Source organism: Marinobacter changyiensis, from assembly GCF_009193265.1.
In the GTDB taxonomy this organism is placed as follows: domain Bacteria; phylum Pseudomonadota; class Gammaproteobacteria; order Pseudomonadales; family Oleiphilaceae; genus Marinobacter; species Marinobacter changyiensis.
Window position 1 is genome coordinate 517,452 of sequence record NZ_VZZZ01000002.1, and the last position, 57,671, is coordinate 575,122.

Consider the following 57,671-nt stretch of genomic DNA (forward strand, 5'->3'; position numbering starts at 1 on the left):
CACCATCGTGATCTTCCAGACGATGTGGGACACAACATCTTCCTACGTCGGTAATATGGTGGCGCTGAGCAACCCGTTTGGTCGTGAAGATGAGGTCTGGTTCCACGGCTGGACAGTGTTCTACTGGGCCTGGTGGATTTCCTGGTCACCGTTCGTTGGGATGTTCATCGCGCGGGTCTCAAGGGGCCGTACCGTGAGGGAATTCATTACCGCGGTGCTGCTCATTCCAACCCTGATCACGATTGTCTGGATGAGTACTTTTGGTGGCAGTGCCCTTGATCAGATACAGAATGAAGTGGGTCTACTCGCTTCTGAGGGCCTCACTGATGTGTCGCTTGCGATGTTCCAGATGCTCGAGAATATTCCGCTCGCGACCATCAGTTCCTTCCTGGCGATTATTCTGGTGCTGGTGTTCTTTGTAACCTCATCGGATTCTGGCTCGCTGGTGGTTGACAGCATTACCGCCGGGGGCAAGGTGGATGCGCCGACCGCTCAGCGCGTGTTCTGGGTTGTGATGGAAGGTGCGATTGCAGCCGCTCTGATTTTCGGTGGCGGAGGCGACGCACTGGGAGCCTTGCAGGCAGGTGCTGTCAGCGCTGGGTTGCCATTTACCTTCGTGCTGCTCGTTATGTGCTACAGCCTGTACAAGGGGCTGAATCACGAACGACGCCTGCTGATTGCAGAGGGTAAAATGACCTGAAGTGAGGAGGCCAGCGATGGGCTGGCCCTTTCTATGGGCAATAAGCATACTCAGAAATGAAAATGAAAAAGGGGCCTTCTTCCGAGGCCCCTTTTTTTATGGTCAGCAGGGTCTACAAATACCCGAATTCCGCCATCGCATACTCCACTCGCTTTTCCGGTGAATAGTGCGGTTTTCGTAACGCTTCGACTTTCTGTAGCCGCGGCCTCAAGCCTCGACCATTTGCCATCTGGATCGCCAGCCCGGGGCGAGCATTGAGCTCAAGCAGCAGTGGTCCCTGCTGGGCATCTACCACCAGATCCACACCCATGTAGCCCAGGCCGGTAGCTTCATAGCAGCGGGAAGCCATGAGCAGCATGGTCTTCCACGCCTCAATAACAATATGTCCCAGCGCAAGGCCGTTATCCGGATGAAGTAGAACCGGACGGTTGTACTGAACCGCATTCAGACCCCTGCCTGTGGCAATGTCCAGACCGACGCCTACCGCACCCTGATGAAGGTTCGCCTTGCCGTCAGAAGCCTTGGTGGCAAGTCTGAGCATGGCCATAACCGGGTAACCCTGAAAGACGACAATACGGATGTCGGGCACGCCCTGGAAGGAGTATTTGGCTAATGAGGGAGCCGACTGGATGAGGTCCTCGACAATGGCGACATCGGGTGCACCGCCCAACGAATAGAGTCCGGCAAGAATATTCGAGAGATGTCTCTCCAGCGTACCGACCGTGATGGCCGCGCCTGAGGCCTTGATGTAACTGTCACCCTCTCGCCGCAGGATGACCAGGATGCCTTTGCCGCCGGAACCCTTGGCGGGCTTGATGGCGAAACCTTCCAGGGCATCTGCGCGTTCCCGGAAGTGCGAGATCTCATGCTGCTGGGTAATAACCTGCAAGAGTTTGGGCGTTGTAACCTCGTACTCTGTCGCGAGCAGTTTTGTCTTGAGCTTGTTATCCACCAATGGAAACATGCGCCGATCATTGTACTTGCCAATATAACCCACGTTTCGTTGATTCATATTGAGCATGCCGAGTCTGTTCAGCTGTCGCGGAGAGATCCACTTCATCCCTCGTAAACCTTCATCGGGTAAAACCGGCGCAGCTCGGTCAGCTTGTAGCCGGTGTACTGGCCAAGCAGCAGGATAATGCCCAGCAACGTCAGATGGAGTTCGGGAAAGTTGAACGTAATGTGTTTCGCCAACGGTGCGCTCATGGCCAGATAGGCGCAAATGGCAACAAACAGGCTACCGGTACCCTGAATAAAGACTTCATGGGCGCCTTCTTCCTCCCAGAGAATCGACATGCGCTCAATGGTCCAGGCCAGGATGACCATCGGGAAAAAAGTGACAGTCATACCGGCACTAAAGCCCATTTGATAACCGACGATGCTGATACCGGTGGTAATAAAGATGACCAGAATGATCAGAGCCGATATTCGGGACACCAGCAGCAAGTTAAGACTCGACAGATAGCCGCGCATTAATAATCCAAGCGCGACCACCGAGACAAAGGCAATAAGGCCTGGCACGAGTGAAGTCTGCACGAATGCCACAGCGATCAACACCGGCATGAACGTACCGGAGGTTTTAACGCCGATGACTATCCGCATGAGCGCCACTACAAATGCCCCCAGTGGCAGTAGAAGCAGCATGCGGAACATGCTTTGTTCCTCAATCGGCAGTTGGTAAAGGCTGAACAGGCCAAGGCCTTTAGTATTGGATTCCATGCGCGAAAGCTGCAGCGCTGGTACCGTCTGGCGGAGCATGGAGAAACTGATCTGTGAGTTGGTGCCGCCTGCAAGGTCAAGCAGCGAGGTGGCATCCTGACGCCACAAAACGACGTCTTCCGGTAACCCCTGTTCGCCGGTTGTGGGGTTGAATGTAAGCCATTCTTCGCCGTTATAAATCTGCAGGAATGGTTTCAGGGCCTGGCGGCGTCTGGCATCTTCCAGCTTCAGTCCATCGGCCACGCGGGCGGGAATATTGGCATGATTGAGCATGCGGGTGAGCAATTCAATATCGTTGCGGCCCGACATCAGCAGGGTGGTGTTCTGATCCGGGTCGGCCGACTGCATCAGTTTGATCAGTTCCCGGGTGAAGCTTTCCGGTGAGCTGGATCGGGCTGCTGCCTGCTGAAGGATTTCACGAACAGCCGTGGCCTGGGGCTCTTCCCAAAAAATAGCCTCCGGTCGGGGAGGGCGTTTTGGTGAATCAGGTCGCGCACCCTCGTCTGGCACCAGCTGAGCCTTGAAGTAGAGCGTTTGCTGACCGGTTGCATTACGAATCGTCCATTCGCCCCGGCGATTGCCTGATTCTTCTATAATCGAGAAGCCGTAGCCCGGCGATGCCGCTTGCTCGGACAGAAGGCGGAACCCGGGGGGCGCATCGGGTATATTCAGATTGACCATTACCGGCTCGTCCTGAGCTTGAAAATCGATCCGGGCTTCTACCATCCATACAGGCCGCTGTTCACCGGCTAACCAGGGAATGCCCAGTTCTATGTGGCGGAAAATTGCCAGTGCGATTCCGGCGGCCATCAACAGGAAGATGGCGAAGTAAAACGGTAAGCGGGAGCGGGAAGTCAATTGTCTGTATCCCCATCATCCGACAGCGACTTCGGCAATTCGGTGGCGTATTCCTTCCCGACATCGATCAGCATGACATCACGGAGAATATTGCGGCCGATCAGAACCGGGTGGCTAAGGTGGGCCCGGTCGGACAATGAAAACTCCGCCTGCTGATGGTGATCACCAATGGCAAACTGCAATTCCACAATTGGCCGACGCTCGGAATCCTCGTCGTTGGATTGAATAATTCGGGCGTTCCTCGCTATCTCACGTTCCATTGTTTTCAATTCACCGTCGGAACCCGGCACCGGCACATCGAACCGCACCCAGTCCCGGCCGTCCCGCTCAAACCGACGGATATTGCGGGCATCCAAAGATGATGTGGTCGCGCCACTGTCAATGCGAGCCTCATAGGTCAGGCCTGGGTCGACCAGGAAAAATTTCTCACGCTCTCCCACAATAACCTTGCCGTTCAGACGGTCAGTTCCTCTTGTGCCGCCTTGACCTGGGTCCTGGTTGATGAGGCAGGCCTGGGCCTCTGGCACAGAGGGGCAAACAGGCTTTTCAACTTGCTCCCGTATGGCATCAAGAATTTTCCGGGTGTCCGCAGAGCTCTGATCGATCAGGAACTGATGCTGGCCAAGGGTTTGTTGCTTGATAAACGTGATATCCGCCTGTTGCCGGGACAGGGCGGAATTCAGGTCGCCCAGGTCATTCTTGTCGACGAAATAGGAGTTGCCTGCACAGCCCGTCAGCAGGAGGGCGCCGGTGAAGGTAAGAGCGGAGAGGGCAGGCGAGCGAAAATTGCACAGTGGCATTCAATACCTCTTCTTCAGTCGCATTCTGTCGGGCGACACTGTGTTACTTAATGGGTTGACTCTTTGCGGCTACTTTTCCGCATGGGGCGAGGCCGCCAAAGTATACAATAATCTGTCGCTTAGGGGGTGACACCGAACATTAATAAAGTGGAAGGCGTGTGCAACAAAGCGGAGATAAGATTGAGGACCAGGGCCTGATTAATGACTGAATGATGTTGCGGTTTTAATCCAGCACGAGATGGCTCCAGACACTACAATGTCTTAAATTTTATGGGATTGTTTTCATGATCATTATTAATGACAAGACTAGAGGACTGCTGAGTGCTTGAGACAGCGATTGCGGACGTGATTTCAGAGCCTGTTTTGCTGGTTACTTTCACCGCATTAGCAGTGGCTTGCATTGGACTTCTGTTCGCACTGCAGTCTGCCCGGCGTAATAACCGAGAGCAGAGGGGCGAAATTCTGGCCATGGCCTCTGAGGTTGATGAAAATCGGGAAAGCCTGCGGGAGCAAGAGCACCTGATGGCGATGCGGGCTCAGCAGGACCGGCAAAATGAGGAATTGGCCAGACAGCTTAAAGCCGATATCCAGCAGACAAATCAGGACGCCGAGCGCTGGCGACAAACCGCTGCCAATTTTGAAAACCGTTTGGCGGCGCTGGGTTCTGAAGCCGGAGCCCGCGCCCATCGTATCGAACAGCTGGAAACCGAGCGCACAGCGCAGCTGAACAAAACAGATCATCTGGCGCAACAGCTTCATGATGCCAGAATTGCCTTGAGAGAATATGAAGTAACACTGGAAGAAGAGCGCCGGGCGACCGGCGAGAAACTGGCGTTGCTGGAACGTAACCGGGAAGGGCTGAAACAGGAATTCGAAAACCTGGCGAATAAAATATTTGATCAGAAAAGTGAACGCTTCACTCAGCAAACCCGCACCAGCCTGGATACGCTGTTAACACCGTTTCGGGACCAGATCACAGATTTCCGTAAACGCGTGGACGATGTCTACACTATAGAAACCCGCGATCGTCAGGCCTTGCGAAGTGAGATCAAATCACTCCAGGAGCTGAATAAACAGATTACCGAAGAGGCTTCCAATCTGACCCGGGCGCTGAAAGGCGACAAGAAAATCCAGGGTAACTGGGGCGAGTTGATACTGGAGCGCGTGCTGGAACGCTCCGGATTGCGAAAGGGCATCGAGTACGAAACCCAGGGCAGCTATCGCGACGGGAACGGCCAGATGTTGCGACCGGATGTAATCGTAAACCTGCCGGACAGCCGCAATCTGGTGGTGGACTCGAAAGTATCGCTGGTAGCCTATCAGGAATGGGTGAATGAAGAAGACGAGCTGTTAAAGGCCGAGTCGCTCAAGGGGCATGTAGAGGCGGTCAGAAATCACATCAAGACGCTGAGTGAAAAAGACTATAGTCAATTAGGTGGCTTGCATTCACCGGACTTTGTGTTTCTGTTCATGCCTATAGAACCGGCGTTCGTGGCAGCGTTTCAGCAGGATGAGCGTTTATTTTCAGAAGCGTTCGAGCGCAAGATTATTGTCGTCACACCCACGACGCTGTTGGCTACCTTGCGCACGATTGAAAACATCTGGCGCTATGAGCGCCAGAGCCAGAATGCACGCCTGATTGCGGATCGGGCGGGAGCGGTTTACGACAAGCTGCGGGTCTTTGTGGAAGCGATGGAAAAGATGGGCACCCAGTTGCAAACGGTGCAGGTTACCTACGATAACGCCATGAATACGCTGACCCGGGGGCGTGGTAATCTTATTTCCCAGGCAAACCGATTCGTGGAACTGGGTGTCCGTGTTAAAAAAGAATTACCCAAAGCCGTAATGGATCAGGCGGAGGTGGATGCAGAGGATCTTGACGATGCATTGTCGCCGGTTGAGGAACTCAAAGATGAATAAACACATCATCGGTATGACAAAAGGAATCGCTATGTTGACCATGACAATATTGACCATGATCCGGTGGCTTGGCCGCCGTATTTTTCAGGGGCTTGTGTACGGGGGTGCGCTTTATGCGGGCAGTGCTGCCGCACTCGAACCGGAGCATGAAACCCGTCGTCTGATGCTCGCAACCGAGCAGGCGGTGGCCGGTGAAAGCTGGGGCGAGGCAGGCGAATATCTCAACCGTTTGCAGGGGCTGGAGTCTGAAAAGCCGCCGGAATATCTGTTTTACCGGGGCCGGGTCATGCTCGAGGCGGACCACTATAACGAGGCAAAAGCGGCGCTGGAAAATTACGTCGATCAGACGGGTTCGGAAGGTAAAAATTATAAAGAGGCGTTGCAAATGATCACGACCGTGGAGAAGGAGCAGCAGGCTTCTTCGGAGCGCGCGGGCAAGGCAAGCGGTGAAGAGCCGGTGGCGGTGATTGAATCAGCCGGACGGGAACCTCTGGATCGGTTACAGCAGTTGTACCTTACCGATAGCCCGGCCGAGGCTTTGACGTTGCACCTGAACAGTCTGTTGGAACTGAATGGCTGGCGGCAAGACCCACGGATTGTTCGTACCGGTTCGGCACCGGACCTGCTTTATCGGGTCTCGCTGCAGTCGGGGGAAATTAACATCCAGGAATCGCGCCGGACAGATAATGGGGAAGTCAGGCTTTCGGCCCAGTCCCTGTCGGTCTACGGAATCAGCCCCAGTGTGCGTTGGGATTGTGTGGCCGCTACCCAGTCATGCTGGGTTTATGATCCGAGAAATGACGCCCGCCTGTTCCGTCTCGCAGGTGACAAGAAACTGACCGCAGAAGCCGCACAAACCCTGGGCCGCTTGATTAAAACGACGCAGGCTCCGAATTAGAGATTGAACCAGAGATTGAACCAGAGATTGAACTAGAGGATCCGCCCCCGGTCGCCTTCGCGATAGGCGCCGGGGGTAACCCCTGTCCACTTCTTGAAGGCGCGGTGAAAGGTCGACGGCTCGGTAAATCCTACCCGGTGGGCAATCTCGTTGACCGGCAGTTCCGGGCGTCCGAGAAAATAGATAGCCAGATCCCGCCGCAACAGATCCTTGATCTCCTGAAACGAAGTGTTCTCCTGTTTTAACCGCCGCCGTAATGTTTGCGGGCTGGTGTGGAGTTCTGCCGCAATCCATTCAAAATCCGGTAATGGCTTTGCAAAATCACGTCCAATCAGGGTGCGGATGCGTCCGGTAAAGGTATTACTCTCATCCGGCCGGGACAGTAAATCTGCCGGGGAGGTTTTGAGGAACTGGTGCATCTCCGGTTTGTCCCGTATCACCGGCGCAGACAGGAAACGTCGATCGAAGGTCAGGGCGGTATCGGGGGCATCAAAGGTCAGCGGGCAGTGGAAGATATGACGATACTCATCTGCGTGCCCGGGGCGAGGATAGCTGAACGCAGCCTCTGACAGTTCAACGGGCTGGCCGATCAGCCAACTGCCCAACCGGTGCCAGATCACCAGCAGGCTTTCCTGGAGGAAATGCATCGGGTCATCAAATCTGCCCTCAATAACCGTGACCAGCCGGGCGCTATCGCCATCATCCTCCAGGCGCATGCAGGCAGCCGGCTCAAAAAGCGCCGAGAACTGGAACGCCCGATGATAGACAGCTTCCAGCGTCGGACAATCGATGACCAGGGCGCACATAGTCGCGAAGGTACCCGTCTTACACCGCCGGGGTCCAAGTCCCATGAACTCATCCGCCATCTCCGCCCAGATCACCTGCATCAAACGGCTGTACTGGGCACTGTTCACCCGGGCCATATCGATCTTCAGCAAGTCCGGGGAAATGCCCGCCTGCCTCAGCAGACTGTCAGTATCGAACCCTTGTTGCTGGGCGCCGGTCAGTGCCGCTAGTACGAAGTGTCTGGAAACCGTGAGGTTTGCCATCAAACAGACCCTGAAACCTGAAAGGACGTCCATCATAAAACGCCACTGCAACAATGCAACCGCAGAAGCTGTAAATAAGTGGCAGATATAGCCAGTCAGATTGACCAAACCAGCAGTTGGCCCGAAGATAAAAACAATGCAATATCAAACCATCCCGAACATTGAATTAAATGTAGGAGCGACTTCAGTCGCGATCCTGTCCAGCCCAGCCCACCCAACCCAACCCAATGCACCTCAACCCAATGCACCTCAACCCAGCGCACTCCAAGGAGCTCCCATGCCCGGCCCCCTAAGCCACCTGAAAATACTGGATTTCACAACACTGCTACCCGGCCCTTACGCCACCATGTTGCTGGCCGACATGGGCGCGGATGTGCTGCGGTTGGAAGCACCGGGACGGATGGACCTTGTGCGGGTAATGCCGCCCCAGGATAAAGGTGTGAGTACCGCTCATAGCTTCCTGAATCGCGGCAAACGCCCCATGGAGCTGGACCTTAAGAAGGAGGGTGGCGTTGAAACCGTCAAGCAACTGGTCGCGGATTATGACATCGTGATCGAACAGTTCCGCCCCGGCGTGATGGACCGTCTTGGCATCGGTTATGAAACTCTCAAGGCCATTAACCCGGCGCTTATCTACTGTGCTATCACCGGCTATGGCCAGACCGGCCCCTACCGCGACCGGGCCGGGCATGACATCAATTATCTCGCGCTGGCGGGCGTCAGCAGTCACTGTGGTCGCAAAGCCAGCGGACCACCGCCCATGGGTATCCAGATCGCGGACGTCGCCGGTGGCTCGCACCATGCGGTGATGGGGCTCCTTGCGGCAGTCAGCCATCGGCAACACACCGGAGAGGGGCAGTTAGTGGATATCAGCATGACCGACGCATCGTTTGCCCTGAACGGTATGGCGGGGGCTGCCTGCCTGGCTGGAAACATGCCGCAGGAGCCGGAGAGCACATTGCTGAATGGCGGCTCCTTCTATGATTATTATCAAACCGCTGACGACCGTTGGTTATCCGTGGGCAGTCTGGAGCCGCAGTTTATGGCCCGGCTATGCGAGGTGATTGGTCACCCGGAACTGAAAAACCTTGGTTTGAGCCCGAACCCGGAGCAGCAGACCACGTTGAAACAAACTCTGAAGCAGGCGATCGGAGCGAAAACCCTGGCCAACTGGCAGGTCATCTTTGCTGAGCAGGATGCCTGTGTGGAGCCGGTATTAACGATTGCGGAAGCCGCCGAGCACCCGCAACTGAAAGCCCGTGACATGGTGATAGAGGTTTCCTGGGAAGACGGCACCACCCAGCGCCAGATTGGTCATCCGATCAAATTCAGCAAAACGCCGTGTGCCGCTGCGTTTGTGGGCAGGACTCCGGGCGGGGACAAGCCTGAATAGCAATCAGATCGTAGCGCTTGGGGGGCAATCAGCTCGTCGATGTTGACCAGCTCCTGAATGCGCTCCATCGCACCCTTGAGCTCGTCATTGCGTTCCCGCAGGTTGCTCCGAAGACCACTGATAAAGCCTCCTATAATCGCCAGTTGCCCCATCACCAGCACAAATGCAAGGGTTTGAACTATATCCGGCGCGCCGGTCAGAACCTGTGGTCGGTAGACCAGAAGGCTCAGGTAGAGCAGGGCGTAAAGCGCAAAAAATCAGAGGCTGACCCTTAACATCTGCCGTACACTCAGCGCCAGAATGCCATACAATGCTGGCACAATCGGGATCATCAGAAAGGCTGCTCTGGCCTGGCCAGCATCCAGGGAAAACATCACCCACAAAGCAGGCAGCAGCGACAGCACCATCTGGGCTGCGGTCATACTGAAGTCTTAAAACGAAGGCTGAACCCGGTCTGAATTACTAAGTTGATTTGGCTCAAAGAAATGAACGATGTCTCATCTTTATGCGAAGCGTTTCTCATCTGCTAATTTTAGAGTGACGAAACGGAAAATTCGGTGTCCTGGTTACAATCAAGAAGGGATTCAACCCATGAATATTTCAGCAAATCCTCCTGCAGAATCGAGGCCCCGTTTACTCCATCTACCGGTATTGGGCATGGCGCTGGCAGGCAGCTTGCTGCTGACCGGCTGTTTTGAAGGTAATGGCGCTGAACCAGAGCAGGATACTCAGCTTTTTCCGGCTGACGGCAAGTTGAAAGCCACCATTCGCCGGACAACGAACGGCGTTCCCCATGTAAAGGCGGATAACCTCAAGTCCGTGGCATTCGGGGCAGGGTATGCCCAGGCTCAGGACAACGTCTGCCTGCTGGCGGATGCCTTTGTAAAAGCCCGCAGCGAACGGGCTAAATATTTTGGTCCCGGTCCCAAAGACATCAATATCATTAATGATTTCAGCTACAAGGCTCAGGAAATCCGGAGTGGGGCGGCCGCAGAATTCACCAATCTGACGGACGAGAGTCGAGCGCTGATGGAAGGCTTCACCGATGGATATAACAAGTACGTGGCAGAAACTGATCCGGCAGATATGCCGTCGGAATGTCGCGGCCAACCCTGGGTGTTCGAGATATCACCTATCGATCTGTATGCCTACTATCGAATTGTGGGGCAGTACGCCAGCGGTGCCCTGTTCGCCGACGGATTAATCTATGCAGCCGTGCCGCCGCGCGCGCCTGTTGACCCATCGCAATCCGTAGCTGCTAACGGTGCTGATAGCCAATTCGACGGCAGCCGGGTCGCAGGCAATGCGCGGCGGATGGCAGCAGAACGAACGAACTACACCGATATTGGACTTGGCAGTAATGCCTGGGGCCTCGGCAGGGATATGACAGAACAAGGGCGTGGCGCGTTGCTCGCTAACCCGCACTTCCCTTACACCGGTCACCGGCGGCTTTACCAGATGCAGATGACGGTACCTGGCTACCTGAATGTAAACGGTGCTGGTTTACTCGGCACCGCCATCCCGTTTGTCAATTTCAATGAAAACCTGGCCTGGTCGCATACTGTCACGACCAGTCGGCAATTTACCTGGTACGAGCTTGAACTTAAGCCGGGTGACAACCTGACCTATATCAAGGACGGTATTGAAAAGCCGATCACTCAGAAAACCCTCCAGATTGAAGTAGACATGGGCGGCGTAGAACCGGTGGCCATTGAGCGTACTTTCTACTTTTCCGAATATGGCCCAATGCTGGCTGTCAACCTGGCTAACGAGAATTTCCCAAAATGGGGTGACGAGGGGCTGCTCAGCGGAAAACCCGCGGCCTATACCTACCGGGATGCCAATGCCAGTTCTGAACGCTTGCTGGACAGTTGGCTGCAAATGAGCCGGGCAGCCAACCTGGAGGAGTTCAAGGACGTGTTCCGTAACTGTGGCACCACATTCTGGACCAACTCGGTTTACGCTGATGATCAGGGTAACGGCTATTATCTTGACAGCAGCTCGGTGCCCAACCTGTCTGAGAAGTCTATTGCATTGCTGAACTTCACGCGGACATTCAGTCCGGAGTTTGATGAGCTCTTTAATGCAGGTATCACGCTGCTTGACGGCAGCACATCAGTGGATGACTGGGTGGAGGGAGAGTGTAACGGGTTGGTTTCTTTTGATAAAAAGCCCCAGTTAACCCGCGCCGACTGGGTTCAAAACTCCAATGATAGTTACTGGGCTACCAACCCGGAGCAGTTGCTGACTGGTTACTCACCCTTGTTTGGCAACGAGAGAACCCCACTGAATCCAAGAACCCGCCTGGGCATTACCATGCTTCAGAATCCGCTTGATAGCGGACCGGTATCGCCAACTGCAACTGCTCCGGGTGGACAGGATGGTCGGTTCAGTTCGGTTGACCTTATTAACGTTATCTACAACAACCGCGGCTGGTTCGCGGATGAGTTTCTTGCGGAGCTCCGGGATCGTTGCACCGAGATCGGTGTTGCAGAAGTAAATATATCGGACGGTGAGGCCCGAACCGTGCATGAAGGTTGCAGTGTGCTGCAGGATTGGGACGGCGTTTATAATACCGATAGTGTTGGAGCCCATGTGTTCCGCGTGTTTATTGCAAACTATCGTTCCAATTTCGATTCTGATTTGACCGTGGCGTTCAATCCCTCTGCGCCGGTGGCGACACCCTCGACACCCTCTTCAACTAATAGAGGAAGTGCCGATGATCTGATGCTCCAGGCTCTGGCTGTTGGCCTGAACGCCCTCGATACTGGAGGCATCGCCTACACCGCGAAGTTGGGGGATGTTCAGTACTACCAGCCCTCTGGTGGTGTGCCTCCGGGTGGTATGCCCATGGTACAGGCTGATCCGATTCCGTGGCCTGGCGGTGATGGTGGCGTTATTGAGGGAATTGATGGGGGTGCTGACGGGGGTATTGACGGTACGTTCAACTCCATCGGAGTTCTTGCCGACGATGTGGCGGAAGACACCCGACTCCCCAGAATTGCACCCGCAATCATCGAGAACACCGCGGGGCTTTCACAAACTTCCGGTGAGGGCTGGGTAGTGGCTCGCGGTACCAGTTTCCACTTCGGTCTGGAGTTTACCGACAATGGCCCTGTGGCGTTTGGTTTGATGAGTTATTCCCAGTCCACAGATGAAGACTCTCCCTACTTCATCGATCAGAGCCTGCGGTATACAGAGGAGGATTACCGGCAGCTTTGGTTTGCAGAGTCTGATATTGAGGCAAACCTGTTGTCTCAGGGAGAGACTACGATTACTAACTGAGGAACTCGCGGGGGAATACTCGGTGTAAAATCTGATCGTGACTTATCCAATAAAACGTTAACCGTTTTAGTTGAAACCAGCAGCCCAAAACTGCTGGTTTTTTGCTTTAGGGGTACTGAGCTTTTCTATTAGTGTTTTCAAAAAAATGAATGATGTCTCATTTTTAACGAGCTCATGTTTCGTATGCTAATTTTAAGGAGACGAACCGGGAAGTTCGGTTCAACAACAACAAACGAAAACGGATACAAGTCTATGAAATTTTCACTACATCTTCCGGGAGGATCAAGGACCCGGTTATCTAAACTTCCGATGGTGGGTTTGGCGCTGGCAGGCAGCTTGCTGCTCACCGGCTGTTTTGATGGTGACGGCGGTTCTTCGAGTTCAGAACCGGAGCTGAATACACAGCTTTTTCCGGCTAGTGGCACGTTGGAGGCCACCATTCGGAGGACAACTAACGGGGTTCCCCATGTAAAGGCGGAGAACCTCAAATCCGTCGCATTCGGGGCAGGGTACGCCCAGGCACAGGACAACGTCTGCTTGTTGGCAGAGGCATTTGTAAAGGCACGCAGTGAGCGGGCCAAGTATTTTGGGCCTGGGCCGGGTGATATACACATCATCAATGACTTCAGTTACAAAATTCAGGATATCCGCACCGGAGCAGCCGCGGAAATATCCAATCTGACGGATGAGAGTCGCGCGCTGATTGAGGGCTTCACTGACGGCTACAACAAATACGTTGCGGAAACCGATCCAGCAGATCTAGCACTCGAATGTCGCAACCAGCCCTGGGTTTTTGAAATATCGCCGGTAGACCTCTACGCCCATTACCGAATCGTGGGCCAGAACGCCAGCGGCGCGCTGTTCGCCACCGGCGCTGTGTTTGCTGCAGTGCCGCCGGGGGTTTCTCCGACACCGACACCCGTTTTGGCGGCGAACGATAATGTCAACAAGCTGGATCTCGAACGGGTTGTGGCCAATGCGCGCAGCATGGCCTCAGAAAGAGAGGACTACGCCGATACCGGGCTTGCAAGCAACGCCTGGGGCATTGGTAAAGACCTGACGGAGCAGGGACGCGGTGCATTGCTTGCCAATCCGCACTTTCCCTATACCGGCCATCGCCGCCTTTATCAGGTACAGATGACGGTGCCGGGTTACCTTAATATCAACGGTGCCGGTTTGCTGGGTACTGCTATTCCATTGATCAACTTCAATGAGAACCTGGCTTGGTCCCATACCGTTACTACCAGTCGGCGGTTCACCTGGTATGAACTGGAGCTGAAGCCAGGGGACGATCTGGTTTACATCAAAGATGGTGTCGAAAAGCCGATCACACAGAAAAAATTTCAGATTGAAGTCGATCTCGGTGGGGTGGAGCCTGCTGTGCTTGAACGTACTTTCTATTTATCCGAGTATGGACCAATGCTGGCGGCTGACCTGGTCGACAGCTCTTTCCCCTCGTGGGGAGGCAATGGCCTGGTCAACGGCAAGCCTGCCGCTTACACCTACCGGGATGCCAATGCCGGTTCGGTGCGTTTGCTGGATAGCTGGCTGCAGATGAGCCGGGCGTCGAACCTGGAAGAGTTCAAGGACGCATTCCGTAATTGCGGCAGCACACTCTTTACCAACTCGACCTATGCGGACGATCAGGGCAACGCCTATTATATAGACAGCAGTTCGGTACCCAATCTGTCGGACAAGTCGATTGCATTGTTAAATTTCAAACGGTCGTTCAGCCCGGCTTTTAATGAACTCTTTAATGCTGGTATTACGCTGTTGGATGGCAGTAAATCAATTGATGATTGGGTAGAGGGAGAGTGCAATGGACTGGTGCCCTTTGATAAAAAGCCACAACTGACTCGCCAGGACTGGGTCCAGAACTCCAATGACAGCTACTGGGCAACCAACCCCGCTGAGTTGCTGACTGGCTTTTCTCCGCTGTTTGGCTCCGAGAGAACGGCATTGAATCCCAGAACCCGCCTGGGCATCACCATGCTGCAGAACCCGCTGAGTAACGGTCCGGTATCTCCGAATGCGCCTGCCCCGGCTGGCCAGGATGGCAAGTTCAGTGCTGACGACCTTATCAACGTCATTTATAACAACCGTAGCTGGTACGCGGATGAGTTTCTAACTGAACTACGGGAACGCTGCTCAACAATCGGTATTGCGCCTGTAAACCTGCCCGCAGGCGGGGCCCGCACTGTGGACGCGGGCTGCGATGTATTAGCGACTTGGGACGGGGTCTATAACACCGAAAGTGTGGGTGCCCATATTTTCCGAGTGTTTATTGCCAACTATCGCAAGAGCTTTGACTCGGACCTGACGGTAGCATTTACACCGTCTGACCCAACAGCCACGCCCTCTACACCATCGACCGACAACGAGGGCACGGCGGACGATGTGATGCTCCAGGCATTGGCTGTTGGCCTGGACGCGCTGGACTCCGGCGGTATTGCCTATGCTGCAGCATTAGGCACTGTTCAGTACTACCAGCCCTCCGGAAGTGTTCCCCCCGGCGGTATGCCCATGATACAAGCGGATCCGATACCCTGGCACGGCGGTGACGGCGGCATTGATGGTGCATTTAATGCCATCGGCGTTGTCGCCTCGAATGTGGCGGTGGACACTCGCTTCCCCAGAATTTCGCCCGCAACCATTGCCGATACCGCAGGTTTATCGCAAACCCCGGGTGAAGGCTGGTTAATGGCCAGAGGCACCAGCTTCCACTTTGGTCTGGAGTTTACTGACAGCGGTCCGGTGGCAATGGGCTTGACCAGCTACTCGCAAGCTTCAGATGAGAACTCCCCTTACTTCATCGATCAGAGCCTGCGGTATTCGCAGAAGGATTATCGGCAGTTCTGGTTTTCAGAGTCCGATATTGAGGCAAACCTGGTGTCCCAGGGAGAGACTACGATTACCAATTAAGCGCCAACTGAGTAGTACTCAGCTTGAGATATAACGAGTTTGGAAGGGCTTCACCATGGTGAAGCCCTTTTTTATGTGCTGATGATTCTTTTAATCAAGCGCCTTGCCAGCCCCAGTCTTTCTTGCGAGGGAAGGTAATCCTCTGCATCTCACTTCTTGGGATGACATCGTATGTCAGGGCTGGAATGCAGACAAAAAAAAGCCCCGGCATTAGCCGGGGCTTCAGAACTACAAAGTATAGATTACTGATTCTGATCCAGAGCGCTTTCGAGAGTGTCGCTTGTTCCCAGGACTGAAATGTCTGCTGGACCACTTAGTAAGGTGGTTAGCACCGGAGCACCGTTGATCGCCAGAATAGTCTGACGAACCATTTCGGAGAAGGCCGGGATAGTGCTGGTGCCACCCGGGCACTGCAGGTTCTCTGGGTTGGCAGGAGTTGCCGGCCCTACGAAGGTGCCGTGGTTGGCATCCGTGCACGGGTTAGCCCCCGCGAAGAAGGAAGCTGCTGGCAATGCGCCTTCGTTCGCCATAGAACCCGTTTGTACCAGATTCAGTCCAGCGCCATCTGCAAGGATGCCGCCACCCGCTCCAAGATCGATCAATGCCATCAGCGGCTCCGTCGATGCCAGCGGAGCAGAGAATGCATCACCCAGTGGGTTTACGTTAGCTTCGTTTGGCACGGTGCTGTCGCCAATAACTTCACTGATCAGAATGTTGCTCGTTGAGGCACCAAGATCTTTCGCGAAGTTCACCGGGTCTGTCGCGTCTACGACGGACTGGAACACATAGAAGAAGCTCTCGAAGTCTGCAGAGCCCTGGCTTACACCCGCCGCTGACAGCCCACCAAGGATAGGCGTAGAGAATGCTGGTGAGTTTTCGATCAAGCGGGTTACTTGTCCGCCGGTGTTGTGAATGACAACGGTATCCAGGTTAGGGAAGGTAAAGCCGGACAATGGCGCGCCTGCGGATTGGTAAATTCCGTTTACCGTACCATTCAAGGTTGGGTCGTTAACCAGCGAAGCGAAGGTCGTACCGGAAATACCACCAAGGGAATGCCCGACAAAGTGTACTGGTACGCCGGCCAAATTTCCGATACTCGCGAGCCCGTTAACTCCCATTGTCTGGACTGAGGCTGCAACGTTGAGCAGATCAACCACGCCTTGACGCAGATTATCGCGGTTGTTGAGCATGTTAAGCGGGTTGATGAACAGGCTGCCGGATGCCACGTCAGTCAGGTCTGCTTCCACAGGCTGCTGCTGAGCATTGGCTGTGAACGAGAAGTGTCGCTCACCAATATAGTCAGCATTGATTAACGCTGTTAGCTGTGCATCAAGTCCAGGGTTGCCTGTGTTGCCAATAAGTGGAGTCACTTGGGCTGTCAGGTCTGCCTCCGAAAGAGGAGTCAGACCCGGAATACGACCAGCAGTTGCACCTGCAAGACCATGCAATGGCTGATCAATCGCAATCACTGCCTGACAGGCCCGGTTTGCAAGCAGTATGCCCGGCAGCATGGATACGCTGCGGTCAACTGTGATGCCGTGTTGGAAGATAGTGACTCCATTGGGCAACTCGGGATCCACGCACGTAGTTGGACGAGTGCCGCCAGTGGCAGGATGGAAAGCTACAACAGGTACAGTAGTGGTTGCTTTCTGTTCTGGAAACGGGAAGTAACCATTCACGTTGAGCTTACCGTCAATGTCACGCAGGAAACGGAAGGTATCTACTCCTGGTTCCAGTGTTTCACTCAAACCTGCTTCCAGACTGGTACTGCCTTCCCAGCTGCCGGTCGAAATCCCGGTTCCATCGGCTCCGGGAAGTGATTGGTAGTATGGCAGTGCGATAGCACCCTGAGAGACTTGTACCTGACTTGCAGCAAGCACGATCGGATTGGTTGCGTCCTGTGCTGCCAGCCCCTGGATGGTGAGCAGATCGCTGGCGCTGGTTGGAGCGGAGAAATAAGACGGACGTGGCACCGGTAAGTGCAGTGTATCTCCAACCTCTGCTGAAATTGCGGCTCCAATGTTTTCTGCTGTTGTTATAGCTCCAAGCTGGCCAAGACGCGTGATGGCGGCAATTTCAGCGGCTGGAAGGGTAGACGGATCAAGAGTTCCTCCCTGAATTGCCGCTGCTTTAGCGCCCAGGTCCGCAAGTTTCGCCGTCAGCTGGGAAAAGTTCAATGTTGGGAAGTTGTCACGAACAGCCTTGAGCTGTGCGGTGAAACCCACTTTCTGGCCAAGTCCGGATCCAAACACTGAAGGCGCCATCATGGCGCGCAAAACGTCGGTATCGGAGTTTGTGGTAAACGAGTAAGACAAGGCAGATTCTGACCCGGTGTTCATAGCCGTCAGGAACCCATTACCCAACTGATCAAGACTGACCAGTAACGACTTGACGTTACCCAGAGCCGGGTTGCCCAAGTTGCCGTCGGCAAGCGCAACATCCTGAACAGAGCGGGTTATCGGCTGGCCGTCGGCGCCCACTACGTTGTCACTGACGATCACCAGGTATTTCTGGCCGTCCTCCAGTGGCTCCAGAGGCACGATGCGAATCGCGTTATTGGTGCCGCCGTCAAGGCTTTCTACGTCCGCACGAAAATTCGGCTGCACGAGAGCATCATCACCGGTTAGCCCTTGACCAAACGGATCGGCAGCAACAATGCTACTGGGGTTTGTATTAGGCACTGCTAATGGTGCAGTTTCGATTGCGGGCGCCACGTTAAGTGGTACCAGAAAAACAGTAGCATTCGCCATTACGGAGGCCGGATTCAGCGCACCGTCAAATTTGAGGGTGAACGCGCCAGAGGTAGCGAAACCGGAAAGCCGATTTACAGCATCGTCTGCAGGGCTTGTTCCGGTTGACAGGCCAGTAAAATCATAATTGGCACTTTGTGTTGCACCAAGCAACAGGATCAGGTCGGAGTTGATCGGGAAGGCAGCTTCTTCGGCTAGCGGGTTGGGATTATAAATGGGACGAACCAGACTAGTGTCAATGGTTGTGTCTTCAATCTTATATTCCGGATCCGCATTCGATCCCGAGCCACCGTCGCTAAAACAGCCTGTCAGCCCCAATGTGGACGCCACGGCAACGCTTATTAGAGTTTTCTTGAACATGGGTGGAACCCTTTACTGTTGTTGTGTCGTTATTATCAGCTACTGACGGGGCCGGTTGGGACCGGTAAGCCCGTTGTCAGCGGCTGGAGTTGTCTGAAATTCCGGCCAGCGCTCTGAGCCGATTTCTAGTGATCTGACTATAGCGAGAGATCAGCAGCAGGTGATCGCTCGAAAGTGTGATTCTTGTTGGTGGAGGTTCAGAATTTGGCCATCTCTGAAAAATAGATGGCCGCCCAACGTTTGTCGAGTGGGGGAGGGGCCATCTTGTGTGTCAATCTGTAATCGCCCTGGAGTTACGGGACGGGAAGCTACCTGAAGCTGGAGAAGTCCGGTTTGCGCTTTTCGGCGAAGGCCTTGAAAGCTTCTTTAGCCTCCGGTGATTTGAGCCGTTCTGCGAACAACCCACCCTCGGCGATCATGGTGGCCTCCAGGGCTTTCAGGCTGGAGCGGTTCAGCAGATCCTTGGTCGCCCGGATAGCGGCTGGGGGCTGTGCCGACAGTTGATGGCAGAGTGTAAGGGCGGTCCGCTCGGTTTCCAGCGGGTCGCAGATACGGTTTATCAGGCCCATCCGGTAGGCGTCCTCCGCGGTGAAGGTGCCGCCGAGCATTAACAGTTCCGCCGCGCGCACCCGGCCCAGCCAGTGCGGCAGCAGCAGACTGGAGCCACCTTCCGGGCACAGGCCCAGGTTGGCGAACGGCATCTGGAAGCGGGTGTTGCTGCCAGCCAGTACCAGGTCACAGTGCAGCAGCATGGTGGTGCCGATGCCCACGGCAGGGCCGTTAACCGCGGCTACTATGGGTTTGGTGGCGTTGGCGAGGCCAAGCAGGAAGTGTCCGACCGGAGAATCCTTGAAGTCCCCCGGCATGCCAGCGGAAAATTCACTCAGGTCATTGCCCGCGGTAAAGCACTCTTCATTGCCCGTGAACAACATGCAGCGTATGTCGTCATTGGCGTGGGCGACTGTGATGGCGTCTGCCATGGCGGTATACATCTCGTGGGTGAGGGCATTCTTGCGATTGAGCCGGTTGATGCGAACGATCAGTGTCCGGTTCTGGATCTCTGTCAGTATGAGGTCGCTCACGATTGGCTCCTTGATAGTGGTTGGTCAGACCGGATGTAACCCCGGCCGCCCCATTAGTTGCAAAGGCAGGCCCCGGGAACCCGATGCGGTCTGGAAAACCTGTCTATGATAGTGACTCGCTGGTAAACTTTGCGCCCATTTCTGCGACAAATTATTCATAACGCCTAAACGATGAGATTGCCATGACAACGACGATTCGCCAGGACGACCTGATAGAAAGCATAGCGGATGCGCTGCAGTTTATTTCCTACTATCACCCGAAGGATTTTATCCAGGGTGTTTATGAGGCCTATCAAAAGGAAGAGTCCCAGGCGGCGAAGGATGCCATGGCGCAGATTCTGATCAACTCGCGTATGTGCGCTCAGGGCAAGCGGCCATTGTGTCAGGACACCGGCATCGTTACGGTGTTCGTCACGGTCGGCATGGATGTGCAGTGGGATGCCGACATGGCGCTGGACGATATTATCAATGAAGGCGTCCGTCGGGCCTATCTGAACCCGGACAATGTGCTGCGCGCCTCGATTCTGGCTGACCCGGACGGCAAGCGCACCAACACCAAAGACAACACGCCGGCGATGATCCATTACAAGATCGTACCGGGTAATACGGTCGATGTGCATGTGGCAGCCAAGGGCGGCGGCTCCGAGGCCAAGTCCAAGTTTGCCATGCTCAACCCGTCGGATTCTGTGGTGGAGTGGGTGCTGAAGATGGTGCCCCAGATGGGCGCTGGCTGGTGCCCGCCAGGCATGCTGGGCATTGGCATTGGTGGTACCGCCGAGAAAGCCATGCAACTGGCCAAGGAATCCCTTCTGGACCCCATCGACATCCACGATCTGCAGGCCCGCGGGGCGTCCAACCGTGCCGAGGAGCTGCGGCTGGAACTGTTTGAGAAGGTGAACGATCTGGGTATAGGCGCCCAGGGCCTCGGCGGCCTGACCACGGTGCTGGATGTGAAAGTGAAGGATTACCCCACCCACGCTGCCAACAAGCCGGTTGCGATCATCCCCAACTGCGCGGCGACCCGCCACGCGCACTTTGTACTGGATGGTTCCGGCCCGTCATTGCAAACCCCGCCAAACCTGGCTGACTGGCCGGAAATTACCTGGGAAGTGGGCGACAGTGTGCGCCGGGTGAATCTGGATACCGTTACCCCGGAAGACGTAAAAGACTGGCAGCCCGGTGAGACGGTATTGCTGTCCGGCAAGATGCTGACCGGTCGGGATGCCGCCCACAAGAAGATGGTTGACATGATCGAGCGTGGCGAAGAGCTGCCGGTGAGCATGAAAGGCCGCTTCATCTATTACGTCGGCCCGGTAGACCCGGTGCGTGAGGAGGTGGTCGGCCCCGCAGGCCCAACTACCGCCACCCGCATGGATAAGTTCACCCGCACCATGCTGGAAAAAACCGGCCTCACCGGCATGATCGGCAAAGCTGAACGCGGCCAAGTGGCCATTGATGCCATCCGTGAATTCGGTGCTGTTTACCTGATGGCCGTTGGCGGCTCCGCTTACCTGGTGTCAAAAGCCATCAAGAAGGCTGAGGTCGTGGCCTTCGAGGAGCTGGGTATGGAGGCGATCTACGAGTTCGAAGTAGAAGACATGCCCGTCACCGTCGCCGTGGACTCCAAAGGCACATCGGTCCACCAGACCGGCCCAGTGGAATGGCACAACAAGATTATTGCGGCCAAGGCGGTTTAGCCGAGCCGCCTTTCGGCCAGGGATGGCTATAATCTCTGTCGCTAGAGAGTTCGGGTTTTATCAACTCGAACAACTGATACTCAAATGCTTGCCCCAGTCCGGCGGCAGCCTGGCGTAGTCTTCATTCTCCGGCTGTTCATCAAACGGCTTCTCCAACACTTTAAGCAAGCGATGCAAACTGTCGTATTCGCCGGTTTGGGCGTCCTGAATCACTTCCTGGGCCAGGTAGTTCCGCAAGATGTATTTCGGGTTGGCTGCACACATGGCGGCTTCCCGTTCGGCGTCTGGCCGGGTTTCTTTTTCCAGGCGTTCACCGTAGCGCTTCAGCCAGTCGTCAGCCACGGAGCGGTCCACGAACAGGTCCCTGACCGGTGCTTCGCCTTTTGAGGGCAGGGTGGATAAGCCACGGAAAAACAGCGTGTAATCAACGTGGTGCTCATGGAGCATGCTGAACAGGTCCATGATCAGGTTGATGTCCTTGTCCAGTGGTTCGGCGAACCCGAGTTTGCTGCACATGGTGCTCAGGAAGGTGTCGTTGTAGGCCTTCTCGTACTGGCGCAGCGCCCTGAGGATATTGTCCTCCGGCATCAGCGGGGCGAGGGCCCGGGCCAGGTACTGGCAATTGATAAAGCCGATCTCGGGCTGGCGGTTGTAGGCGTAGCGGCCGCCCTGGTCGGTATGGTTGCAGATGTAACCGGCGTCGAAATCGTCCAGGAAGGCGTAGGGGCCATAGTCAAAGGTGTCACCGATAATCGACATGTTGTCACTGTTCATCACCCCATGGCAGAAGCCGACGCCCTGCCACTTGGCGATCATGCGGGCGGTGCGTTCCACCACCTCGGTCAGCCAGCGGGTGTAGCGTTCGTCGTCCGGCAGCTCCGTCAGATGCGGAAAATACAGCTTGATGGTGTGATCGGTCAGCGTTTTGAGAGCCTCTTTACCCTCATGGTGGGAAGCAAACTCGAAATGGCCGAAACGTATATGGCATTGGGCAACCCGCATCAGGGTGGCGGCGCTTTCGATGGATTCCCGGCGCACCGGGTCCTGCGCGCTTACCATAAACAGCGCCCGGGTGGTGGGGATGCCAAGGTGATGCATGGCTTCGCTGCACAGGTATTCGCGAATGGTTGAGCGCAATACCGCTTTGCCGTCGCCAAACCGGGAGTAGGGGGTCTGGCCGGAGCCTTTCAGGTGCCAGTCCCAGCGGCGTTGGTCCGGCCCGATGGTCTCCCATAATAGCAGGCCGCGGCCGTCACCCAGGTCCGGGTTGTACATGCCGAACTGGTGGCCGGTGTATTTCATCGCCACCGGGTCCATCCCTTCCAGCAGGGTCTGGCCAGCACCGATGGCCGCCCACTCTTCCGGGTTGTCGGTATGGAATCCCATGTCCCGGGCCAAGGCCGAGTTAAAACACACCAGCCTGGGGTTTTTCAGGGGCGTGGGCGGCACCCGGCTGTAAAAGGCCGCGGGCAGCTCGAGATACTGGTGTTCAATGCGAAAATCGTTCAGAGCGTTCACCTGTTCCGAAGTGTGTGGTTGTCTTATGATCAGGGTGTTGTTTCAGAATCCGTATTTGGGAAATAGCTATAAAACCATTTTACGGAATTGGTACGGATACTGCACTTACCTCACAGGCAGGGACTGAAAAGGGTTGGAGGCGCAATGGACAAGGTGAAAGGAACTGATGCAGGTAACACCCCCGTAGACAGACTGCACACAATGAATGATCTGACGGCAGAACTGATCAGGGCAGAGGGCCTGCCCGATGATTTTCAGGCTGCTGTAAACACTTACTATGTACCCTTGGCAGAGGAGATCGCCAGGCGACAAAAGCGACTCGGGCGCCCCATGCTGGTGGGCGTAAACGGGGCCCAGGGCACCGGGAAGTCCACTCTCGCGCTGTTTCTGCAAAGCTTGCTGACGTCAGAGCTGGATTGTCCCAGCGTGCGCTTTTCGCTGGATGATCTTTACCGGACCCGTATCGAGCGCGAGTGGCTGGCGCGAAAAATACACCCGCTGCTGGCAACCCGTGGTGTGCCCGGCACCCATGACCTGGTGCTCGGGCAGCAAACCATAGATCAGCTCATCAGCGCCGGGCCAATGGCCGAAACCCGTATTCCGGCCTTTGATAAAGCCATTGATGACCGGCTGCCGCATCCCCGCTGGCCGATATACACCGGCGTGGCCAAAGTCATCCTGATTGAAGGCTGGTGCGTGGGGGCGCAGCCGGAGAAAGATGCTGAAGCCCTGGCAGTGCCGGTCAACTCCCTGGAAGCCGAGGACGATAAGGAAGGTGTCTGGCGGGAGTACGTCAACCTTCAGCTCAAAGGCCCTTACGCCTGCTTTTTTGGTCAGCTCGATATGCTGATCATGCTCAAGGCACCCTCGATGGACTGTGTACTGAAATGGCGCACTCTGCAGGAGCGGAAGCTCACGAATAAACGTGCAGGTGCACCAGAACAGCGCAAAAACGGGTTATTGAATTCTGCTGTTGGCAAGCACGGGGACCAGAACGACCATGTCCGGGGCATCATGTCAGAGGGTGAGCTAAGACGGTTCATCATGCATTACCAGCGTCTCACTCTCGCCATGCTAAATGACATGCCGGCGCGGGCTGATGCGGTGCTCGACATTGCGGAGGATCATCAGATGACCGGTCTTCACTGGCGGGAGGTGACACCATGATCAAGCGACGATTGGTGGTGTTCACCGACCTGGATGGCACGCTTCTTGATCACACCACTTACCAATGGCTACCTGCAAAGCCGGCACTGGATGCCCTTTGGTCGGCTCAGGTGCCGGTCATTCTGAACTCCAGCAAAACCCGATCGGAAATTCAGGCGCTGCGGGAAGACCTCGGCAACACCGACCCGTACATCACGGAAAATGGTGCTGCCGTGGTAATCCCGGAGGGCTATTTTGACAACGAAGAGCAGCAGGTGGTGACCTTTGCCCGTCCCCGGGAAGTAGTGCTGGAAATACTGGCCGCGCTCAGGGAGAAGGGCTTCCCGTTCCGAAGCTTTGAGGAAATGACTGTTGCCGAGCTTGCGTCAGCCACCGGGCTGGATGAGGCGGCGGCGATCAAAGCCAAAGCCCGGGATGCCACCGAGCCGTTGCTATGGAAGGGTAACGACGCCGCATTAGCGGAGTTTCGTCGTGCGCTGGCCATCCATCAATTGCAGTTGGTCGAGGGTGGTCGGTTTTTCCACGCCATGGGCTTTTTCGATAAAGCCGGTGCCATGCTGTATCTGATGGAGCAGTACCGGGAGCGCTCCCCGGGGGTGGATGTGGTGTCAATTGCGCTGGGTGACAGCCCCAATGACGCCCGCATGTTGGAGCAGGCCGACATCCCGGTGGTGATCAAAGGAGTGAACTCCGACAGCCTGGTGTTATCCGGAGGCAGAAAGGCCATGCGATCAGACAAAGCGGGGCCAGCCGGCTGGAACGACTGTGTCCTGCAAATACTGGCGGATTTTAGTGGCTGATCCGTCCTACTGAAGATCCTGGGGTGATTTATGGGTGACTTTTACCAGAACGGCATAGTGACGACCTTGCATAACCTCCGGCAACGGCCGGTTGAAGAGCTGGAAGCAGAACTGATGTCATTCCGAAAAGCGCGGCCCATGACCCTGGTGCTACCGTCGCTGTATTCCGAACTGGAAGGGCCGGCCCTGAAGCATATTGTCAGTGAACTGACGGAAGTGCCGTACCTCGAGCAAATCGTCATCGGTCTTGATTGCGCCGATGAGGCCCAGTACCGCCATGCGCTGGAGTATTTTTCAGGCTTGCCACAGCATGTTCGGGTGCTGTGGAACGATGGCCCCCGACTGCAGGACATTGACCGGAAACTGGCGGAGCAAGGCCTTGCGCCAGCGGAAATGGGCAAGGGCCGCAATGTCTGGTTCTGTTTTGGTTATGTGCTGGCTTCCGGCACAAGCAAATCGGTGGCGTTGCACGATTGCGACATCCTCACCTATACGCGGGGGCTGGTGGCGCGGCTGATTTACCCGGTTGCCAACCCGGCCTTCAATTATATGTTCTGCAAGGGCTATTACGCCCGGGTCGCAGACGGCAAGATGAATGGCCGGGTCAGCCGGTTGCTGGTGACACCGCTGATCCGGGCCCTGAAAAAAGTATGCGGCCCCAACGACTTTCTGGATTACCTCGACAGTTACCGCTACCCGCTCGCGGGCGAGTTCTCATTCCGCACCGATGCTATCTCGGACCTGCGTATCCCCAGCGACTGGGGTCTGGAGGTGGGCGTGTTATCGGAGATGAAGCGCAATTACGCCACCAACCGCCTGTGCCAGGTGGACATTGCCGATACCTACGATCACAAGCATCAGGACCTGTCCCCGGAAGATGCCAGCAAGGGCCTGTCAAAGATGAGCACCGACATCAGCAAGGCGGTGTTCCGGAAACTGGCCACCAACGGTGAAATTTTCTCCAACGAAAAATTCCGCACCATCAAGGCCACGTACTACCGCATCGCGCTGGACTTTATCGAGACCTATCAGAACGATGCCATCATCAACGGGCTGAACTTTGATCGCCACTCGGAAGAGCAGGCGGTGGAGTTGTTTGCCCAGAATGTCATGCTGGCAGGGGCCTACTTCCTGGAAAATCCCATGGATACACCGTTTATTCCGAGCTGGAGCCGCGTGCAAAGCGCCATTCCGGACATCATGGATCAGCTCCAGGCGGCGGTGGATGAGGACAATCGAGAATTTGGCCATCAATAACCCCGCCGCCCGCAGAAGGAACGCACCATGACAACAGAGCTGAGTGGAAAGCTCACTGCCATGCTGGAAACGGTCTATCCGGCGCTGGACAATGGCTTCCTTGCGCAACAGTTGATCGGCGCCATGGGGTTAACGCCGGATGCGGTCGCGCCCCCGGCACACCAGAACAACTGGAGCGAATCCGACGTAGTGCTGATCACCTATGCCGATACCATACGACGTGAGGGTGAGAAGCCGCTTGAGACACTGCATCAGTTTTTGCAGGACTGCCTCCGTGACACCATAACCGGCGTTCACATTCTGCCGTTCTTTCCGTTCAGCTCCGACGATGGTTTTTCAGTGATGGACTACCTGGCGGTGAACGAATCCCACGGCACCTGGGACGATATCCAGCGCATCGCGAAACACTACAAGCTGATGGCGGACCTGGTGATCAACCACATGTCGGCCCGCAGCCGCTGGTTCGAGAATTTCAGGAAGCGGATTGACCCAGGCAAAGATTACTTTTTCGAGGCCAGTCCCGATGATGATCTCAGTGCCGTTGTCAGGCCACGCACCTCGCCGCTGCTGACGCCGGTACAGACAGCGGACGGTGTTCGGTATGTCTGGTGTACCTTCGGTGAGGATCAGGTCGATCTGAACTTTGCCAACCCCCAGGTACTGATGGAATTTGTGCAGATTATCCGCCATTACCTGGATCGGGGCGTGATGATTTTCCGGCTTGATGCGGTGGCTTTTCTCTGGAAGGAGGTGGGCACGCCCTCCATCCATCTGCAGCCCACTCACGAGTTGATCAAGATCCTGCGGTTGCTGATTGAGCACCACACGCCGCGGGCGATCATTATTACGGAAACCAATGTTCCGAATCGTGAGAACCTGACCTATCTGGGCAACGCCAACGAAGCTCACGCCATCTACAATTTCTCGCTGCCGCCCCTGCTGATCAATACCCTGGTATCCGGCAACTGCCGACACCTCAAAACCTGGCTGATGAGCATGCCGCCGGCACAAATGGGCACCACCTATCTCAACTTTATTGCCTCCCATGACGGCGTGGGTCTGCGCCCGACGGATGGCCTGCTGACAGAGGAGGAGAAGCGGAACCTTGTTTCGACCATGGAGCAGTTTGGTGGCAAGGTGTCCTACCGGCGCACACCGGAAGGTGGGGATCAGCCTTATGAAATGAACATCAGCCTGTACGATGCGTTGAAAGGCACCACCACCCACGGGCCGGACCAGTGGCAGCTTCAGCGTTTTGTCTGTGCCCATGCCATCATGCTGGCGCTGGAGGGCATCCCGGCGTTCTATATCCATAGTTTGTTTGGCACCGAGAACGATTATGAAAAGGTGGAGCACACCGGCCGGCTGCGCTCCATTAACCGGAGCCAGTGGGATATTGATACCCTGGAGGCAAAGCTGGTCGACCCGTTAAGCCATCACAGCCAGGTGTTTGCCGAGCTCACCCGGCTGATCGCCCTTCGTAAACGGCAAGCTGCCTTCCACCCCAACGCAACGCAATTTACCCTGCATCTCGGGTTGCAGATTTTCGGGTTCTGGCGCCAGAGTATGCGGCGCGACCAATCGATTTTCTGCATCCATAACATCACCGATGAAATGCATCAGATCGCCCTGAGCGACATCAATCTCATCGGCACTGATCAGTGGACGGATCTGATCTCCGGCCAGACCATTGATGACCTGACTGGCACTCTGACGTTGCAGCCCTATCAGAGTGTGTGGCTCTCCAATAAGGAATGTGTGGCTGCGCTCAGCCACACCGAAAACGTGTAGTGTGATGATGCAGTGCTTTCCTGATACTTGGGGTTTTGCCCCAAATTAGCCCATAGAAAGCTTAGTGCTCTAAGAAATAAATGATTACCCAAGGTTACAAATCCGGTAACACAGCTTGAGAAGGTCGCTTTTGTGCGGATTTTCAACTATATGATAAGAGTAAGAAAAAAATATCAGCCTGGTTTGGGCTTGCCCGGCTCTCCCGCACATGTTGCAGGCCCATAAGTTTAGACCCGACAGGAAGATTGAGCGTTAACGTCAGAGTTAGCAGGGTTCTTGCATGTTTTTGTTGAGCCTTAATGTCGGGTCAGAGGACACACGGCTGCGCCGTTTTGGGGCGGCAATTTGTAACCTAAACACAAGGCGAGGAGCGGATTTTAAGCGGTTACTTGCTTGTCATGTTAGAAATGTTTTGCCATTCTGATATAGGTCTAAAGGAAATAAGGCACGTGGCAGGCAGAACAACCAACCTGGCAAAGCGCTGTCGGAACATCAGTTCAACAGAAACGGTCTGGGTCTGCTTCAGGGCTCATGACGAATGGAGATTAGTCTATGTTCAAGAATAAAACGCTAAAACAGATGGTCGGTGTCTCTATCTTTACACTGGCTGCCTTTGGTGCCACCAGTATTGCCAATGCAGCTAATTGGCGTTATGCCCACGAAGAATACGATGGCGACGTTCAGGACGTTTATGCCTACAAATTCAAGGAATTCATTGAAGAGAATTCAGATCACACGTTGCAGATTTTCCGCTTTGGTGAGCTGGGTGAATCTGATGACATCATGGAACAGACCCAGGCCGGTATCCTGCAGTTTGTGAACCAGTCTCCCGGTTTCACCGGCTCGCTGATTCCCGAGGCACAGATCTTCTTTATTCCTTACCTCATGCCTACCGAGATGGACACGGTTATCGAGTTTTTCCGTGAGAGTAAGGCGATCAACGAGGATTTCCCGAAGTTGTACGCAGAGCAGGGCCTGGAACTCCTGCAGATGTACCCGGAAGGTGAAATGGTTGTTACCGTTGATGAGCCGGTCACATCGCCTGCCGATTTTGACGGCAAGAAAATCCGGACCATGACCAACCCGTTACTGGCCGCCACCTACGAAGCCTTCGGTGCCACGCCTACTCCGCTGCCTTGGGGTGAAGTTTACGGTGCGTTGCAGACCAACATGATTCAGGGCCAGGAGAACCCGATTTTCTGGATTGAGTCAGGTGGCCTTTATGAAGTGTCCCCGAACCTGGTCTTCACCAAGCACGGCTGGTTTACCACAGCGTCCATGGCCAACAAGAAGTTCTATGACGGGCTTTCTGAAGAAGATCAGAAGCTGATTCAGGACGCCGCTGATTTTGCATTTGAGGAAATCATCGGGCACATCGATGGTCTCGCGGAAGAATCGCTGGCCAAGATTGAAGAAGCCAGTGACAACGTGACGGTCACTCGTCTGAACGACGAACAGGTTGAAGCCTTCAAAGAGCGTGCGCCTCAGGTTGAAGAGAAGTTCATCGAGATGACCGGCGAATCCGGACGTGAACTGCTGAACCAGTTCAAGGCTGACCTGGAAGCTGTAACAGGCGAGTAATTGCGTATAGTCGTGCTCTGCGGAGCATTATAAACAAGGGCGCCCTTTGGGTGCCCTTGTTCCCAACGACTGAAGGGAAGGGTGTATATGTCCGAGATTCCAGATAAGCCAGATACCCCCCACGCTCCTGATGAAGCGCCGGAAACATTCGAGTCCGGACTGCCCGGTTTTCTGGGTGTTATTGATGAGGCTATCAGCAAAGTCGAAGCAGTCATGCTGGCTGTGGGGGTTTTGCTGATGGCCGCCAACACTTGTCTTAATGTCATCATGAGGTACATCTTTGGTGAGGGCATGTTCTTCTCGGGTGAGATCAACCGGATTCTGATTATTCTGATCACCTTTGCGGGTATCGGTTATGCCGCCCGTCATGGCCGGCATATTCGCATGTCCGCCATTTACGATGTGTTGCCGGTTCTGGGTCGTAAAATCGTGATGATCATCATCTCCCTGTTTACCAGTCTGGTGATGTTTTTTCTGGTGTACTACTCCGTTGAATATATCTGGGAAGTTTATTCAGCAGGGCGCATTCTGCCGGCCCTGGGGTTCCCTATCTGGTGGATATATATCTGGGTTCCGGTGGGTCTGACAATTACCGGCATTCAGTATTTACTGACCGCCATCAAGAACCTGACATCGGAGGATGTATACCTCTCCACCGGTGTAGTGGACGGTTACGCCGACACAGAATCCGAAGTCTGATCCCGGCAACGCTCTAAAAGGACCGCCTCCATGGCCATGACCTTGATGTTGATAATGATTGGGTTGCTGTTGATGGGCTTCCCGATGATGATTCCGCTGATTACTGCTGCAGTAGTCGGTTTCTACATGATGTTTGATGGTTTCGGCCAGATGGGAACCTTTATCCAGCAGATGATGGGGGGAATACGTCCCGCTTCGCTGATTGCCGTACCCATGTTTATTCTTGCTGCGGATATTATGACCCGGGGGCAATCCGCTGACCGCCTGATCAATATGGTCATGGCTTTTATCGGCCACATAAAAGGCGGGCTGGCGATCAGCACTGCAACCTCCTGTACGCTGTTTGGCGCCGTATCCGGCTCCACTCAGGCCACCGTGGTGGCGGTGGGTTCACCGCTTCGCCCCAAGTTGCTGAAAGCCGGTTACTCCGACCCGTTCACTCTGGCGTTGATCATCAATGCCAGCGACATCGCGTTCCTGATCCCACCCAGCATCGGCATGATTATCTACGGGGTTATTTCCCAGACATCGATCGCCGAGCTGTTTATTGCCGGTATTGGCCCGGGCATCCTCATACTGTTCATGTTCTCCCTCTACTGCCTGTTTTACGCCTACAAGAACAATGTGCCGACGGAAGCAAAGGCCAGCTGGGGTGAGCGGGCAAGGTCCACGCAGCAGGCACTCTGGCCACTGTTTTTCCCGGTCATCATTGTCGGCGGTATTTATGGCGGGATTTTCAGCCCGACCGAGGCTGCAGCCGTTTGCGTGCTCTATGCTTTTTTCCTGGAATTTATCGTCTTCCGGTCACTGAAACTGCCGGATATTTACCGGATCGCCAAATCGACTGGTTTGATTACCGCCGTTGTCTTTATTCTGGTGGCGGTGGGTAACGGGTTTTCCTGGATTATTTCTTTTGCCCAGATACCACAGGCCATTCTTGAGTCGGTCGGGGTCAACGATGCAGGCCCTGTCGGTGTGCTGATAGCGATCTCCATTTCGTTCTTTGTGGCCTGCATGTTTGTTGACCCCATCGTGGTCATTCTGGTGCTGACGCCCATCTTTGCTCCGGCTATCGCCGCAACAGGTCTTGACCCGGTCCATGTGGGCATCCTCATTACCCTGCAGGTGGCAATAGGTTCGGCGACACCGCCGTTCGGCTGCGATATTTTCACGGCGATAGCAATCTTCAAACGGCCCTACTGGGAAGTCATCAGGGGGACGCCACCGTTTATCGCCATCCTGGTGCTGGCGGCAGCTCTGCTGATTATGTTCCCGCAAATCTCGCTGTTCCTGAGGGATCTGGCGTTCCGTTGATCTTCGCCTAAACAGACCACGGGAGTGGGTGATGTTCAAGAAAATTCTGGTAGCCGTTGATGGGTCAAAGATGTCCATCAAGGCCTTGCAAAAGGCCATTGAACTGCAGAAACTTGTTGATTCCGAACTCTATATAATCTGTGTGTTCAAACATCACAGTCTTGGGGAGGCATCTCTTTCCATGGTGAGGATAAGTGACCCCCAGATCCCTGACCAGGCCCTGAACGAACACGCGAAAGAAGTGGTGGCGTTCGCCAAGGATTACGCGAAAGAGCACGGTGCAACCAGGGTGAGAGGTTTTGTCAAAGGCGGGCGGCCGTCAAGAACCATCGTGAAGTTCGCCAAGGACAAAGAGGTTGATCTGATCGTGATGGGGTCCCGGGGCTCGGACAGTGACAAAGATGGCATCCTCCTGGGTAGCGTGTCCCTGAGGGTCGCCAGTACGGCAAAAATTCCGGTGCTTGTTGTATAGACCGGTATAGGGGCAGGTTCAGCTAAGGCGCTTGTTCGTGCACCACGACTTTGTTGCGGCCATTCTTTTTGGCCGCATACAGAGCCTCATCAGCCTGCTGTAACCATTGCATATAGTTTTCAGGGTTGTCGGTGAGGGGAGCGATGCCGATGCTGACGGTGTACCTGATATCCGCCCCCGATGTATTGACAGTGCTGTTCGCGATGGCTTGCCGTATTCGTTCACAAATGGTGAGTGCGCCCGGGGCGTCGGTTTCAGGAAGGATAATGCCAAACTCCTCGCCACCGTAACGCCCGGCATAGTCTGACTGTCTCAGATTCTCCATCAGAACGTTGGCGGTAAATTTGATGACTTCATCTCCCGCCAGGTGGCCATTGGTATCGTTGACGGGTTTGAAGTGATCAATGTCGAACATCACCAAAGTTACGCTGTTGCCATAGCGTCGGTTCCTTTCAAATTCCGCATCAATAAGATTTTCCCAGGTGCCACGGTTCATCAGGCCGGTCAGCCGGTCCGTCATGCTGAGTTTTTCAAGCTGGGCATTGGCTTTTTCCAGTGCCAGCCGGCTGGTCGCAATATCCGTGACGTCGTAAACCATCAGGCAGATTTTCTGCACGCTGCCATCTGAGCCCGCCAGTGGGCTGATGGTCAGATTCTGGAACATGAACGCCTGCGTCCCGGTGATCGGGCGGGTGTTGCGGAACCGGAACAGATACGGCCTTTGCTCCCAGGAGGTGAAGGTGCGGGTGTTTAGCATGGCAACAGCTTCAACCTTGCGGGTGAGCCAGTTTTTCGGGATATCCGGGAAAACGTCAAACAACACTTTGCCATGGATGCTTGAGCCGGTCATGGCACTGTGGCTTTCCATGAAGCCGTTCCACACCTCTACCCGGTAATCCAGATCAAGCACTACCAGGCCGACCTCGACTGACTCCAGCATATCCATCAGCCAGTGAAAGGCATGGGCTTCGTTTTCAGGGGTATCCATGCTTACTCCACCAGACAAAAAAGTTTTTTCTCAAGATTGGGCACCGAATCCGCCGTCAGCAAAATCAGCAGATCGCAGGCGATGGCATGGCCTTCAATTTCATAATTGATTTCGATCGACAGTAACTGCTCGCTCTGGTTGCTGTGATGAGCGAGCAACTCACTGATGTTGCGATGACGCCCCAGCACCGTAGGGTGCCCGAGCCACAGTCTGAGGTCGAGCTGGTCACCGAAACCCTTCAGGAAGGCGCCAAACAGAATGCTGGACATATCCATCAGCACTTCCACTTCAAGTCCATCAGACCGGGTTTCATCGTAGTGCAGCAGCCGAGCCATATCCTCGAAGCTGGAGTCCGAGAACAGTAGCAGCGCTTCCCCAGCCAGCCCGGCGCCGGTGAAGCCCTGGCAGACTGCGGAGCATTGGTCGTGTTGGGAGATGGATGACAGCGCCATGCTGAGCTCGGATCTTGCGATCATCGCGACCCGGGGAACCGGAAGCTTGACGAAGACATCCAGTAATCGAGCCAGCAAATCTGCGGCGCGTCCCATGGCAATATTGGCAATTTCCTGAAGGTAATCGTTCAGGCTGATATTGCTGTCCGGAATGACTAACGAAGGTGGTAGTAAAGCGTCTGCCGGTGACGGTTGCTCTACCGGGCTGTAAAGCCCGTATTCCCGAAGCAGGGTTGCAACCAGCGCGGTATCGGTCGGCTTTATGATGAAATCAATCGCGCCCAGCTTCCGGACCCGCTCCCGGGCCTGGGGTTGGATGTCACCGGAGACCACGATGGTGAAAACCGGCATATCCGCCTGTTTGATAGCGGCCAGCACCGCGTAGCCGTCCAGACCGGGCATGTTGAGATCCAGAAACAGCACTTCACCCTGTCCTGCCGCCAGCTTGTCCAGGGCATCCTGGCCATGCTCTGCAAAGGTAATCTCGACTGGCCAGCCTTCCGGCAGTGCGCGGGCCATTTGCTTGCGCGCCATATTCGAGTCGTCACAGATCAGTACGCGGGTGGTCATTCGCTTGATGGCTCTCTCGATCAGATGCGGTCAGATGCCGTCGGGGTAATTGAGGCGCCATTGTAGCAGCCCCTTCCGGGGATCTCTCCCTCGGGTGATCGGTGACAAACCACGGTGATTGCCCGCAACATGACTCTGGTTCTGATCACTACCTGAACTCTGCTAGACTGCGGCCAACCCTATCTTTCCATCGGTGCAGGAGCCCCAGGCCGTGACTCGCAGCTTTTACTGGCATGATTATGAAACCTTTGGTGTGGACCCTGTTCATGATCGCCCGTCGCAGTTTGCCGGTGTGCGAACCGATGCCGACTTCAATATCATCGAGGATCCGCTGGTCATCTTTTGCCGCCCCACCGATGACTATCTGCCTGCGCCAGAAGCCTGCCTGATAACCGGGATCACGCCCCAGAAAGCCATGGAGGAGGGGCTGCCGGAAGCGGAGTTTATTGCCCGGATCAACGAAGCATTCAGCCAGCCCGGTACCTGTGTCGTCGGTTATAACAGCCTTCGCTTTGATGATGAGGTTACCCGCCATACCCTATACCGCAACCTGCGTGATCCCTACGCCCGGGAATGGCAGAACGGCAATTCCCGCTGGGACATCATTGATATGGTCAGGCTGACGTACGCCCTGCGCCCGGAAGGTATTGAATGGCCCAGAAAAGACGATGGCAGCCCCAGCTTCCGGCTGGAGGAGCTCACCACTGCCAACGGCATCAGCCATGAGAGCGCCCACGATGCCATGTCCGATGTGCAGGCAACCATGGCGGTGGCAAAACTGATTAAAGACAAACACCCCAAACTGTTCGACTTCGTGCTGGCAAACAAGGATAAGCATTCCGCCCGGGCCATGCTGGACACTGCCAACATGAAGCCGGTTTTCCATGTATCGGCCAAGTATCCGGCCAGCCGGGGCTGCTGTGCCCTGGTGGCGCCCGTTGCCGAGCATCCGGAGAACAAGAACCTGGTCATCGTTTACGACCTGCGGGAAGACCCTTCGGAGCTAATCAACGCCAGCGTGGAGCAGATACGGGAGCGGGTGTTCACCTCTCAGACGACGCTGGGGGAGGGTGTGAGCCGGTTTCCACTGAAGGGTGTGCAACTGAACAAATGCCCGGTACTTGCGCCAGCCAACATGCTCAAGACGCTATCCCCAGAGCGGCTTGCCGCGCTTGAGTTGGACGGCGAGACGCTAAGACAGAACCTGGCGCTCCTGCGCAGCGCGCCAGAACTGTCCAGCCGGATCGCACAAGCGTTTGACCACCCCCATGAAAGTAATCTGACCGATCCGGATGAGCAGCTCTACGCCGGTGGCTTTATCAGCAAAAAAGACCGGGAAAAGCTCGACTGGGTACTGAAGCAGCCGGTGGAAACTCTGGGCGAGCAGGAGGTGACCTTCGCCGATGAGCGCTTGCAGGAATTGTTGTTCCGGTACCGGGCCCGCAATTATCCCGACACGCTGATGATGGAAGAACAGGAACGCTGGGAGGTGTTCCGGCAGCAACGCCTGATGAACCCCAAGAAGGGGTGGCGGTCCATGGAAGAGTACTTTAAAACCCTGCAAACCCTGGCCGCTGACCCGGACATAAGCCCGGAGAAAATGCATATCCTGGAGGAGCTGCATCTATACGGAGAGTCGCTGATGCCCTATGTGGAGTAGCGAGCAAGGCCGGGGCCGAAGCCCCGGCTCGACCGGGCTTTAACGCCGGCGAACGAAGTACACCGACAAGGGCTGACCCACCAGGCTTTGCACGCCGTTACCGAGCGCTTCGGCCCGTAGCTGTTTCTGCACCGGATTCAGGGCCAGGATTTGGCCGTCGGTATCCTGGGCCTTCACCAGTTTCCAGTCCACCTCGTTACTCATCAGCGACATCAGTTGTTCAAGCTGGCGGGTGTCCTGGGGTCGGAACCAGCGGTCGCGGCAGCCGCCCAGGCCATAGAAATCCGGCTCTTTCAGTAACGCCTGCCAGAGCTCGTCCTGGGGATTGTTCAGTGCCATCCGGCGCAGCCGTCTCAGGCTGTTCCGGGTGGGCTTGAGGTCATGCTGCGCGATGAGCTCCCGAACCTGCTGGTCACCCCGGGTCTGTTCTGCGACGGCAGTGTGCATATGAACAATGCCGCCACTGGCGGTGGCTGAATTGACCATCGCCGCCAGGGACACCTCGGTCATCTGGGCGGAGGGCAGACGCCCGACTTCCACCCAGTGCACCTTGTGGCCGTCGGCGACAAAACGTTGGGCCACAGACCAGGGCCAGAATACGATGTTTTGCAGCCCGAGATCCTGTGCCCGGTGGGTCGCTTTGGCGATATTGGCCAGGGACTCATCAACCGCGATCACTTCGACATCATCCAGATAATGGGCCAGTTCCAGCGCCCGCTGGCCGGACTCGGCACCGCAAATCATGATGCGCAGGGTTGCCGGAAACTCTTCGGTGGGCAGTTTCAGTGATTTTTGGATAATGGTTTTCAGGCTGCTTTCGGTACGGTACGCCAGTTGCGTCCAGCTCGGCCAGGCCTGTGGCACATCCACTTTATCCAGTGTCAGCTCGGCGGCTTTTTCGTCAAAGTTCTGTTTGATGGCTTCTTCGGTGGCGCGATCATAGTAGCTCGCCGCCATCAGGGGTTGCAGCCCGGCGGGCCAGTCCACCAGGTTCCAACGTCCGAGCTGGACGGCAAAGGACTGGTGAAACATCGCGCCATAAAGCGCACTGACGATCAGGGAGCCGGCGATATCCGTCATCGGCTCCGACATGGTTAACTGGGCGCGGACGCTTTCGTTCAGGGCCTGAACCAGCAATTCCTCGTCTTCCGCACTGACCAGCGCATACCCGGTGCGGTCCACATAACGGGCGATGGCGATGGTCAGGGGCTGAAGCTCGTCACGCAGTTCCGCGAAGGTTGCGACTTCGGTGACGATGGCGCGGCGCAGCAGGGTGATCAGATTTTCCACGGCCGGGTCGGGCATGATGGTTTTCTGCAGCGCCAGGATCAGCAGCTCGTCTTCACAGGCCGCATCCAGGAGTATCTGGGCGCTGGGGTTATCAAGGTCATACTGCTGGCGGATGATGGCCGCCACAAACCCACCGATCTGTTGATGGGGCAGTTCATCCCGCTGCAGCAATCGGATCGCATCCTGAGCCAGTTGCTGATCGGCCTTATCAACGGCCAGGTTTTCGACGCAGGTGAGCATGCCGCTGTATACAGAAGGCCAATGGAATTCTCTTTCCAGCAGCGAGCGATAGTGCAGGTAGGCTACATCAAACAGGCCCTGACGACGTTTGGCGTGGGCAATACCACAAAAAGCGGCGGCGGACTGCCGGTCTAGCGCTAGTGCTTCCTGGAAATAGTGTTCTGCCAAGGCCGGGCGCTCGGACGCCAGTGCCCAGTAGCCCAGGTTGGTGTATTGCTGGGGCTGCTTTGGGTCCTGCTCCAGGCTGGCGTTGAAGTGGCTCTGGGCCAGTTCGAGGTGGTCGTCGTCCATTTCAACCCGTCCCAGCAGGCCCAAAGTGCGGGCATCTGTTGGCGCCAACGCCTGAGCTTCGGCTAACAGGGTGCGGCAGGCAAGTCTTGCTTCAAGGCGCTGCAAATGGCGTTTGTCCGGATTGTTCGATTCTCCGTAAGCGATGTTCGCTTCCACCAGCAGTCGGGCCACTGTTGCTTGGTCAGAGACCTGTTCGTGAGAATGATGCTGTGCGTACATGGAACACCTCGTGTTATCTAGCCGCGGATAGAAGGGCGGCAATGATCTGCAGTTTTTTGGTTTTTCTGCCTTGGTTTGGTGAGGTATTGCGAAAGGTGTGCCAGGAATGGGGTTATTTGCGGGTTACTGAGGATTTGACGGTTGTTTACGAATTTGCTTGGGGGAGGCCACGAAAGCGCGGGTATGCTCCCGGACAAAACACAGGTGTTTTTGATCGTCCGGGAGCATATCCGTGCTTTCGCGGCTCGCTCTTAGGAGCGCTGGCGTTTTTTGGGATTGGCCATACAAATAAAAACGGCCGACAGTAGAGGAGGGAAGGTGTTTGCCGCTTTTTAGCAGCCGGTTATCGAGGAAAGCAGAGTAAGAGTGATCCTGTCTCCTCCGGGACCATCGGTGTGTTCGAATCGCCCTAAATCTGGCGGATAGGTCCCGGATAGCGAGCCACCAGTTCATCCGCTGTGAGAAGTAAAAAGCCTTCCGATTCCGCCTGGGCAATCAGAATCCGATCGAATGGGTCTTTATGAATGTCTGGGAGGTGGCTGACAGCAAGGGTATGTTGAGATGAGATTGACAATTCCAGATAACCATTGTCGACAAGGCCTCGCCTTAACAAATGAGGATTAACCTGGAAATCTTGCCGGCCAAGCCCATTCTTGATGACCACTTCCCAAAGGCTGGCCGCACTGAAATACAGCATATTGGTGCTCTCACTGATCAGCGCTGTTGCCTCGGGTGACAATTTATGTGGCTCTGCCGCTGCCCATAGCAGGATGTGAGTGTCCAGAAGCAAGTTCACATTAGCCCCCGAACATCATGGCTATTTCGTCCTGAGCCATCCGGTCGAAGTCGTCTGGGACTTTAAACTCGCCCGCCATGAAGCCAATTCGCTTTTGCTGGCCTACCTCGGGACTGTCAATGGCAGTAACACGAGCGACCGGTTTTCCGGCTTTGGCAATAATGAATGCTTCACCTTTGGCCGCTCTCGCAATCAATTCTGACAATCGGGTTTTGGCTTCATGCATGTTTACGGATTCCATGTCCGGTCTACCTAGCTTAGTCTGATTAGTTTAGTTTAACTAAAGAGCACGGGTGGATCCATAACAGAACACCAATCTTCGCCTTCCAGGCTCTGTCGCTGTGCTCGTGATTTTTCTTTGAAAAGTGTATTTCTGCCCGGGTTATTCGAATCGCCATAAGCGATGTTCGCTTGCACCAGCTGTCGAGCCACCGTTGCCTCGTCAGAGACCTGTTCGTGAGAATGATGCAGTGCGTACATGAAATACCTCATGTTATCAGGCCGCGAATAGCTGGGCGCCAATGATCTGCAGTTTTTTGATGTTGCTGCTCTGGTTTATGGGTTTTAGCGAAAGTTGTGCCAGGAATTGGGTTATTTGGGGTTTTTGATAGTTGTTGACGGGTGTTTACGATGTTGCTTGGGGGAGGCCGCGAAAGTGCGGGTATGCTCCCGGACAAAACACGTGTGTTTTTGACCGTCCGGGAGCATGCCCGCACTTTCGCGCCTCGCTTGCTGGAGTGATAACGTAGTTTGGGATTGGGCAGTAAAAATAAAAACGGCCGGCGATGGCCGACCGTTTCCTTCTTTCTGTCAAGTTTAGCCCTGCAGCAACTGCAACACCTGCTGCGGCCGCGCATTGGCCTGGGCCAGTACCGACAGGCCAGCCTGCTGCAGCACCTGAGTGCGGGCCAGTTCGGCGGACTCGGCTGCGAAGTCGGCATCGCGGATTCGGCTGTTGGCGGCCGAGAGGTTTTCTGAGGTTGTTGCCAGGTTCGCTATAGTGGACTCAAAGCGATTCTGCACGGCACCCAGCTCCGCTCGGAAGCCGTTGATTTTGTCGATGGCGTAGTCAATAGAAACCATTGCCTCGTCAGCACCGTCTGGCGTTGAAATGTTTGTGTCGTTGAGCGAAACGGTGTTGGCGGCAGCGGTAAAAGTGTCTACCAGGTCAATTTCATTGGTCAGAGGGTCGCCATCAAGGTCAGCTTTAATATCGACATCGATATCCCCGCCAAATTGAGATGAGAAGACGATGTCTTTGTTGGTTCTGTCCAGGTTCGCCTTTACACCGGTGTCGTTCGACTGAGCGTTGATGTTTCCGACCAGGTCGTTCAACGACGTAATGTTGTCAGAAGAGAACGACACTCCGTTGATGTTGAAGTCGACGGTGGTTTTTTGGTTAGTGTCGAAGTAAGCGGCCAAGTCACCACCTGTGGCGCTGAAGCTTTGGGTAAAGTTGGTTGGGGTGCCAGCGCTATCCGTCAGATCAAGAATAACCGAAACCGGTTCGCCTGTGCTGTTCGTGAAGACCAGCGTGTCATCCGCAGTTTCTGACACGGTGATGCCACTGGCGGCGATGGCGGTCTCAAGATCACCAGCGAGGCTCGCTAGGTCGCCTGGAGTGGTGCTGGCACCTGTATAGGCAGTACCGTCTATTGTGACTGAATAGTTGACGTTTCCAGTATAATCGAGCCCCAGTGCGTTAGATTCGGTATTAAAAGGCGCGTCCTGGCCAGCGAATCCGCTGGTCTTCCCCAGAGTCGCTCCCAGCTGGCTCCCCCGAGAATCCAGCCCGCTAATACCAATTGTCTCACCGGCATTAGCACCTACCTGGAATGTCTGCGTACCAAACGTACCATCAAGTACCTTCAAGCCGTTGAAGGAAGTCTGACTGGCAATCCGGTTAATTTCTTCAACCCGTTGTTGTACTTCCTGGTTCAGTGCCTGGCGGTCTGAAATGCTGTTAGTGGCGTTGGCTGACTGCACCGCCAGTTCACGAATGCGCTGCAAGTTATTGGTGATTTCATCCATGGCCCCTTCAGCAGTTTGCGCCAGAGAGATGCCATCGTTAGCATTCCGCTGCGCCATGTTCAGTCCCGTAATTTGGGATTGGAATCTCTCTGAAATCGCCAGACCCGCCGCATCGTCTTTGGCCGAGTTGATGCGCAGACCAGAAGATAGACGCTCAAGAGCTACGTTCGCCTGACCCTGTGAAGCGTTCAGGTTCCGTTGGGCGTTCAGTGACGCAATGTTGGTATTGATGACCTGAGGCATATCTAATCTCCCTACTCAGAGGTGCCGGGTCACGTTGCGCATGTAGATAAAGGCAGCATTCCGGCAAAGAATCGTTAAATGACCGTTTGAGTGAGTGTGAAGCGAAGTATGTGCCAGGTTTTCTTTTTTGATTTTAACTGATTGATTATTTTATGTTTTTATTGTGTATTCTGACGACGCTTCAGAAAGTGTTGCCAGATTATCGGCGGAGTTGGCAGGAAAAACATTGCCGCTTTTTTAGCGGGTGGGATCTACTAAAGCAGAGCCTATGAAAAATCATTTAAAATAAAAATATATAAAAAACAATGCGCTGTAAGATATATCTTGTTGTTTTACATTACTTTACAAAATCCCGCCGCTCTTTTTCTAAAGCACCTGACTGCGCTGCCGTTAAGAGATGTAACAGGGCGGCGCTCCAAACCGAAAAGAGAACGCCAGACCTCTTCCATGAAATAAAGACGAATGTCGAAGGAGAAGTACAATGGCTCTTGGAATCAACACCAACGTAGCGTCGCTTTCTGCTCAGAACCAGCTAAGCAACTCTCAAAAACTCAACGATCAGGCTCTAGAGCGTTTGTCTTCCGGCCTGCGCATCAACTCCGCCAAAGACGATGCCGCCGGCCTGGCCATTTCCACTCGCTTCAGTTCTCAGATCTCTGGCCTGAACGTGGCTCAGCGAAATGCTAACGATGGTATTTCTTACGCCCAGACAGCGGAAGGTGCGCTTGGCGAGATTACCAATGCACTTTCTCGTATTCGTGATCTGGCGGTTCAGTCTGCGAACGATACGAACTCTTCTTCTGATCGCGAGGCTCTGAACCAGGAAGTGGGCGCTTTGATCAGCGAAGTTGAAAGAATCTCTCAGTCAACGCAGTTCAACGGTCAGACAATTTTAAATGGCGATCTTGATAGCCTGACGTTTCAAGTAGGCGCTAACGCAGGCCAGACCATCAGTGTGGATGGTGTCGATACCAGAGCAGACCAGCTTGGTGCTAACGTACAGGAAGCGCTGAGTAGCATTACCAACACAGAACTCAAGGCGTTAGCAGCCGATTCCGCCTTTACTGTAAACGGCATTGGTATTGATGATGGTGCTTTGGTTAGCAACGGTAATGACTTTGTCAACGCCATTAATGCCAAGAGCGTTGAGTCTGGTGTTACAGCGTCGCGTGCTAATGAAACGGTGGTTAGCACTGGAGTTGATGGCGACCTAGCTAGCGCTGCCACGTTGACCTTGAACGATGTGGATATCACGCTCGCTATTAACACTACTAAAGAAGGTGTGGTTGATAAGATCAACCAGTTTGCGACTGAAACTGGCGTGCGAGCTAGCCTGAACGATAGTGACGTAGTTGTGCTGACGGATCAAAACGGTGGTGATATAAAAGCTAAGCTTGGCGCTGCTAACGCGGTTGATTTTTCGACTATCACTGACACTGATCAAACCTTTGAAGCAGGTATTGAGTTATCTACAAGTGTCGGCGGCTCCATTGCTTTGGGCGCCACCGCTCCTGCTAATATTGATACCGTGTTTGGCGGTACTAATGGAACGCTCACTTTAACTTCAGATACCCTGAACAAGGTTAATATCACGAGTAGAGAGGGTGCATCTTCAGCTATTACGACTGTTGACAAGGCGCTGGATAGCGTGAACAGCCTACGTGCAGAGCTAGGTGCAGTGCAAAATCGGTTTGAATCAACGATTTCTAATATTGCATCCACCTCAGAAAACCTCAGTGCTGCCAATAGCCGCATTTTGGACGCTGACTTTGCTTCAGAGACTGCAAAACTGGCCAAGTCCCAGGTTCTGCAGCAGGCCGGTATCTCTGTCCTCGCCCAGGCCAACGCCCGTCCGCAGCAGGTTCTGTCTCTCCTGCAGTAAGGGATTAACGGTAACGGCCGGAACCTTGGGGTTCCGGCTTTAAGCCGTTTAAACATAGTAGTGAGGTGAGCTATGAATGACGTTAACCTGAACAGCCCGGATCTTAAACTGGTGCGCTCTGGCATCCAGGCTCCGGCCAAGGCAATGTCGTCATCTCAGGCCGAAGGCAGAAATGCCTCCGAGCTTGCTTCTTCATCGGCCGGACGCGTAGTGCCGAATCAGTTGGTTTCCCAGGCTCAGGACGTTTCGAAAGCTGAACAGCTGCAGAAGCGGAATGAGGCGCAGCGGAAAGATTTGGATGAGGCAGTTTCGCAGTTGAACAATTATGTTCAGAGCGTCCAGAGGGATCTGCAGTTTGAAGTGGATAATGAAATGGGGCAAACCATCGTTCGGGTGGTAGATCAGCAAACCCAGGAAGTTATTCGCCAGATTCCGGATGAAGTGGCAATGAGGTTGGCAGAGAAATTGCAGCAAGATGAGCCGCTGACGTTGTTTCGCATCAAAGTGTAAACGCTTGCCGCATTTGCACGGATGGAAACGACGGTATTTCAGCACCGCCGCACCTGAGAAGGTTCGGCGGTGTTTTGCGTTTGGGCGGCGGCTCCCCCTCTCCCCTGACCGCTCTCCCACAAGGGGGAGGGGGAATTAAATTAAAAGGGAAGAGGGGAGTTGAGTTACAAGGTGTTACAAATCGGCGGGAGAAAAAGGCAAAGTTTTGCCGCATTTTGCCGATACCTTGAGTATCGAAGAGATTTGCCCCTTTGAGGAGGCATGGTTATGGCAGGTATTTCATCGTTGGGTGTTGGTTCGGGCGTTCTGACGTCTGATCTGGTCGATCAGTTGGTGGCGGCGGAACGGGCGCCGACCGAGAATCGCCTTACCCGGAAAACCGAACAGTCCCAGGCGCTGTTATCCGCCTATGGGAAACTGCGCAGTGCCATTACCGAATTGCGCCTGCCGATGCGCCAACTGAGCGCGCCTGACAATCTTAAGGCTTTCTCTGCGAATTCCTCGAACGAAGACATTGGTGTTTCCGTCGATAGCACAAAAGCCAATCGGGGCACTTACAGCGTTGAAGTCACCAGCCTTGCCGGTGCTCAGGCGCTGGCCTCCCGTGATGTCTTTGCTGACCGTGATGCGACCAGCGTGGGCCAGGGAGCGCTGACGCTTTCTGTCGGTGACAAGACCACAAACATTACCGTGGATAGCAGCAACGACACGCTTCAGGGACTGGCTAACGCGATCAACGATTCGGATGCCGGCGTATCGGCAGGTGTGATCGATACTGGAAACGGCTTTCAGCTGGTGTTGTCTGCAGACGAGACGGGCACGGCCAATTCGGTAAGTATTTCCGTATCGGGGGACACCGGCGGTTCGGATACCGATAATCAGGGGCTTTCCCGTTTTGCTTTCAACAGCGGAATGGATGCGGGTGCTGGTTTCCAAGAGACGATTGCGGCTTCTGATGCCGTGATGAAGATCAATGGCGTGGAAGTTACCCGCTCCACCAATAATTTTGAGAACGTGATTGATGGCCTGACGTTCGATATCGCGGCTACCGGTACTTCGATTGTCAAAGTAGAGCAGGATTTGGGTGCGGTCGCGGATCGTGTGCAGGGCTTCGTTGACAAATTCAACGGTTTTCAGTCCACCGTTAACAGTCTTGCCGGCTTTAATGCCGAGGCGGGCGTAGGCAGTTTGCTAACGGGTGACAGCACTGTTCGGGGGATTCAGAATCAGTTGCGCCAGATTCTGACTCGTGTTGTCCCGGGCTTGGAAAATTCCAGCGTGCGCAGCCTTGCCGACGTCGGCGTTACCACCAACTTTGAGACCGGCGGTCTTGAGTTTGACCGGAAAAAGTTTGAAGAACAGCTGAAGAATAGTCCGGATGATGTGACTGCACTGTTTGCTGAGCAGGGCCGTGCGACTGATAGCCAGGTGGAGTTTGTTCGCAGTGGTATGAACACTCAGCCTGGGAAATACGACCTCAATATCACTCAGGCTGCGACTCAGGGAGCTTTGACCGGTAGTTCCGGGGTTTCCGTTCCGGTCACGATTGATGGCACCAACGATGAGCTGAGCTTTCAGATAAACGGCGAAACATCGGTGAGTCTGCAGCTTACCCAGCAGACGTATAATACTGCCCAGGACTTGGCAGACGAGCTTCAGGCCCAGTTCAACGCCAGTAACGCGTTGAAGGCCTCCGGTTCGTCGGTTCAGGTTGGTGTGGATGGAAGCGGAACGCTGACGTTCACCTCCGCCAAGTATGGTAGCGACTCCAATGTAAGCATTGTATCTGCAGAGGATGGTTCGTCATACGGGCTGGCTGCTGCCACAGGGGCTGCGGGTAACGATGTTGCCGGAACCATTGGTGGACGAGCCGCAGAGGGTGACGGGCAGGTACTTTTCCTTGGCAGCGGCAATGGTGGGGCTTCCGGTCTGCAGGTTCGCATTCTGGGTGACCAGACAGGCAGCCGCGGCTCCATTACCTTTATTGAGGGTGTCGCCGAGCGCACGGTAGATTTGGTGAGCAGCTTTGTTGGTGCGGATGGTGCACTTGAGTCCAGAACCCAGAGCTTGAACCGCGAACTGGAACAAATTCAGGAAAACCAGGTGCGGCTGGATGAGCGCATTGCTGCTTATCGGGAGCGATTGGTGAAACAGTTTTCGGCGGCCGATTCGCTGATTTCCCAGCTTAACAGCACGCAGGATTATGTAAGTCAGCAGCTGGATGCACTGGCTCCCCAGAATTTCAACAAGAAGTAATTCTGGCTAACGCTTTGATAATTCCGGCGTAGCCGGTGAGAAACGAGGTTAATTATGAACGGTTTACAGGCTTACCAACGGGTAAACACTCAGACCAGCATTACTGATGCCGACCCCCACAAGCTGATTCAGCTCCTTTACAGCGGTGCCCTTGAACGCATCAATATGGCCAAGGCCCGAATGCAAGCCAAAGATTACGCGGGCAAGGGTAAGTTGATCACCAAGGCTATCGAGATTGTCGGCGGCCTTCGTAGCTTTCTCGACTTTGATAAAGGTGGAGAACTGGCAGCGCAACTGGAATCGCTCTACGAGTACATGGAGCAGACGCTGTTTGAGGCGAATGCCAAAAACGATGTCGCCAAGCTTGATGAAGTGGCCGATCTGCTTCGTTCGATTAAAAGCGGCTGGGACGGTATTCGCGAAGAAGCTTCTTCGCTGCAACAGCAGGCTGTGTGATTGCGTTCCGTTACCCGATATCCGGTGTTGATTGCCGGATGGTTTCTGGTTGTGCTCTCGGCTTTTCATGTTGCTTCTGCTTTTTCCGCCGAGCGGAATCCATTTGAGGCCGTGACGTTCGCCATTCCCGATGTCTGGCCCTGGGCCTACGAGGTCGACGATGGGCAGTTACACGGTAGTCTGATTGAGGTTGTCCAGCGGCTTTCCGAGATCACCGGTATTTCTGTTATCCCCCGATTACGGCCAGTGCGGCGGGCGATTGTGGAGCTTCGCAGTGGGTCTGTGCACTTCAGCATCCTTTTTCAGAACCCTGAGCTGGATATTGATGCGATCAACGTATCCCAGGTGGTCCGCGTGAATATTCTGCTGGCGACCATGGCAGGCTCGGACTACCCGGTGTTGCTGGGCGACCTGAAAGGAAAGCGGGTGGCGTTTGTTCGCGGCACCTATCTTGGCGAGGAATTTAAACGGGATACAGATGTTGTGAAAGTGCCCGTACACGTGGTCGACCAGGCGGTGGACATGCTTTCCCTGGGGCGGATATCCGCCATACTGGCCAGTGATCACAATCTTTATCGAACGCTCTCCTCAAGGCAGCAGAGCCGCGACACGCTCAGATTCAGCGAGCATGTACCTGGCCTGAATGGCACGCTTTACATGTCCCGGGCCGCAAGCAGGCCTGAAGCGGCACGCAGGTTCAGCGCCGCGATTGAGCAGATGCAAGCGGACGGCGAACTCCACCGCATATTCTATGGCAAGGCCACAAGTGCCAATAAACCGGCTACCCTCCTTTTCGCCCAATAGCCATTCCCCCCGCTGTCCCGTAAACTATGCGCCTTATTTTTGATACATCCATTCTGTTCAGTCTGGAGCAAAGGCATGTCTGATATTAAGAAAGTAGTACTGGCGTATTCCGGTGGTCTGGATACCTCCGTGATCGTGCGCTGGCTGCAGGATACCTATCACTGCGAGGTGGTTACTTTTACTGCGGATCTGGGGCAGGGCGAGGAAGTTGAACCGGCGCGCGCCAAAGCGGAAGCTCTGGGCGTCAAGGAAATCTTCATTGAAGATCTGCGGGAAGAGTTCGTGCGGGATTTCGTGTTCCCCATGTTCCGCGCCAACACCGTTTATGAGGGCGAGTACCTGTTGGGTACCTCCATTGCCCGTCCGCTGATCGCCAAGAAGCTGATCGATATCGCCAACCAGACCGGTGCGGATGCCATTTCCCATGGCGCGACCGGCAAGGGTAACGACCAGGTGCGTTTTGAGCTTGGCGCCTATGCACTCAAGCCCGGTGTTCATGTGATCGCGCCCTGGCGTGAGTGGGACCTGAACTCCCGGGAGAAGCTGCTGGACTACTGTAAAGAGCGGGATATCCCGGTCGAAATGAAGAAGGGCAAATCGCCGTATTCCATGGACGCCAACCTGCTGCATATTTCCTATGAAGGCATGGTGCTGGAAGACCCTTGGGCCGAAGCCGAAGAAGACATGTGGCGCTGGAGTGTGGCTCCGGAGAAAGCCCCGGATACCCCGACCTACATCGAGCTGACCTACGAGAAGGGCGACATTGTTGCGGTCGACGGCCAGGCAATGAAGGCCCACGAGATTCTGGCGCACCTGAACAAGGTCGGTGGTGACAACGGCATCGGCCGTCTGGATATTGTCGAGAACCGTTACGTGGGTATGAAGTCCCGCGGGTGCTACGAAACGCCGGGTGGCACTATCATGCTTCGCGGCCACCGTGCCATCGAGTCCATTACCCTGGACCGGGAAGTCGCCCACCTGAAAGACAGCATCATGCCCCGCTATGCGGAAGTGATCTACAACGGCTACTGGTGGTCACCGGAGCGCGAGGCGCTGCAGGCCCTGATCGACCAGACCCAGCACTACGTCAACGGCGTGGTACGTCTGAAGCTGTACAAAGGCAATGTCGACGTGGTTGGCCGTAAGTCTGATGACTCCCTGTTCGATGAGAAGATCGCCACCTTCGAGGAAGACGAAGGCGCGTACGATCAGAAGGATGCAGAAGGGTTTATCAAGCTGAACGCCCTGCGGCTGCGTATTGCCGCCAGTAAGGGTCGCAAGCTCTGAGAAATGACTGATCGGGCGTCAGGGGCATCCGCCTGACGCTGAATGAAAGGCGCGCAGGACATCCCGTCAGGGACTACTTCGCGCCTTTTTTTTGCCCCGGTATTCCCCCGGCAACATCCCCGCAAAGCGGCAACAGAGGCGGTTCCAAGGTGTGGCATAAGCAATGGCGCCTGGAGAATTGGGCTCGTATTATTATGATGGAAAGTGTGATCGTTCGAAGGGAAATAAACAACGCGGAACATAAAAAGGCCAGCTAAGAAGCTGGCCTGAAACTACAAGGAGAGAACGAAACTGCCTTAAAAATTCGTTTAATCCGGGATTCACCCATTTAACGATGGAGGGACAACTTAACTCCCGAGGGGACTACTTGACTCCCTGAGGGACTGCTTAACTCCTCCACCATGGGCGGATACTGCTTGAATCCACAATTGCAGAATACTGCTGCCAAGCCTCCGGGTCTGTTGAGGAAGTGTGTCGCCCTGTTACCGTTTGTGATTACACACAAGCTCCGACCTCTTCAGACGTTCTCGGACAGATCCGGCACCGTTTCGGTAAAACGCCGTGTTTCGTAGGCGTCTACCAGTCCCTGCACGGCTGCACGTTCCATCTCCGGCACGGAGGGGGTGCCTTTTTGCGCGTCGGCTTTGCAGAGCACAATGTCAGCTTCCACCGATATGTAGCCGGCTTTGGTTTTCAGGGCCTTGTGGTTAATGCCGTCAAATACACGCCGGAACGCTGTCGTGGTGCAATGGTCACTGTGGGAGAAGTGAGCAATGATGGCGAACTGGTTGTCGCCAATCCGGCACAAGGCATCCAAGGGGCGTATCAGATGGCTCAGGCGGCGCCCGATACCGACTGCAAGCTCGCTCATGATGGCTGCGCTGTGCTGACGCCTCAGGTTTTGCCAGTTGCGAATGCCGATCAGAACATAAGCCGAGGCACCGCCACGGGACTCTGCCTGATGCAAGCTTTTACCCAGGCGCTCCCGGGCGTAGCGGTCGTTGCACAATCCCGTTTCCAGGTTGATGATGCTGCTGGCTTCAAGCTCACGGTTGTTCTCCATCAGCAGCGAATTTGCAGTCAATAGGGTGTTCTGCCGGTCAGCCAACCGGTCAGCGGCGAAGACCCGGCAAATCAGCTGTTTGCTGATGTCCGACTTATGGATGAAGTCATCCACACCCCGGTCGAAGGCTTTTGATGGCGCATCCACGCTATCCCGGGCGGTCAGCAGAATAATGTAGGTGTAATGGTTTTCCTGCTCGTCCTGTTGCCGTACCCGGTCGGTGAGTTCGAGGCCATCCATTTCCGGCATCATCCAATCCGCAATCAGCAGGCTGACTGACCGCTCTTCGATCAGAGCCAGGGCCGCAGGCGCATTGTTAGCCACGCGTACGTCACGGTAGCCGACATTACGAAGCGCCCGGCTAACGACCGTGCTGCTGAATTTGGCGTCGTCAACCACGAGAATGGGAAGGTCAAGATTTGGCATTGTTATCTGATACTCACCAGTCCATTGTCAGATGCGGTACCCGCTGTGTCTTGCTATGCTTTGGCACCTTTACGTTCGCGAGCGGTCCATTGTAGCGTTTATCTACCGCTGTGACGTTCATAATTGTTAAACATCCCTCATTTCCGGAGTGTGACTATGCCATCGTTCGATATTGTTTCTGAGATTGATATGCACGAGGTAACCAACGCTGTTGATCAGACCAAACGCGATCTGGGTAACCGCTGGGATTTCAAGAACGTCGATGCTTCTGTGGAGCTTGACGACAAAGGCATAACCCTCAGCGCCGAGCAGGAATTCCAGCTTGAGCAACTGATGGACATGCTGAGAATGGCTTTCGCGAAGCGCAACATTGATGGCCGTGCCATTACTGAGGACGGCGACAGCAAATCCGGCAAGCTGGTCAAGCAACACCTGGTGCTGCGCCAGGGTATCGAGACCGATATGGCGAAAAAGATCGTGAAAATGATCAAGGACGCAAAGCTCAAAGTGCAAGCCGCGATTCAGGGTGACAAAGTCCGGGTGACGGGTAAAAAACGGGATGACCTGCAGGATGTCATGACGATGCTCCGTGAGTCCAATCTTGATCTGCCGCTTCAGTTCAATAACTTCCGCGATTAAACGGAGATTTCCTGATCACTACTCACTCCCGGCCCCAGTCGATACGCGCAGCACTCCATACGTTTACCCGGTGGCAGGTCATTGCCATGCTGTTTCTGGGCTTTTCCGCCGGGCTGCCGTTTTTGCTGGTGTTCTCGACCCTGAACGCGCGGCTGGCCGATATCGGGGTTGAAACTGCCACCATCGGCTTCTTCAGTTGGTTGGGTATCACCTACTCGATTAAGGTGGTTTGGGCGCCGGTGGTCGACCGTCTCAAACTGCCGCTGCTCGACAAGCTGTTGGGCAAGCGTCGCAGCTGGATGATTCTGGCTCAGGCGGGGGTTGCCTTGGGCCTGGTTTTGATGGCAAATGTTGATGCCGTAAACGCGCCCACCATGATGGCGCTCTGCGGTCTGCTGGTTGCCTTTTCTTCGGCTACCCAGGATGTGGCAATTGATGCCTACCGTATCGAGATTGCCGAACCGCGCCTGCAGGCCGCGCTGGTTGCCACCTATATCTTCGGTTACCGGCTGGCACTGCTGGTAGCCGGGGCCGGGGCGTTGTATCTCGCCGAGTTCTGGTCCTGGCAGGTGTCCTATGAGGTCATGGCCGTACTGATGGGGGTGGGTGCCCTGACAGTTCTGGTGATCCGGGAGCCCCGGGTCAATCACCATTCTGCGGCGGAGGATCTGGCCGTTACGGTAGCCCGGGAGACTGCCAGGCGGGCCCACCTTTCTCCGCGTATGGCCCGGCTCGCCGGCTGGTTTTCTGCCGCCATTGCCGGGCCGTTCGTGGACTTCTTCCGGCGCTATCGGGAACTGTCCCTGTTCATTCTGGTGCTGATAGCACTCTACCGCATCAGCGATATTTCCATGGGTGTGATGGCGAATCCGTTCTACCTCACCTTTATGGGTTTCTCGAAAACCGAAGTGGCGGATGTGACCAAGATCTTCGGCTTCTTCATGACCATCGGTGGCTCCCTGCTGGGTGGCCTGCTGGTGGTTCGTTATGGCGTGCGCCCGATACTGGTAGCCGGTGCGGCCCTGACGGCCGCGACCAACCTGCTGTTTGTGGTTGTCGCACAGTTGCCGCCAGACATTGTCCTGCTGGCCGTGGTGGTCAGTGCAGATAACCTGAGTGGCGGCATTGCCAATGTAGCGCTCATTGCCTGGCTTTCAAGTATGACCAGTGCCTCGTTCACGGCAACCCAGTACGCGTTGTTCAGCTCTTTGATGACGCTGCCGGGCAAGTTCATCGGGGGCTTTTCGGGCATGGTGGTGTTCAATTACGGGTATGCCGACTTCTTCTTTATTTCTGCTGTGATGGGCGTGCCCGCGATCCTGTTGTCCTGGTGGCTCATGGGGAAGGGGGATCGTCTGGATGCGCTGTCACCGGCAATTGACCGTTCGGAATATGAGGAGGTTGGCGAGCAGGCGGTCGAGGGTCAGGGCTCCCAGCGGTAACGAGCCATGGAAACCCGGCCGTCAATCACTTCAACGCCCTCCCGTTGCAGGCTGTCGGCCTGTCGTATGAAGGCGTGGCTGCCGGGCTTGAAGGCCAGCTGACCATTACTTTTCAGTACCCGATACCAGGGCACTGCCGAGCCAGCAGGCAGCTTGCCCAGCGCCCGTCCCACATAACGGGCGAGGCCTGGCAGCCCGGCAAGGCGTGCGACCTGACCGTAATTTGCGACTCGGCCTTCAGGGATTGACCAGACTACCTGCCAGATCATCTGATCACGGGTTGGCAGGTCCTCCGTTGAGCGTGAGTCAGATCCGCAGGGCGCCATCAACTTCAATGATCCGTCCGGAAAGGTAGTCGTTCTCGAAGATAAACGCCGCGGTAGAGGCAATTTCCTCAGGCCTGCCCATTCGCTTGAGAGGAATGGCCGCTGTCATTCGCTCCAGGGCTTCCGGCTTCATGGACTGGGTCATTTCGGTCCCGACAAAGCCGGGAGCGATACCCATGACACGAATCCCGTGGCGTGCCAGCTCTTTCGCCCAGACGGGCACCAGCGTTGAAACGCCCGCTTTGGCTGAGGAGTAGTTACTCTGGCCCATGTTGCCGGCGCGGGAAATACTGGCGATATTGATGATGGCGCCCTGGTCGCCGTTCTGGATCATGTGGGTAGCCGCCTCGCGCCCGCACAGGAAAACGCCGGTCAGGTTAACGTCAATGACCGACTGCCACTCACTGAGGCTCATGCGTTTGACGATTTCCCCGTCTTTTGCCTTGACCAGCATGCCGTCCCGAAGAATACCCGCGTTGTTGATGAGGCCGTTGAGTTTGCCGAAATCCCGGTTGATGGCTGCAAAGGTTTCCTCGACCTCGGGTTCCCTGGCGACGTTGCAGATATAAGCCCGGGCATCGCCACCGGCGGCTTTGCAGGCGGTTACGGCTTCATCGAGCTTTTCCGGCATGAGGTCGATCAGTGCCAGTTTCGCGCCCCTGGCGGCGAAGTACTCGGCCATCGCGCGGCCCAGTCCCTGGCCACCGCCGGTAATTGCAATCACGGATTCTTGAAGTTTCATCTTGTGCCCTAATAAACTTGTTAGATAGTCATCGGGTTTTGAAGGGAGGCTGGCTTGGCCGCCTCCCTTTTCTTGCCCGATATGATGCCCGTTCATCCGGAACTTGTCGAAGGGCGGGTTGATTCGGGCCTTGGATGGCAAACCGGGTGGAGAAGGCTCTTCGCCCGGGAAAGCCGTCAAAGACACTGGCAAAAGGCTGCTTTATGGGCATATTTTTACTGATTTTCATTATTGTGCCCATTGTTGAAATGGCGATTCTGATCAAGGTCGGCACGGTTATCGGCGCGCTCAGTACCATTGGGCTGGTATTGCTGACCGCGATTATCGGGGCCGCCTTGTTGCGCCAGCAGGGCCTCGCAACATTACTGAGGGCCAATCAACGTCTGAACAGCGGCGAACTGCCCGCCCGTGAGGTGGCTGAAGGCCTGATTCTGGCCGTCGGTGGAGCGCTGCTGCTCAATCCCGGATTTGTCACCGACACCTTTGGTTTGCTCTGCCTGCTTCCCTTTACCCGTCAGTGGCTTGCGACCCAGGCGCTGAAGCGTATGGTGGTGGCTTCCGGCACGACCCAGAGCTTCCGTTTCACTGCCTGGCGGAGTGGCCCGAGCGGCAGTGGTAATCCTTTTGGTACCGGTCCCGCGGCGGAAGATGACGTTATTGAGGGGGAATACCGTAAAGAAGGTGACAGTGCCGACAAGTCGTCGGATCGGCTCGAAAAAAAGTGAAATTTTTTTGCGGAAGCCGTTGAAAACACCTGCGCTACCTCCATATAGGAACCACAAGTTTGCTGGGGCGGATAAGCGCCCTGAAAACAGGTGCTTATCGGCTCTGGCTTTTACGCAAACGTCATTGCCAAACACAATCTGACTTTGGAGACATCGAGCAATGAAAATTCGTCCGTTACATGACCGTGTTGTCGTGCGTCGTAAGGAAGAAGAAGAGAAAACTGCTGGTGGCATCGTGCTGCCGGGCAATGCCAAAGAGAAGCCTTCCCAGGGCGACGTTATCGCCGTGGGCAATGGCCGTATCCTTGAGAATGGCGAAACCCGTGCGTTAGCAGTCAATGTCGGTGACACCGTAGTGTTCGGCCAGTATGCCGGCAACACCGTGAAAATCGACGGTGAAGATCTGCTCATCATGAGCGAAAGCGACATTTACGGCGTGCTGGAAAAGTAAACCGGCAGGCTGACTCATCGCAACCGGCAGTCCGGTTGTGGATGAAATCGAAATAACGATTGGGTTTAACGAATAGGGAAAATAGTGATATGGCAGCTAAAGATATCAAGTTTGGTGACAGCGCGCGCAAGCGCATGGTTGCAGGCGTTAACATTCTGGCAGATGCCGTCAAGGTAACGCTGGGCCCCAAGGGTCGTAACGTTATAATCGACAAGTCTTTCGGCGCACCGACCGTGACCAAAGACGGTGTATCGGTAGCCAAGGAAATCGAACTGCGCGACAAGTTCGAGAACATGGGCGCCCAGATGGTCAAGGAAGTTGCTTCCCAGACCAACGATACCGCAGGCGATGGCACCACCACCGCAACGGTTCTGGCCCAGTCGATCCTGAACGAAGGCATCAAGGCCGTCACTGCCGGCATGAACCCGATGGATCTGAAGCGCGGCATCGACAAGGCAACCGTGGTTGCCGTCAAGGCCATCCACGCGGCAGCCAAGCCCTGTGACGACAGCCGTAACATTGCCCAGGTTGGCACCATCTCCGCAAACGGCGATGAGACCATCGGCAAGCTTATTGCGGATGCTATGGAGCGCGTAGGCAAAGAAGGCGTCATCACCGTTGAAGAAGGCCGTGGCCTCGACGATGAACTGGACGTGGTAGAAGGCATGCAGTTCGACCGCGGCTACCTGTCTCCATACTTCATCAACAACCAGGACAACATGTCTGCCGAACTGGACGAGCCTTACATCCTGCTGGTCGACAAGAAAATCTCCAACATTCGCGAGTTGCTGCCAGTGCTGGAAAGCGTTGCCAAAGCAGGCAAGCCGTTGATGATCATCGCCGAAGACATTGAAGGCGAAGCGCTGGCGACTCTGGTTGTCAACAACATGCGTGGTATTGTCAAAGTTGCGGCTGTCAAAGCGCCAGGCTTTGGTGACCGTCGCAAGGAAATGCTGCAGGACATCGCCATTCTCTCCGGCGGTACTGTGATCTCCGAAGAAGTCGGTCTGAGCCTGGAAAACACCACGCTGGACGACCTTGGTACTGCCAAGCGGGTCAACATCACCAAGGAAAACACCACCATCATTGATGGCGCCGGTGCCGAGGCTGATATCGAAGCGCGTGTTGATCAGGTCCGCAGGCAGATCGAAGACAGCAGCTCCGACTACGACAAAGAGAAGCTCCAGGAACGTGTTGCCAAGCTGGCCGGCGGTGTTGCCGTCATCAAGGTTGGTGCGGGTTCTGAAATTGAAATGAAAGAGAAAAAAGCCCGCGTAGAAGATGCTCTGCACTCCACCCGCGCTGCGGTTGAAGAAGGCATCGTCGCAGGCGGTGGCGTTACTCTGGTTCGTGCCCTGAACGCTCTGACTGAAGTAGCGGTAGACAACGAAGACCAGAAGGTCGGCGTAAACATCCTGCGTCGCGCAATGGAAGCGCCTCTGCGCCAGATCGTGACCAACGCGGGTGGCGAAGCCTCTGTTGTGATGGACAAGATCCGTCAAAACGAAGGCACCTTCGGCTATAACGCAACGACCGGTGAATTCGGCGACATGCTTGAAATGGGTATTCTGGACCCGGCCAAGGTCACTCGGTCAGCATTGCAGGCAGCCGCCTCCATTGCTGGTCTGATGATCACCACCGAAGCCATGATTACCGACGAGCCAGAAGACGAGAAGTCTGGTGGCATGCCGGATATGGGCGGCATGGGTGGAATGGGCGGTATGGGCGGTATGATGTAAGGCTGCCCCGCCTCCTCAGACCTTTGCGTCTGAACCTGAAAAGCCCCGCAGATACTGCGGGGCTTTTTTTTGCCAACCTGGCCCGCTCTCATTCAAGTTGTCATGAAGTTGCCGGAGAGCTTTGCTAGACTCAGGCTCCGATGTAGCGACAGCGAGTTATTTTCCTCTGTGAACCCCGTATGACCGACTCATCAAAACCTTTCCTGGGACCTGCGAAAGTCATCTGGCTTGCGCTGGCCGGTTTGCTGGTTTACTTCGTTGCGCTGGTGTTCCTGCTCCCTGCTGGCTGGGCCTGGCAATGGCTGTCCCCTCAGGTGAAGTTGCCGCCTCAGGTCACGATCAATCAGGTTTCCGGCCAGTTATGGGAGGGCGCCGCCGGATTCACCTTCGCCGGACGACCGCTGCGTCTGGGCTGGAATATTGAAACGCCCTCTTTATTGGATCTGACCTTTCCACTGTCGTTCTCGCTCACCTCTGCGCAATCAGAGCTGGATGGACGGTTGTCCCTTTCATGGCCGGGTGATGCGACTCTTACCGCCCGCGGACAACTCCGGGTGAGCGAGTTTGAAGACCTGATAAGGCGCAGCGGTGGCGCCATGCTGACGGGCGATGTGGTCATCGAACGTCTTGACCTGGAGTGGATTGACGGGGAGTTCGGCGATGGACAGGGCCTGGCTCGCTGGTCTGGGGGCGAGGTCACGTGGCCCGTGGGTGGTGGCGTTCAGAGCGCCGACTTTCCGCCGATGGAAGCGACACTGAATGCCGCCGCCGGGCGAATGTCGATGGCCATACTGCAACAGGGTGAGAGTGAGCCGGCCGCGAATGCTGACATTTTCCCTGATGGCATGCTCGAAATTCGGGTTTATAAGAGAATGATCGATCTGGCCGGTCAGTCCTGGTCCGGTGCGGCCAGCCCCGGCGATGTCATTTTCAGGGTTCGTCAGCCGTTGCTGGGGATGCTGGGGAGGGGAGGCTGATGAAAACAATGGTTGCCCGGCCCCCAAAGCGCCTGCCCAGGTGGCTTGCCAACGGCTTGTTGACTGGTCTGGTGGTGTATTTCGCCATTGTAATGGCAAACCTGACCTGGATGATCGCGTGGCAGGACCGGGCTGTCCCGGAGCCGGGGCAGGGGCTGAACGCCGGGGCAGGCGACCCGCTGGGTAGTCGTCGCCTGGCGTCTTATGAACTGTTCGGGCGGGTTCCCGGTGGCACTCCGGTCGTTGAGGCCGTGCGCCGGACTGCGCCGGAAACCCGTCTGCGTTTGCGTCTGGAAGGCGTGCTGGTTTCTGAGCAGCCCGAACTGTCCGGTGCTATAGTTGCGCAAACCGGCGGCGTCACGGCACACTACCGCGTCGGAGAAACGCTACCGGGTAATGCCGAACTTGTCGAAGTCGAACCCGGGCGCATTCTCCTCAGGCGGGGTGGCGCGTTTGAAACACTGACCTTTGAGGAAACTGATTCCGATCAGTTGGTGGCCCGGAATGAGGAGTTTCCCGCGTCCGCTCCCGACGACTTTGTCGAACAGGCCAAAGCGCGACTGGAGGCACAAGGCGCTGAAGCGCTGGTTGCATTCGGGCTTAGCCCGGTACAGGATGGCGCCACTCAGGGGTACGTCTATAATGGATCCAATGCCATGCTGAGTGCACTTAACCTGCAGGAAGGGGACGTGATTACCGCCATTAACGGTTATCCTCTTGGGGACATTGAGCAGGATCGGGAGTTGCTGGAGACCTGGCGTTCCGAAGCGCAGCTAGAGATAGAAATAGAGCGGGGCAGTGCAAGCTTTACAATAAGCTATGCGCTACCGCAGTAGTTTTTCAATGAGATCATCGATACAGGACGCGGTCGTTCCATGATTAATCTAAGAGTCCCCTTCCTTAAAGTGGTGATGTTGCTCGTCCTTATGCCTCTTGTGGCCACGGCGCAACAGCAGGAAGGCACCTGGCGCCTTAACCTGAAAGATGCCGATATCCGTGCATTTGTCACTCAGGTTGCTGATATTACTGGTTACAGTTTTGTGGTCGATCCGAGGGTAAAAGGCAAGGTGACGGTGCTCTCAAGCGCACCCATGAACAAGGACGAAATTTACGATCTTTTTCTCGCGGTGTTGC

At 55.3% G+C, this 57,671-nt stretch carries 49 protein-coding genes (2 of these 49 cut by a window edge); 31 read left to right on the forward strand and 18 right to left on the reverse strand.

The window, feature by feature from the left end; all coding sequences use genetic code 11:
• Positions 1-700 carry the end of a BCCT family transporter gene (locus F6Y09_RS08075; protein ID WP_152206393.1) on the forward strand. The gene continues 896 nt to the left of window position 1, outside the view, so only the last 700 of its 1,596 coding nucleotides appear in the window; its start codon lies off the left edge, out of view; its stop codon occupies positions 698-700.
• A 112-nt stretch (positions 701-812) separates the two neighbouring features.
• Here F6Y09_RS08075 and F6Y09_RS08080 read toward each other — a convergent pair whose 3' ends face one another.
• From F6Y09_RS08080 to F6Y09_RS08090, 3 genes are read right to left on the reverse strand one after another with little or no spacing between them, the layout of a single operon-like run.
• Positions 813-1,760: an alpha-L-glutamate ligase-like protein gene (locus tag F6Y09_RS08080; protein ID WP_152206394.1), complete on the reverse strand. Its 948-nt coding sequence runs from the start codon at positions 1,758-1,760 to the stop codon at positions 813-815.
• On the reverse strand, positions 1,757-3,277 hold the full coding sequence (locus F6Y09_RS08085) for an inactive transglutaminase family protein (RefSeq protein ID WP_152206395.1): 1,521 nt from the start codon (positions 3,275-3,277) through the stop codon (positions 1,757-1,759). Before F6Y09_RS08085 ends, F6Y09_RS08080 begins: the two co-directional genes overlap by 4 nt.
• Positions 3,274-4,077 carry an ATP-dependent zinc protease family protein gene (locus tag F6Y09_RS08090; RefSeq protein ID WP_152206396.1) on the reverse strand — a complete coding sequence of 268 codons (804 nt, stop codon included), beginning with the start codon at positions 4,075-4,077 and terminating at the stop codon, positions 3,274-3,276. Before F6Y09_RS08090 ends, F6Y09_RS08085 begins: the two co-directional genes overlap by 4 nt.
• A gap of 321 nt (positions 4,078-4,398) precedes the next feature.
• Between F6Y09_RS08090 and F6Y09_RS08095 the strand changes: the two genes are divergently transcribed.
• Complete coding sequence (locus F6Y09_RS08095) at positions 4,399-5,997, forward strand: DNA recombination protein RmuC (RefSeq protein ID WP_425481821.1); 1,599 nt, start codon at positions 4,399-4,401, stop codon at positions 5,995-5,997.
• Entirely contained in the window at positions 5,990-6,895 is a 906-nt protein-coding gene (locus F6Y09_RS08100) for a hypothetical protein (protein WP_246180403.1), read from the forward strand. The genes F6Y09_RS08095 and F6Y09_RS08100 overlap by 8 nt, the downstream gene beginning before the upstream one ends.
• 32 nt (positions 6,896-6,927) lie before the next feature.
• Here the strand turns inward: F6Y09_RS08100 and F6Y09_RS08105 are convergent, their stop codons facing one another.
• Positions 6,928-7,944, reverse strand: coding sequence for an AraC family transcriptional regulator (locus F6Y09_RS08105; RefSeq protein ID WP_152206397.1), 1,017 nt, complete (start codon positions 7,942-7,944; stop codon positions 6,928-6,930).
• A gap of 277 nt (positions 7,945-8,221) precedes the next feature.
• Here F6Y09_RS08105 and F6Y09_RS08110 point away from each other — a divergent pair, with 277 nt between their 5' ends.
• Together F6Y09_RS08110 and F6Y09_RS08115 are read left to right on the forward strand one after the other, a co-directional pair.
• Positions 8,222-9,337, forward strand: coding sequence for a CaiB/BaiF CoA transferase family protein (locus F6Y09_RS08110; protein WP_152206398.1), 1,116 nt, complete (start codon positions 8,222-8,224; stop codon positions 9,335-9,337).
• Between the two features lie 17 nt (positions 9,338-9,354).
• Entirely contained in the window at positions 9,355-9,612 is a 258-nt protein-coding gene (locus F6Y09_RS08115) for a hypothetical protein (RefSeq protein ID WP_152206399.1), read from the forward strand.
• On the opposite strand, the gene F6Y09_RS20120 is transcribed toward F6Y09_RS08115, so the two are convergent.
• Positions 9,595-9,759, reverse strand: coding sequence for a hypothetical protein (locus F6Y09_RS20120; RefSeq protein WP_179959373.1), 165 nt, complete (start codon positions 9,757-9,759; stop codon positions 9,595-9,597). The two genes, F6Y09_RS08115 and F6Y09_RS20120, sit on opposite strands and share 18 nt — an antisense overlap.
• A 169-nt stretch (positions 9,760-9,928) precedes the next feature.
• On the opposite strand from F6Y09_RS20120, the gene F6Y09_RS08120 reads away from it, so the two are divergent.
• On the forward strand, positions 9,929-12,622 hold the full coding sequence (locus tag F6Y09_RS08120; RefSeq protein WP_152206400.1) for a penicillin acylase family protein: 2,694 nt from the start codon (positions 9,929-9,931) through the stop codon (positions 12,620-12,622).
• A gap of 252 nt (positions 12,623-12,874) precedes the next feature.
• Positions 12,875-15,544 carry a penicillin acylase family protein gene (locus tag F6Y09_RS08125; protein ID WP_246180405.1) on the forward strand — a complete coding sequence of 890 codons (2,670 nt, stop codon included), beginning with the start codon at positions 12,875-12,877 and terminating at the stop codon, positions 15,542-15,544.
• A gap of 242 nt (positions 15,545-15,786) precedes the next feature.
• Here F6Y09_RS08125 and F6Y09_RS08130 read toward each other — a convergent pair whose 3' ends face one another.
• Entirely contained in the window at positions 15,787-18,654 is a 2,868-nt protein-coding gene (locus F6Y09_RS08130) for an MECDP-synthase (protein WP_152206401.1), read from the reverse strand.
• A 308-nt stretch (positions 18,655-18,962) separates the two neighbouring features.
• Positions 18,963-19,736, reverse strand: coding sequence for an enoyl-CoA hydratase (locus F6Y09_RS08135; protein WP_152206402.1), 774 nt, complete (start codon positions 19,734-19,736; stop codon positions 18,963-18,965).
• A 182-nt stretch (positions 19,737-19,918) separates the two neighbouring features.
• Here F6Y09_RS08135 and F6Y09_RS08140 point away from each other — a divergent pair, with 182 nt between their 5' ends.
• Entirely contained in the window at positions 19,919-21,433 is a 1,515-nt protein-coding gene (locus F6Y09_RS08140; protein WP_152206403.1) for a fumarate hydratase, read from the forward strand.
• Positions 21,434-21,493: 60 nt separating this feature from the next.
• On the opposite strand, the gene F6Y09_RS08145 is transcribed toward F6Y09_RS08140, so the two are convergent.
• Positions 21,494-22,942 carry a protein adenylyltransferase SelO gene (locus F6Y09_RS08145; protein WP_152206554.1) on the reverse strand — a complete coding sequence of 483 codons (1,449 nt, stop codon included), beginning with the start codon at positions 22,940-22,942 and terminating at the stop codon, positions 21,494-21,496.
• A gap of 210 nt (positions 22,943-23,152) precedes the next feature.
• Between F6Y09_RS08145 and F6Y09_RS08150 the strand changes: the two genes are divergently transcribed.
• From F6Y09_RS08150 to F6Y09_RS08185, 8 genes are all read left to right on the forward strand, one after another.
• The gene (locus F6Y09_RS08150; protein WP_152206404.1) at positions 23,153-24,118 is read left to right on the forward strand and encodes a hypothetical protein; all 966 of its coding nucleotides are present in this window, start codon (positions 23,153-23,155) and stop codon (positions 24,116-24,118) included.
• Positions 24,115-24,918, forward strand: a complete 804-nt coding sequence (locus tag F6Y09_RS08155; RefSeq protein WP_152206405.1) for an HAD-IIB family hydrolase — start codon at positions 24,115-24,117, stop codon at positions 24,916-24,918. The genes F6Y09_RS08150 and F6Y09_RS08155 overlap by 4 nt, the downstream gene beginning before the upstream one ends.
• 30 nt (positions 24,919-24,948) lie before the next feature.
• Positions 24,949-26,175 carry a glycosyltransferase family protein gene (locus tag F6Y09_RS08160; RefSeq protein WP_152206406.1) on the forward strand — a complete coding sequence of 409 codons (1,227 nt, stop codon included), beginning with the start codon at positions 24,949-24,951 and terminating at the stop codon, positions 26,173-26,175.
• 27 nt (positions 26,176-26,202) lie between these two features.
• On the forward strand, positions 26,203-27,966 hold the full coding sequence (locus F6Y09_RS08165; RefSeq protein ID WP_152206407.1) for an alpha-amylase family glycosyl hydrolase: 1,764 nt from the start codon (positions 26,203-26,205) through the stop codon (positions 27,964-27,966).
• Positions 27,967-28,545: 579 nt separating this feature from the next.
• Entirely contained in the window at positions 28,546-29,547 is a 1,002-nt protein-coding gene (locus F6Y09_RS08170) for a TRAP transporter substrate-binding protein (RefSeq protein WP_425481825.1), read from the forward strand.
• A gap of 87 nt (positions 29,548-29,634) precedes the next feature.
• Positions 29,635-30,246, forward strand: a complete 612-nt coding sequence (locus F6Y09_RS08175) for a TRAP transporter small permease (RefSeq protein ID WP_152206409.1) — start codon at positions 29,635-29,637, stop codon at positions 30,244-30,246.
• A 30-nt stretch (positions 30,247-30,276) separates the two neighbouring features.
• Positions 30,277-31,560 carry a TRAP transporter large permease gene (locus tag F6Y09_RS08180; RefSeq protein WP_152206410.1) on the forward strand — a complete coding sequence of 428 codons (1,284 nt, stop codon included), beginning with the start codon at positions 30,277-30,279 and terminating at the stop codon, positions 31,558-31,560.
• Between the two features lie 31 nt (positions 31,561-31,591).
• Positions 31,592-32,032 (forward strand): universal stress protein, encoded by a 441-nt coding sequence (locus tag F6Y09_RS08185; RefSeq protein WP_152206411.1) that lies wholly within the window; start codon positions 31,592-31,594, stop codon positions 32,030-32,032.
• A 22-nt stretch (positions 32,033-32,054) separates the two neighbouring features.
• On the opposite strand, the gene F6Y09_RS08190 is transcribed toward F6Y09_RS08185, so the two are convergent.
• Both F6Y09_RS08190 and F6Y09_RS08195 read right to left on the reverse strand, forming a co-directional pair.
• Complete coding sequence (locus tag F6Y09_RS08190; RefSeq protein ID WP_152206412.1) at positions 32,055-33,020, reverse strand: sensor domain-containing diguanylate cyclase; 966 nt, start codon at positions 33,018-33,020, stop codon at positions 32,055-32,057.
• A gap of 2 nt (positions 33,021-33,022) precedes the next feature.
• Positions 33,023-34,042: a response regulator gene (locus F6Y09_RS08195; RefSeq protein WP_152206413.1), complete on the reverse strand. Its 1,020-nt coding sequence runs from the start codon at positions 34,040-34,042 to the stop codon at positions 33,023-33,025.
• Between the two features lie 211 nt (positions 34,043-34,253).
• Here F6Y09_RS08195 and sbcB point away from each other — a divergent pair, with 211 nt between their 5' ends.
• Complete coding sequence (gene sbcB, locus F6Y09_RS08200) at positions 34,254-35,702, forward strand: exodeoxyribonuclease I (RefSeq protein ID WP_152206414.1); 1,449 nt, start codon at positions 34,254-34,256, stop codon at positions 35,700-35,702.
• A 39-nt stretch (positions 35,703-35,741) separates the two neighbouring features.
• On the opposite strand, the gene F6Y09_RS08205 is transcribed toward sbcB, so the two are convergent.
• From F6Y09_RS08205 to F6Y09_RS08225, 5 genes are all read right to left on the reverse strand, one after another.
• Complete coding sequence (locus F6Y09_RS08205; protein ID WP_152206415.1) at positions 35,742-37,742, reverse strand: tetratricopeptide repeat protein; 2,001 nt, start codon at positions 37,740-37,742, stop codon at positions 35,742-35,744.
• Between the two features lie 409 nt (positions 37,743-38,151).
• A complete protein-coding gene (locus F6Y09_RS08210; protein WP_152206416.1) occupies positions 38,152-38,538 on the reverse strand; it encodes a type II toxin-antitoxin system VapC family toxin in 387 nt (128 codons plus the stop codon).
• 1 nt (position 38,539) lies between these two features.
• Positions 38,540-38,779: a type II toxin-antitoxin system Phd/YefM family antitoxin gene (locus tag F6Y09_RS08215; RefSeq protein WP_152206417.1), complete on the reverse strand. Its 240-nt coding sequence runs from the start codon at positions 38,777-38,779 to the stop codon at positions 38,540-38,542.
• Positions 38,780-38,814: 35 nt separating this feature from the next.
• On the reverse strand, positions 38,815-39,018 hold the full coding sequence (locus tag F6Y09_RS08220) for a hypothetical protein (RefSeq protein ID WP_152206418.1): 204 nt from the start codon (positions 39,016-39,018) through the stop codon (positions 38,815-38,817).
• 336 nt (positions 39,019-39,354) lie between these two features.
• Positions 39,355-40,812: a flagellin gene (locus tag F6Y09_RS08225; RefSeq protein WP_152206419.1), complete on the reverse strand. Its 1,458-nt coding sequence runs from the start codon at positions 40,810-40,812 to the stop codon at positions 39,355-39,357.
• A 481-nt stretch (positions 40,813-41,293) separates the two neighbouring features.
• On the opposite strand from F6Y09_RS08225, the gene F6Y09_RS20695 reads away from it, so the two are divergent.
• From F6Y09_RS20695 to F6Y09_RS08255, 6 genes are all read left to right on the forward strand, one after another.
• Complete coding sequence (locus tag F6Y09_RS20695; RefSeq protein ID WP_152206420.1) at positions 41,294-42,694, forward strand: flagellin N-terminal helical domain-containing protein; 1,401 nt, start codon at positions 41,294-41,296, stop codon at positions 42,692-42,694.
• 72 nt (positions 42,695-42,766) lie between these two features.
• Complete coding sequence (locus F6Y09_RS08235) at positions 42,767-43,204, forward strand: flagellar protein FlaG (RefSeq protein WP_152206421.1); 438 nt, start codon at positions 42,767-42,769, stop codon at positions 43,202-43,204.
• Between the two features lie 267 nt (positions 43,205-43,471).
• A complete protein-coding gene (gene fliD, locus F6Y09_RS08240; RefSeq protein WP_152206422.1) occupies positions 43,472-45,460 on the forward strand; it encodes a flagellar filament capping protein FliD in 1,989 nt (662 codons plus the stop codon).
• Between the two features lie 54 nt (positions 45,461-45,514).
• Complete coding sequence (fliS, locus tag F6Y09_RS08245; RefSeq protein ID WP_152206423.1) at positions 45,515-45,916, forward strand: flagellar export chaperone FliS; 402 nt, start codon at positions 45,515-45,517, stop codon at positions 45,914-45,916.
• Positions 45,917-46,720: a substrate-binding periplasmic protein gene (locus tag F6Y09_RS08250; protein WP_152206424.1), complete on the forward strand. Its 804-nt coding sequence runs from the start codon at positions 45,917-45,919 to the stop codon at positions 46,718-46,720.
• Positions 46,721-46,795: 75 nt separating this feature from the next.
• Positions 46,796-48,007 carry an argininosuccinate synthase gene (locus F6Y09_RS08255; protein ID WP_152206425.1) on the forward strand — a complete coding sequence of 404 codons (1,212 nt, stop codon included), beginning with the start codon at positions 46,796-46,798 and terminating at the stop codon, positions 48,005-48,007.
• A 517-nt stretch (positions 48,008-48,524) separates the two neighbouring features.
• Here F6Y09_RS08255 and F6Y09_RS08260 read toward each other — a convergent pair.
• A complete protein-coding gene (locus F6Y09_RS08260) occupies positions 48,525-49,496 on the reverse strand; it encodes a GGDEF domain-containing response regulator (protein ID WP_152206426.1) in 972 nt (323 codons plus the stop codon).
• A 156-nt stretch (positions 49,497-49,652) separates the two neighbouring features.
• Between F6Y09_RS08260 and F6Y09_RS08265 the strand changes: the two genes are divergently transcribed.
• Both F6Y09_RS08265 and F6Y09_RS08270 read left to right on the forward strand, forming a co-directional pair.
• Positions 49,653-50,135, forward strand: coding sequence for a YajQ family cyclic di-GMP-binding protein (locus F6Y09_RS08265; RefSeq protein ID WP_152206427.1), 483 nt, complete (start codon positions 49,653-49,655; stop codon positions 50,133-50,135).
• Between the two features lie 41 nt (positions 50,136-50,176).
• Positions 50,177-51,577: an AmpG family muropeptide MFS transporter gene (locus tag F6Y09_RS08270; RefSeq protein WP_425481826.1), complete on the forward strand. Its 1,401-nt coding sequence runs from the start codon at positions 50,177-50,179 to the stop codon at positions 51,575-51,577.
• Here the strand turns inward: F6Y09_RS08270 and F6Y09_RS08275 are convergent.
• Together F6Y09_RS08275 and F6Y09_RS08280 are read right to left on the reverse strand one after the other, a co-directional pair.
• A complete protein-coding gene (locus F6Y09_RS08275) occupies positions 51,559-51,903 on the reverse strand; it encodes an MGMT family protein (protein WP_152206555.1) in 345 nt (114 codons plus the stop codon). The two genes, F6Y09_RS08270 and F6Y09_RS08275, sit on opposite strands and share 19 nt — an antisense overlap.
• Positions 51,884-52,645, reverse strand: coding sequence for an SDR family oxidoreductase (locus F6Y09_RS08280; RefSeq protein WP_152206429.1), 762 nt, complete (start codon positions 52,643-52,645; stop codon positions 51,884-51,886). Before F6Y09_RS08280 ends, F6Y09_RS08275 begins: the two co-directional genes overlap by 20 nt.
• Before the next feature lie 203 nt (positions 52,646-52,848).
• Here F6Y09_RS08280 and F6Y09_RS08285 point away from each other — a divergent pair, with 203 nt between their 5' ends.
• The 6 genes from F6Y09_RS08285 to gspD all read left to right on the forward strand — a co-directional run.
• Positions 52,849-53,370: an FxsA family protein gene (locus tag F6Y09_RS08285; protein ID WP_152206430.1), complete on the forward strand. Its 522-nt coding sequence runs from the start codon at positions 52,849-52,851 to the stop codon at positions 53,368-53,370.
• A gap of 160 nt (positions 53,371-53,530) precedes the next feature.
• Positions 53,531-53,821, forward strand: coding sequence for a co-chaperone GroES (gene groES, locus F6Y09_RS08290; protein ID WP_152206431.1), 291 nt, complete (start codon positions 53,531-53,533; stop codon positions 53,819-53,821).
• Between the two features lie 89 nt (positions 53,822-53,910).
• Positions 53,911-55,560, forward strand: coding sequence for a chaperonin GroEL (gene groL, locus F6Y09_RS08295; protein WP_152206432.1), 1,650 nt, complete (start codon positions 53,911-53,913; stop codon positions 55,558-55,560).
• Between the two features lie 179 nt (positions 55,561-55,739).
• Positions 55,740-56,537, forward strand: a complete 798-nt coding sequence (gene gspN, locus F6Y09_RS08300) for a type II secretion system protein N (RefSeq protein WP_152206433.1) — start codon at positions 55,740-55,742, stop codon at positions 56,535-56,537.
• On the forward strand, positions 56,537-57,373 hold the full coding sequence (locus tag F6Y09_RS08305) for a type II secretion system protein N (protein ID WP_246180409.1): 837 nt from the start codon (positions 56,537-56,539) through the stop codon (positions 57,371-57,373). Before gspN ends, F6Y09_RS08305 begins: the two co-directional genes overlap by 1 nt.
• Before the next feature lie 39 nt (positions 57,374-57,412).
• Positions 57,413-57,671: the 5' end (the start) of a type II secretion system secretin GspD gene (gene gspD, locus F6Y09_RS08310; RefSeq protein ID WP_152206434.1), read on the forward strand. 1,703 nt of this gene lie beyond the right edge of the window; the window shows 259 of its 1,962 coding nt (coding positions 1-259); the start codon lies at positions 57,413-57,415; its stop codon lies off the right edge, out of view.

What these genes read in the sequence shown, in the direction of transcription:
- fliD (WP_152206422.1), top strand. Translation starts at nt 43,472, where the DNA reads ATGGCAGGTATTTCATCGTTGGGTGTTGGTTCGGGCGTTCTGACGTCT.
- F6Y09_RS08275 (WP_152206555.1), bottom strand. Translation starts at nt 51,903, where the DNA reads ATGGCGCCCTGCGGATCTGACTCACGCTCAACGGAGGACCTGCCAACC.
- F6Y09_RS08155 (WP_152206405.1), top strand. Translation starts at nt 24,115, where the DNA reads ATGATCAAGCGACGATTGGTGGTGTTCACCGACCTGGATGGCACGCTT.
- F6Y09_RS08170 (WP_425481825.1), top strand. Translation starts at nt 28,546, where the DNA reads ATGGTCGGTGTCTCTATCTTTACACTGGCTGCCTTTGGTGCCACCAGT.
- F6Y09_RS08105 (WP_152206397.1), bottom strand. Translation starts at nt 7,944, where the DNA reads ATGGCAAACCTCACGGTTTCCAGACACTTCGTACTAGCGGCACTGACC.
- F6Y09_RS08110 (WP_152206398.1), top strand. Translation starts at nt 8,222, where the DNA reads ATGCCCGGCCCCCTAAGCCACCTGAAAATACTGGATTTCACAACACTG.
- F6Y09_RS08140 (WP_152206403.1), top strand. Translation starts at nt 19,919, where the DNA reads ATGACAACGACGATTCGCCAGGACGACCTGATAGAAAGCATAGCGGAT.
- F6Y09_RS08205 (WP_152206415.1), bottom strand. Translation starts at nt 37,742, where the DNA reads ATGTACGCACAGCATCATTCTCACGAACAGGTCTCTGACCAAGCAACA.
- groL (WP_152206432.1), top strand. Translation starts at nt 53,911, where the DNA reads ATGGCAGCTAAAGATATCAAGTTTGGTGACAGCGCGCGCAAGCGCATG.
- F6Y09_RS08090 (WP_152206396.1), bottom strand. Translation starts at nt 4,077, where the DNA reads ATGCCACTGTGCAATTTTCGCTCGCCTGCCCTCTCCGCTCTTACCTTC.
- F6Y09_RS08125 (WP_246180405.1), top strand. Translation starts at nt 12,875, where the DNA reads ATGAAATTTTCACTACATCTTCCGGGAGGATCAAGGACCCGGTTATCT.
- F6Y09_RS08175 (WP_152206409.1), top strand. Translation starts at nt 29,635, where the DNA reads ATGTCCGAGATTCCAGATAAGCCAGATACCCCCCACGCTCCTGATGAA.
- F6Y09_RS08215 (WP_152206417.1), bottom strand. Translation starts at nt 38,779, where the DNA reads ATGGAATCCGTAAACATGCATGAAGCCAAAACCCGATTGTCAGAATTG.
- groES (WP_152206431.1), top strand. Translation starts at nt 53,531, where the DNA reads ATGAAAATTCGTCCGTTACATGACCGTGTTGTCGTGCGTCGTAAGGAA.
- F6Y09_RS08185 (WP_152206411.1), top strand. Translation starts at nt 31,592, where the DNA reads ATGTTCAAGAAAATTCTGGTAGCCGTTGATGGGTCAAAGATGTCCATC.
- F6Y09_RS08225 (WP_152206419.1), bottom strand. Translation starts at nt 40,812, where the DNA reads ATGCCTCAGGTCATCAATACCAACATTGCGTCACTGAACGCCCAACGG.
- F6Y09_RS08255 (WP_152206425.1), top strand. Translation starts at nt 46,796, where the DNA reads ATGTCTGATATTAAGAAAGTAGTACTGGCGTATTCCGGTGGTCTGGAT.
- F6Y09_RS08220 (WP_152206418.1), bottom strand. Translation starts at nt 39,018, where the DNA reads ATGTACGCACTGCATCATTCTCACGAACAGGTCTCTGACGAGGCAACG.
- F6Y09_RS08260 (WP_152206426.1), bottom strand. Translation starts at nt 49,496, where the DNA reads ATGCCAAATCTTGACCTTCCCATTCTCGTGGTTGACGACGCCAAATTC.
- fliS (WP_152206423.1), top strand. Translation starts at nt 45,515, where the DNA reads ATGAACGGTTTACAGGCTTACCAACGGGTAAACACTCAGACCAGCATT.
- gspN (WP_152206433.1), top strand. Translation starts at nt 55,740, where the DNA reads ATGACCGACTCATCAAAACCTTTCCTGGGACCTGCGAAAGTCATCTGG.
- F6Y09_RS08180 (WP_152206410.1), top strand. Translation starts at nt 30,277, where the DNA reads ATGGCCATGACCTTGATGTTGATAATGATTGGGTTGCTGTTGATGGGC.
- F6Y09_RS08285 (WP_152206430.1), top strand. Translation starts at nt 52,849, where the DNA reads ATGGGCATATTTTTACTGATTTTCATTATTGTGCCCATTGTTGAAATG.
- F6Y09_RS08235 (WP_152206421.1), top strand. Translation starts at nt 42,767, where the DNA reads ATGAATGACGTTAACCTGAACAGCCCGGATCTTAAACTGGTGCGCTCT.
- F6Y09_RS08130 (WP_152206401.1), bottom strand. Translation starts at nt 18,654, where the DNA reads ATGTTCAAGAAAACTCTAATAAGCGTTGCCGTGGCGTCCACATTGGGG.
- F6Y09_RS08120 (WP_152206400.1), top strand. Translation starts at nt 9,929, where the DNA reads ATGAATATTTCAGCAAATCCTCCTGCAGAATCGAGGCCCCGTTTACTC.
- F6Y09_RS08265 (WP_152206427.1), top strand. Translation starts at nt 49,653, where the DNA reads ATGCCATCGTTCGATATTGTTTCTGAGATTGATATGCACGAGGTAACC.
- F6Y09_RS08190 (WP_152206412.1), bottom strand. Translation starts at nt 33,020, where the DNA reads ATGGATACCCCTGAAAACGAAGCCCATGCCTTTCACTGGCTGATGGAT.
- F6Y09_RS20120 (WP_179959373.1), bottom strand. Translation starts at nt 9,759, where the DNA reads ATGACCGCAGCCCAGATGGTGCTGTCGCTGCTGCCTGCTTTGTGGGTG.
- F6Y09_RS08160 (WP_152206406.1), top strand. Translation starts at nt 24,949, where the DNA reads ATGGGTGACTTTTACCAGAACGGCATAGTGACGACCTTGCATAACCTC.
- F6Y09_RS08080 (WP_152206394.1), bottom strand. Translation starts at nt 1,760, where the DNA reads ATGAAGTGGATCTCTCCGCGACAGCTGAACAGACTCGGCATGCTCAAT.
- F6Y09_RS08150 (WP_152206404.1), top strand. Translation starts at nt 23,153, where the DNA reads ATGAATGATCTGACGGCAGAACTGATCAGGGCAGAGGGCCTGCCCGAT.
- F6Y09_RS20695 (WP_152206420.1), top strand. Translation starts at nt 41,294, where the DNA reads ATGGCTCTTGGAATCAACACCAACGTAGCGTCGCTTTCTGCTCAGAAC.
- F6Y09_RS08280 (WP_152206429.1), bottom strand. Translation starts at nt 52,645, where the DNA reads ATGAAACTTCAAGAATCCGTGATTGCAATTACCGGCGGTGGCCAGGGA.
- F6Y09_RS08165 (WP_152206407.1), top strand. Translation starts at nt 26,203, where the DNA reads ATGACAACAGAGCTGAGTGGAAAGCTCACTGCCATGCTGGAAACGGTC.
- F6Y09_RS08195 (WP_152206413.1), bottom strand. Translation starts at nt 34,042, where the DNA reads ATGACCACCCGCGTACTGATCTGTGACGACTCGAATATGGCGCGCAAG.
- F6Y09_RS08305 (WP_246180409.1), top strand. Translation starts at nt 56,537, where the DNA reads ATGAAAACAATGGTTGCCCGGCCCCCAAAGCGCCTGCCCAGGTGGCTT.
- F6Y09_RS08100 (WP_246180403.1), top strand. Translation starts at nt 5,990, where the DNA reads ATGAATAAACACATCATCGGTATGACAAAAGGAATCGCTATGTTGACC.